Annotated in this window: 43 protein-coding genes, 6 tRNA genes and 1 pseudogene; 33 read left to right on the top strand and 17 right to left on the bottom strand. The window is 39.0% G+C overall.

The features are described from left to right. The 12 genes from AAEY68_RS17240 to lolB form a co-directional block, all read right to left on the bottom strand. Positions 1 to 75, bottom strand: a tRNA-Gln gene (locus AAEY68_RS17240). Between the two features lie 38 nt (positions 76 to 113). Beyond that, positions 114 to 198, bottom strand: a tRNA-Leu gene (locus AAEY68_RS17235). Between the two features lie 90 nt (positions 199 to 288). Then, positions 289 to 365: transfer RNA gene (locus tag AAEY68_RS17230), tRNA-Met, on the bottom strand. Between the two features lie 5 nt (positions 366 to 370). After that, positions 371 to 445 (bottom strand) — tRNA-Gln (locus AAEY68_RS17225). Positions 446 to 484: 39 nt separating this feature from the next. Next, positions 485 to 569: transfer RNA gene (locus tag AAEY68_RS17220), tRNA-Leu, on the bottom strand. A 47-nt stretch (positions 570 to 616) separates the two neighbouring features. Continuing rightward, positions 617 to 693 (bottom strand) — tRNA-Met (locus tag AAEY68_RS17215). 331 nt (positions 694 to 1,024) lie between these two features. After that, positions 1,025 to 2,116, bottom strand: coding sequence for a redox-regulated ATPase YchF (gene ychF, locus AAEY68_RS17210; RefSeq protein WP_007583951.1), 1,092 nt, complete (start codon positions 2,114 to 2,116; stop codon positions 1,025 to 1,027). 53 nt (positions 2,117 to 2,169) lie between these two features. Beyond that, positions 2,170 to 2,754 (bottom strand): aminoacyl-tRNA hydrolase, encoded by a 585-nt coding sequence (pth, locus tag AAEY68_RS17205; RefSeq protein WP_024605251.1) that lies wholly within the window; start codon positions 2,752 to 2,754, stop codon positions 2,170 to 2,172. A 19-nt stretch (positions 2,755 to 2,773) separates the two neighbouring features. Beyond that, entirely contained in the window at positions 2,774 to 3,385 is a 612-nt protein-coding gene (locus tag AAEY68_RS17200) for a 50S ribosomal protein L25/general stress protein Ctc (RefSeq protein WP_008171830.1), read from the bottom strand. A gap of 149 nt (positions 3,386 to 3,534) precedes the next feature. Further along, entirely contained in the window at positions 3,535 to 4,482 is a 948-nt protein-coding gene (locus AAEY68_RS17195) for a ribose-phosphate pyrophosphokinase (RefSeq protein WP_007583957.1), read from the bottom strand. An 88-nt stretch (positions 4,483 to 4,570) separates the two neighbouring features. After that, positions 4,571 to 5,428: a 4-(cytidine 5'-diphospho)-2-C-methyl-D-erythritol kinase gene (gene ispE, locus AAEY68_RS17190; protein WP_010554716.1), complete on the bottom strand. Its 858-nt coding sequence runs from the start codon at positions 5,426 to 5,428 to the stop codon at positions 4,571 to 4,573. A gap of 2 nt (positions 5,429 to 5,430) precedes the next feature. Further along, complete coding sequence (gene lolB, locus AAEY68_RS17185; RefSeq protein ID WP_165734817.1) at positions 5,431 to 6,018, bottom strand: lipoprotein insertase outer membrane protein LolB; 588 nt, start codon at positions 6,016 to 6,018, stop codon at positions 5,431 to 5,433. A gap of 83 nt (positions 6,019 to 6,101) precedes the next feature. Between lolB and hemA the strand changes: the two genes are divergently transcribed. The 17 genes and pseudogenes from hemA to AAEY68_RS17100 all read left to right on the top strand — a co-directional run bounded on the left by hemA (position 6,102) and on the right by AAEY68_RS17100 (position 21,407). Further along, positions 6,102 to 7,358: a glutamyl-tRNA reductase gene (hemA, locus tag AAEY68_RS17180; RefSeq protein WP_010554718.1), complete on the top strand. Its 1,257-nt coding sequence runs from the start codon at positions 6,102 to 6,104 to the stop codon at positions 7,356 to 7,358. A gap of 7 nt (positions 7,359 to 7,365) precedes the next feature. Beyond that, complete coding sequence (gene prfA / locus AAEY68_RS17175) at positions 7,366 to 8,451, top strand: peptide chain release factor 1 (RefSeq protein WP_007583962.1); 1,086 nt, start codon at positions 7,366 to 7,368, stop codon at positions 8,449 to 8,451. A 2-nt stretch (positions 8,452 to 8,453) separates the two neighbouring features. After that, positions 8,454 to 9,293, top strand: coding sequence for a peptide chain release factor N(5)-glutamine methyltransferase (prmC, locus tag AAEY68_RS17170; protein ID WP_350586529.1), 840 nt, complete (start codon positions 8,454 to 8,456; stop codon positions 9,291 to 9,293). 54 nt (positions 9,294 to 9,347) lie between these two features. Continuing rightward, a complete protein-coding gene (locus tag AAEY68_RS17165) occupies positions 9,348 to 10,892 on the top strand; it encodes a response regulator (RefSeq protein ID WP_007583964.1) in 1,545 nt (514 codons plus the stop codon). Between the two features lie 29 nt (positions 10,893 to 10,921). Then, positions 10,922 to 11,296, top strand: a complete 375-nt coding sequence (locus AAEY68_RS17160) for a SirB2 family protein (RefSeq protein ID WP_350586527.1) — start codon at positions 10,922 to 10,924, stop codon at positions 11,294 to 11,296. A 149-nt stretch (positions 11,297 to 11,445) separates the two neighbouring features. Then, entirely contained in the window at positions 11,446 to 12,273 is an 828-nt protein-coding gene (locus AAEY68_RS17155; protein ID WP_007583966.1) for a tetratricopeptide repeat protein, read from the top strand. Positions 12,274 to 12,287: 14 nt separating this feature from the next. After that, positions 12,288 to 13,541, top strand: coding sequence for a DUF819 family protein (locus AAEY68_RS17150; protein ID WP_007583967.1), 1,254 nt, complete (start codon positions 12,288 to 12,290; stop codon positions 13,539 to 13,541). Between the two features lie 9 nt (positions 13,542 to 13,550). Further along, complete coding sequence (gene kdsA / locus AAEY68_RS17145; protein ID WP_007583968.1) at positions 13,551 to 14,405, top strand: 3-deoxy-8-phosphooctulonate synthase; 855 nt, start codon at positions 13,551 to 13,553, stop codon at positions 14,403 to 14,405. Between the two features lie 121 nt (positions 14,406 to 14,526). Further along, positions 14,527 to 15,429 (top strand): transcriptional regulator GcvA, encoded by a 903-nt coding sequence (locus AAEY68_RS17140; protein ID WP_002958561.1) that lies wholly within the window; start codon positions 14,527 to 14,529, stop codon positions 15,427 to 15,429. A 2-nt stretch (positions 15,430 to 15,431) separates the two neighbouring features. After that, positions 15,432 to 16,067: an alpha/beta family hydrolase gene (locus tag AAEY68_RS17135; RefSeq protein ID WP_165721403.1), complete on the top strand. Its 636-nt coding sequence runs from the start codon at positions 15,432 to 15,434 to the stop codon at positions 16,065 to 16,067. Between the two features lie 19 nt (positions 16,068 to 16,086). Continuing rightward, positions 16,087 to 16,455, top strand: a complete 369-nt coding sequence (locus AAEY68_RS17130; RefSeq protein WP_007583972.1) for a DUF423 domain-containing protein — start codon at positions 16,087 to 16,089, stop codon at positions 16,453 to 16,455. A gap of 17 nt (positions 16,456 to 16,472) precedes the next feature. Next, positions 16,473 to 17,558: a 23S rRNA (cytidine(2498)-2'-O)-methyltransferase RlmM gene (gene rlmM, locus AAEY68_RS17125; protein ID WP_007583974.1), complete on the top strand. Its 1,086-nt coding sequence runs from the start codon at positions 16,473 to 16,475 to the stop codon at positions 17,556 to 17,558. A gap of 16 nt (positions 17,559 to 17,574) precedes the next feature. Beyond that, positions 17,575 to 17,937 (top strand): PKD domain-containing protein, encoded by a 363-nt coding sequence (locus AAEY68_RS17120; RefSeq protein ID WP_350586523.1) that lies wholly within the window; start codon positions 17,575 to 17,577, stop codon positions 17,935 to 17,937. Between the two features lie 15 nt (positions 17,938 to 17,952). Further along, positions 17,953 to 18,441: pseudogene (locus AAEY68_RS21930) on the top strand (PKD domain-containing protein); the annotation flags it as partial. Positions 18,442 to 18,558: 117 nt separating this feature from the next. Beyond that, entirely contained in the window at positions 18,559 to 19,419 is an 861-nt protein-coding gene (locus AAEY68_RS17110; RefSeq protein ID WP_350586521.1) for a hypothetical protein, read from the top strand. Further along, a complete protein-coding gene (locus tag AAEY68_RS17105) occupies positions 19,352 to 20,884 on the top strand; it encodes a zinc metalloprotease (RefSeq protein ID WP_350586519.1) in 1,533 nt (510 codons plus the stop codon). The genes AAEY68_RS17110 and AAEY68_RS17105 overlap by 68 nt, the downstream gene beginning before the upstream one ends. Before the next feature lies 1 nt (position 20,885). After that, a complete protein-coding gene (locus tag AAEY68_RS17100) occupies positions 20,886 to 21,407 on the top strand; it encodes a hypothetical protein (protein WP_350586517.1) in 522 nt (173 codons plus the stop codon). Positions 21,408 to 21,479: 72 nt separating this feature from the next. Here AAEY68_RS17100 and cysZ read toward each other — a convergent pair whose 3' ends face one another. After that, positions 21,480 to 22,190 (bottom strand): sulfate transporter CysZ, encoded by a 711-nt coding sequence (gene cysZ / locus AAEY68_RS17095; protein WP_350586532.1) that lies wholly within the window; start codon positions 22,188 to 22,190, stop codon positions 21,480 to 21,482. Between the two features lie 312 nt (positions 22,191 to 22,502). Here cysZ and AAEY68_RS17090 point away from each other — a divergent pair, with 312 nt between their 5' ends. The 6 genes from AAEY68_RS17090 to speB all read left to right on the top strand — a co-directional run bounded on the left by AAEY68_RS17090 (position 22,503) and on the right by speB (position 30,584). Then, the gene (locus AAEY68_RS17090) at positions 22,503 to 24,755 is read left to right on the top strand and encodes a sensor domain-containing phosphodiesterase (protein ID WP_197112277.1); all 2,253 of its coding nucleotides are present in this window, start codon (positions 22,503 to 22,505) and stop codon (positions 24,753 to 24,755) included. A gap of 344 nt (positions 24,756 to 25,099) precedes the next feature. Then, positions 25,100 to 25,561, top strand: coding sequence for a GNAT family N-acetyltransferase (locus tag AAEY68_RS17085; RefSeq protein WP_007583982.1), 462 nt, complete (start codon positions 25,100 to 25,102; stop codon positions 25,559 to 25,561). Positions 25,562 to 25,794: 233 nt separating this feature from the next. Further along, on the top strand, positions 25,795 to 26,664 hold the full coding sequence (locus AAEY68_RS17080; protein WP_007583983.1) for an MYG1 family protein: 870 nt from the start codon (positions 25,795 to 25,797) through the stop codon (positions 26,662 to 26,664). Positions 26,665 to 26,741: 77 nt separating this feature from the next. Next, entirely contained in the window at positions 26,742 to 27,074 is a 333-nt protein-coding gene (locus AAEY68_RS17075; protein WP_007378102.1) for a YnfA family protein, read from the top strand. A gap of 669 nt (positions 27,075 to 27,743) precedes the next feature. Then, entirely contained in the window at positions 27,744 to 29,657 is a 1,914-nt protein-coding gene (gene speA, locus AAEY68_RS17070; RefSeq protein ID WP_007378101.1) for a biosynthetic arginine decarboxylase, read from the top strand. A gap of 3 nt (positions 29,658 to 29,660) precedes the next feature. Further along, complete coding sequence (gene speB / locus AAEY68_RS17065; RefSeq protein WP_007583987.1) at positions 29,661 to 30,584, top strand: agmatinase; 924 nt, start codon at positions 29,661 to 29,663, stop codon at positions 30,582 to 30,584. Positions 30,585 to 30,639: 55 nt separating this feature from the next. Here speB and AAEY68_RS17060 read toward each other — a convergent pair whose 3' ends face one another. From AAEY68_RS17060 to AAEY68_RS17050, 3 genes are read right to left on the bottom strand one after another with little or no spacing between them, the layout of a single operon-like run. Further along, the gene (locus tag AAEY68_RS17060; protein WP_350586515.1) at positions 30,640 to 31,038 is read right to left on the bottom strand and encodes a DoxX-like family protein; all 399 of its coding nucleotides are present in this window, start codon (positions 31,036 to 31,038) and stop codon (positions 30,640 to 30,642) included. Then, the gene (locus AAEY68_RS17055) at positions 31,025 to 32,047 is read right to left on the bottom strand and encodes a M48 family metallopeptidase (protein ID WP_197152325.1); all 1,023 of its coding nucleotides are present in this window, start codon (positions 32,045 to 32,047) and stop codon (positions 31,025 to 31,027) included. Before AAEY68_RS17055 ends, AAEY68_RS17060 begins: the two co-directional genes overlap by 14 nt. Positions 32,048 to 32,056: 9 nt before the next feature. Then, entirely contained in the window at positions 32,057 to 33,166 is a 1,110-nt protein-coding gene (locus tag AAEY68_RS17050; RefSeq protein ID WP_165721407.1) for a YjgN family protein, read from the bottom strand. A 394-nt stretch (positions 33,167 to 33,560) separates the two neighbouring features. Between AAEY68_RS17050 and AAEY68_RS17045 the strand changes: the two genes are divergently transcribed. From AAEY68_RS17045 to msrB, 10 genes are all read left to right on the top strand, one after another. Continuing rightward, on the top strand, positions 33,561 to 33,764 hold the full coding sequence (locus AAEY68_RS17045; RefSeq protein ID WP_008171772.1) for a DUF1656 domain-containing protein: 204 nt from the start codon (positions 33,561 to 33,563) through the stop codon (positions 33,762 to 33,764). A gap of 5 nt (positions 33,765 to 33,769) precedes the next feature. Then, a complete protein-coding gene (locus tag AAEY68_RS17040; protein ID WP_350586512.1) occupies positions 33,770 to 34,630 on the top strand; it encodes an efflux RND transporter periplasmic adaptor subunit in 861 nt (286 codons plus the stop codon). Positions 34,631 to 34,640: 10 nt separating this feature from the next. Continuing rightward, positions 34,641 to 36,677 (top strand): FUSC family protein, encoded by a 2,037-nt coding sequence (locus tag AAEY68_RS17035; protein WP_350586510.1) that lies wholly within the window; start codon positions 34,641 to 34,643, stop codon positions 36,675 to 36,677. 75 nt (positions 36,678 to 36,752) lie between these two features. Next, entirely contained in the window at positions 36,753 to 37,484 is a 732-nt protein-coding gene (locus tag AAEY68_RS17030; protein ID WP_350586508.1) for an RNA methyltransferase, read from the top strand. 68 nt (positions 37,485 to 37,552) lie between these two features. After that, positions 37,553 to 40,954 carry a chromosome segregation SMC family protein gene (locus AAEY68_RS17025; protein WP_350586506.1) on the top strand — a complete coding sequence of 1,134 codons (3,402 nt, stop codon included), beginning with the start codon at positions 37,553 to 37,555 and terminating at the stop codon, positions 40,952 to 40,954. A 74-nt stretch (positions 40,955 to 41,028) separates the two neighbouring features. Then, complete coding sequence (gene zipA / locus AAEY68_RS17020) at positions 41,029 to 41,796, top strand: cell division protein ZipA (protein WP_197152314.1); 768 nt, start codon at positions 41,029 to 41,031, stop codon at positions 41,794 to 41,796. An 80-nt stretch (positions 41,797 to 41,876) separates the two neighbouring features. Next, positions 41,877 to 43,895 carry an NAD-dependent DNA ligase LigA gene (ligA, locus tag AAEY68_RS17015; protein ID WP_350586503.1) on the top strand — a complete coding sequence of 673 codons (2,019 nt, stop codon included), beginning with the start codon at positions 41,877 to 41,879 and terminating at the stop codon, positions 43,893 to 43,895. A 10-nt stretch (positions 43,896 to 43,905) separates the two neighbouring features. Then, the gene (locus AAEY68_RS17010) at positions 43,906 to 44,424 is read left to right on the top strand and encodes a DUF2919 domain-containing protein (RefSeq protein ID WP_169061426.1); all 519 of its coding nucleotides are present in this window, start codon (positions 43,906 to 43,908) and stop codon (positions 44,422 to 44,424) included. Between the two features lie 2 nt (positions 44,425 to 44,426). Further along, complete coding sequence (locus AAEY68_RS17005) at positions 44,427 to 44,867, top strand: hypothetical protein (RefSeq protein WP_165721413.1); 441 nt, start codon at positions 44,427 to 44,429, stop codon at positions 44,865 to 44,867. Positions 44,868 to 45,014: 147 nt separating this feature from the next. Further along, positions 45,015 to 45,455, top strand: a complete 441-nt coding sequence (msrB, locus tag AAEY68_RS17000; protein ID WP_010555368.1) for a peptide-methionine (R)-S-oxide reductase MsrB — start codon at positions 45,015 to 45,017, stop codon at positions 45,453 to 45,455. Positions 45,456 to 45,459: 4 nt separating this feature from the next. Here the strand turns inward: msrB and AAEY68_RS16995 are convergent, their stop codons facing one another. Further along, positions 45,460 to 47,106 (bottom strand): response regulator, encoded by a 1,647-nt coding sequence (locus tag AAEY68_RS16995; RefSeq protein WP_350586500.1) that lies wholly within the window; start codon positions 47,104 to 47,106, stop codon positions 45,460 to 45,462. Positions 47,107 to 47,494: the final 388 nt, after the last annotated feature.

Here is a 47,494-nt window from a genome sequence, read left to right as displayed (position 1 = left end):
TGGCTGGGATACCAGGATTTGAACCTGGGAATGCCAGGATCAAAACCTGGTGCCTTACCGCTTGGCGATATCCCAACAAAGAATTAATGATAATTTTATTTCTTATCAAGAAATGGTGCGGAAAGAGAGACTTGAACTCTCACAACCGAAGTTACTGGAACCTAAATCCAGCGCGTCTACCAATTCCGCCACTCCCGCATCGTTTGTACAATAAAGTACAGGTAGTTATTTTAAACTCTTCATTGAGCTGCAATTTAACTCTTGCAGAGCCATTTCTAAAAGAAGAAATGGTGGCTAAGACGGGATTTGAACCTGTGACCCCATCATTATGAGTGATGTGCTCTAACCAGCTGAGCTACTTAGCCATTGTTGGCTGGGATACCAGGATTTGAACCTGGGAATGCCAGGATCAAAACCTGGTGCCTTACCGCTTGGCGATATCCCAACAATAACAATTGATAGTTTTAATTCTTATCAAGAATTATGGTGCGGAAAGAGAGACTTGAACTCTCACATCCTAAGATACTGGAACCTAAATCCAGCGCGTCTACCAATTCCGCCACTCCCGCACACAAGGTAGTTATTTTAAACTCTTCATTGAGCAACAAAAAAATAATGGTGGCTAAGACGGGATTTGAACCTGTGACCCCATCATTATGAGTGATGTGCTCTAACCAGCTGAGCTACTTAGCCATCTTTTTTTGTTAGCACTTCATCGCTGAGTGCGGGGCGTATTATGCTGATATGACCCAAATTCGTCAACACCTTTTTTGCAAAAAAACACTTAACTGTGTTTGTTTGCAGGAAAATTAAGCTAACAGGCTAAAATTTAATAAAAATGCTGTTTTTTTAGCTGCCTTAAGGCGCGGAATCTTAATTAACCCTGTACTTCTTTAATTAAGCGATATTACAAAGATAGACTAGTTGAGGCTAATTATTATTTTTATAATGCTTAAATACAAAAAAGGCTCGTAAAAACGAGCCTTTAAAAATTATTACCAAGTGAAATTGGTTTAATTTGTACTTATACGTTGAACAAGAAGTTCATTACATCGCCATCTTTAACAATGTACTCTTTACCTTCTTGACGCATCTTACCTGCTTCTTTTGCGCCACTCTCACCTTTAAAGGCAACAAAGTCGTCAAAAGCAATAGTTTGCGCACGGATAAAGCCACGCTCGAAGTCGGTATGGATTTTACCCGCTGCTTGTGGTGCTGTTGCACCTACAGGGATTGTCCATGCGCGTACTTCTTTTACGCCAGCTGTGAAATAAGTTTGTAATTGTAGTAATTCATAACCACCGCGAATAACAAGGTTAAGACCTGGCTCTTCTAGACCAAGATCAGCCATAAACTCTAGCTTGTCTTCGTCATCTAGTTCTGAAAGCTCAGACTCGATAGCGGCACATACAGGAACAACAATCGCATCTTCAGCTGCGGCAATAGCACGTACGCGGTCAAGGTATGGGTTATTTTCAAAACCATCTTCAGCAACGTTTGCAATATACATTGTTGGTTTAATCGTTAAGAAGTTAATAGAGCTGATTGCTGCTTTTTCTTCTTTAGTTAGTGCTAGACCACGTAAAGTTAAGCCTTCGTCAAGATGCACTTTTACTTTTTCAAGTACAGCATTTTGCTCTTTAGCGTCTTTATCGCCACCTTTTGCTTTTTTTGAATTACGGAAAAGGGCTTTTTCAGCGCTATCCATATCAGCAAGTACTAACTCAGTGTTGATTACGTCAATATCGTCAGCAGGGTCAATAGTGCCTGCTACGTGGATGATGTTTTCATCTTCAAAACAGCGAACTACGTGGCCAATTGCATCGGTTTCACGAATGTTAGCTAAAAACTGGTTACCAAGGCCTTCACCTTTAGATGCGCCTTTTACTAAGCCTGCAATGTCTACAAATTCCATACTGGTGGTAAGAACTCGTTGAGGATTAACTATTTTAGCAAGTTCGTCTAGACGAGGATCTGGCACAGGTACCACACCTGTATTAGGCTCAATGGTACAAAAAGGAAAGTTAGCGGCTTCAATACCCGCTTTAGTTAGTGCATTGAAAAGCGTTGATTTACCAACGTTAGGCAAGCCAACGATGCCACATTTAAAACCCATAGTAAGATACCTTGTTTAGAATTCGTTTAAACGGTGTACTTGGACCCAAGTTACTAGGGTTTAAACGAATGTAGTCTGTTTTGTGCTTTTAACACACCATCTTTTGCAAGTATTTCCATGCAACGAACTGCTTCATCAACAGCAGCATCCATTTTTTCTTGGTCTGCTTTGGCCGCTTTTCCAAGCACCCAACCAGTAACCATTTCACGATGCCCCGGATGACCTACACCAATGCGCAAGCGCATAAAGTCTTTTTGATTTGCCATTTTTGCAATAATGTCTTTTAAACCATTATGACCGCCATGCCCGCCGCCTTTTTTTAACTTGGCAACGCCTGGGTCTAAATCCAATTCGTCATGGGCAACTAAAATGTCCTCGACAGGGATTTTGAAAAAATTAGCTAAACTACTGACCGCTTTACCACTTAAATTCATGTAAGTAGTGGGGATCAATAATTTGAATTCTTGGCCTTGAATGATCACTTTGCCTGTAAGGCCGTGATATTTAGGATCGTATTTTAGGGTGCAGTTGTAGCGTGCAGCGATTTGCTCGATGAACCAAGCACCTGCATTGTGGCGTGTGTTTGCGTATTCGGGGCCTGGATTAGCCAGGCCCACAAGCATTTGAATAGAATTCAAGGTTGCGAGACCTTAAAAATTATTCTGCTGCTGCAGCGTCGTCTTCAACTGGAGCTGCTTTGTTTGCTTTGATAGTCAGGATAGACTGATCATGGCCTTCGCCTTTACCTAAATCTACAGAGCTAACGCCTTTAGGGAAAGTAAGGTCAGAAATATGAACAGAATCGCCAACAACAAACTTAGAAACATCTACTTCAATGAATTCTGGAAGTGCTTTTGGAAGACACGTAATTTCAACTTCAGTTAACTGGTGAACAACAGTTGCGCCAGCTTTAGTTACAATATCTTCACCGATGAAGTGAAGAGGAACTTTAGTTTGAAATTTATGAGTAGCATCTACACGTTGGAAATCAAGGTGAGTAAGCTTAGGCTTGAATGGGTGACGTTGGATATCTTTTAAGATTACTTCAACAGCTTCGCCATCTACGTTAAGCGTAAGGATATGCGTGTAAAAACCTTCGTCTTCTTGTGCTTTGATCATATCTTTATGAGCAAAAGTAAGAGATAAAGCTTCTTTGTCAGCTCCGTAAAGGATTGCAGGAACTTTGTCTTCGCGACGTAGGCGGCGGCTCGCACCAGTACCAGTTTCTACGCGAAGTTCAGCGTTATATGTATAAGTTTTGTTAGACATGATGTCTCCAGTTATTAAAATGTGTAGGGCCTTTGCGACCAAGGTCCCTAGCCAAAAGGCGCGCTATCATACCACCACGCCCAGACAAAATAAACATCGCTTACAAAAAAAGCGCCAAAAGGCGCTTTTATACTCAGGAATGTTTAATTTTAGTGTTCAAACATCGCTGAGATAGATTCTTCGTTACTAATACGACGAATAGTCTCTGCTAACATGTCAGCAAGCGTAAGTACCTTAATTTTATCAAGGGCTTTAAGCTCGTCAGATAGCGGAATTGAGTCAGTTACAATTACTTCGTCAATCATCGAATCACGTAAGTTTTCTGCTGCTTTACCTGAAAGAATAGGGTGCGTTGCGTATGCAAATACGCGCTTAGCGCCATGTTCTTTAAGTGCTTCTGCGGCTTTACATAACGTACCACCGGTATCAATCATATCATCTACGATAATACAATCACGACCTTCAACGTCACCAATAATGTGCATTACTTGAGAAACGTTTGCTTGAGGGCGGCGTTTGTCAATGATTGCTAAATCGGTATCGTTTAGTAGTTTTGCAATTGCACGTGCGCGTACAACACCACCAATATCTGGAGATACAACAACGACGTCTTCAAAGTCGCGTTCTTTCATATCTTCAAGTAATACAGGGCTGCCAAATACGTTGTCTACTGGTACATCAAAGAAGCCTTGGATTTGTTCAGCGTGTAAATCAACCGTAAGAACACGGTCAACACCCACACTTGATAAGAAATCGGCAACAACTTTAGCGGTAATTGGAACACGGGCAGAACGTACACGACGATCTTGGCGCGCATAACCAAAATAAGGAATGACGGCAGTAATACGACCTGCAGATGCACGACGTAGAGCATCAACCATAACGATAAGTTCCATTAGGTTATCGTTTGTAGGGGCACAGGTTGATTGCAAGATAAAAACGTCCGAGCCACGAACATTTTCATTTATTTGAACACTGATCTCACCGTCGCTAAAACGGCCAACAACAGCATCGCCTAATTCAATATATAAACGTTTTGCAACTTTTTGAGCTAACTCAGGTGTTGCGTTACCAGCGAAGAGCTTCATGTCAGGCACGGTAGGGTTCCTCAGGCACTGAATATTTGGACTAACGAGCAATGATAAATACCACTGCGAGTTAACTTATGATTACTTGTACGTTACTTCATTGATCGAATATGGCGGTTAACTCCGTATGAGCAGGTGAGACATTTGCGCTTGAAGCCACAAAACCCTGCCAAGTATGGGGGAGATTTTCAAGTACATCTTGTGCTTGAACTTGACTAGCAAATTCGACAAAACAACATGAACCTGTTCCGGTCATCTTCGACGGTGCGTATTTTAGCAACCACTGGAGGGTTTTTTCAACCTCGGGGCAAAGCTTTTTAACTAAAGGCTCACAATCGTTGGTTAAAGTATGGTGTTTCCAATCGCCTATTATTTTTGGTGTGTCGCGTTTTAAATCTGGATGTGTAAATATTTTTGCGGTACTTACATGTTGATTTGGGTGTACAACGCAGTACCATTTTTGTTCAAGTTTTACCTGGTGTAATTTCTCACCAATACCATGCGCTATGGCGCTTTGCCCTTGTATGAACACCGGAACATCAGCCCCTAATTTAAGTCCTAATTGGGCTAGAATTTCTAAATTTAGTTCTAATTTCCATAATTTATTTAGGGCTAATAAAGTACTTGCGGCATCGGATGAACCACCTCCAACACCTCCGCCCATCGGTAAGCGTTTAATTAAATTTATTTTTACACCCAAAGAGGTTTTACAGTGTGTTTGTAATAATAAAGCCGCTTTATAGATGAGATTATCATTTAGGGGTATGTCTTTAGTATCACCACCGACAGAAATACCACCGTCTGTTGTTAGCTCAAAATGCAACTCATCACCAAAATTTAAAAAAGTAAATAAGGTTTCTAGTTCATGATAGCCATCTTCTCGGCGAGCATTAATATGTAAAAATAAATTGAGTTTTGCCGGGGCAATAAGTGAAAAAGAGGTTTTGTTATTCATACTTATTTAAACTGCCAATCGTAGAGTTGAATTTTTATTTTTATTTGTTGATGCTTTAACGTCAGTTTAGTTGGTAACCAGTAACCTGCGTTTTGTACGTAAGTGCCGTAATCTATTTGCCATTTCTTGCCTGTATTATCAAACCATAATACTTGCTTTGTACGGCCTAGTTCATCAACGACTAAACTTTGATCGTCAATGGTGCCCTTAAGCCAGTTATCGGCGTTATCAACAGGGAGTGTAAAACCCGTTAAACGCTTTAAAAGCTCTGCAGCATTAGTATCAAAGTACTCATCGCCGTCAAACTCTAATTCAGCACCATTTGCTGTTTGTTTAAGCGACAAAATACGAGTACCAATAAAAGTAGTCAGTATTAAATTATTGGAATTTGTTGTTTGCTGCCAATTTAAGTTTGCAGATTGACGCTCTTCTGGGCTTATAAACGCGAGTTTACCCTCGACCTGCCAAGTTTTTTGAGCAGCTAAACGTGGCTTCCAATCATCATAAAGTGTTGTTTTTGTATCAATTTGATGGGCACAGCCACCTAATAATAAAAAAAACATGAATAAAATCAAATATTGTCGAATCAAATGTTGTTCCTTACTTTCCATATTCCGCTGATTTTTGGTAAAATTACCGCCTTTGAAGTAGGGCTCAGCAATATTTGGCAAATATGACCATAATAGCACTAGGTATAAATCACAAAACCGCATCCGTAGAATTACGTGAAAAAGTGGCTTTTTCGCCTGAGCAAATTTCAGAGGCGTTGCAACAATTAAGTGGCCATGCCGACTTTAATGAAGCGGTTATTGTGTCTACCTGTAATCGAACCGAGATCTATTGTAGCCTCGCTCAGCAAAATTCCCAAACACTGTTAACTTGGCTTGCCAGTTTCCATGGTTTGGATGAACATGAACTGAGCAGCAATATATACTGCCATGAAGGTAATGACGCCATTAACCACTTAATGCGCGTAGCGTGTGGGTTGGATTCTTTGGTGTTAGGCGAGCCGCAAATTTTAGGGCAAATAAAGCAATCGTTTTTTAGTGCTAAAACCCACGATGCAATAGGGGTTACTTTTGATAGGTTGTTTCAAAAAACCTTTTCGGTAGCAAAACAAGTTCGCACTGAAACAAATATAGGCGCAAGTGCCGTGTCGGTTGCATTTGCGGCTGTTAACTTAGCAAAACATATTTATGGCAAGCTTGATCAAACCAATGTGCTATTAATTGGTGCTGGTGAAACCATTGAACTGGTTGCTAAACATTTATATCAAAATGAGCCTAAAAAAATAACGGTAGCGAATAGAACAATTGAACGTGCTCGCAGCCTTGCTGATGAAGTGTCGGCAGATGTTATCGCACTTGCACAGTTACCAGAACGTTTACATGAAGCCGATATAGTCATTAGTTCTACCGCCAGTACTTTACCTATTATTGGTAAAGGGGTGGTCGAGCAAGCGCTTAAGCAGCGCCGACACAAGCCTATGCTATTTATAGATATTGCGGTTCCGCGCGATATAGAAAGCCAAGTAGGTGAGCTAGACGCTGCCTATTTATATTCCGTTGATGACTTACAAACCATTGTAAGCGAGAATATGGCAGCGCGTGAGCAAGCTGCACAGCAAGCGCAAATAATTATTACTGAACGCACCAAAGAATTTGCAATGTGGATGCGCTCACTCGATTCGGTAGATTTAATCCGCCATTATCGAAATGATGTACAAACAATTAAGTCAGAACTTGTAGAGCGTGCTGTTAGTCAGCTAAATACAGGTAAAGATGCAGAAAAAATTATATTAGAGCTCGCCAATAAATTAACCAATCGCTTAATGCACGCGCCTACCCGTGCAATACAAGACGCAGCGAAAAAAGGTGAAGTGGCGCAGCTAAACCAGTTGAAAAAAATGTTAGGTATTGATCAGGAATAACCGTTAAATGAAAGAGTCTGTTTATAATAAATTAGAAACCTTAGTAGAGCGTTACGAAGAAGTACAAGCGCTGCTAAGCGACCCGTCGGTCATTAGTGATCAAAATCGTTTTCGTGGGCTTTCAAAAGAATACTCTGAGCTTGAAGAGATTGTAAAAACGTTTTTAACTTACAAAGAAACGCAAGATGATTTAGCCAGTGCAGAAGAAATGCTTAAAGATTCTGACCCTGAAATGCGTGAAATGGCGCAAGAAGAATATAAAGAAGCTAAAGCACAAATTTTGGTAATTGAAGATCAAATTCAAGTATTAATGTTGCCAAAAGATCCGCGAGATAACAACAACGTGTTTGTTGAAGTACGCGCTGGAACAGGCGGTGATGAAGCGGCTATTTTTGCTGGCGACTTATTCCGTATGTACAGCCGCTATGCAGAAACTAAAAAATGGAAAGTAGAAGTTGTGAGCACCAATGAAGGTGAGCACGGTGGTTACAAAGAAGTTATTGCAAACATTAGTGGCGAAGGCGTTTACGGTCAATTAAAGTTTGAATCAGGTGTACACCGCGTACAACGTGTGCCAGAAACTGAGTCACAAGGGCGAGTTCATACCTCTGCGTGTACTGTTGCGGTAATGGCGGAAGTACCAGAGGCCGAAGCGATACAAATTAATACCGCAGATTTAAAAGTTGATACATTTCGTGCATCAGGCGCAGGTGGTCAGCACGTTAATAAAACAGATTCTGCTATTCGACTTACACATATACCTACCGGTGTTGTGGTTGAGTGTCAGGATCAGCGTTCACAGCATAAAAACCGTGCTAAAGCGATGTCAGTACTTGCAGCACGTTTGCAACAGGCTGAAGATGAAAAGCGCCATGCGGCAGAAGCATCTGAACGTCGTGACTTAGTAGGTAGTGGCGATCGTTCTGAACGTATCCGTACTTATAACTACCCACAAGGTCGTATTACCGATCACCGTATTAACTTAACACTTTATCGTTTGAATGAAGTGGTAGCGGGTGATTTAAGCTGCGTTATTGACCCATTAATGCAAGAACATCAAGCTGACTTATTAGCGGCTATGGGCGACGAGTAATCGTGAGCCAAACTCTTGAACAAGCTATTGCTGCAGGCGCTAATTTATTAGCACCTAGCAGCGAAAGTGCTAAATTAGACGCACAAGTTTTACTTCTACATATTCTTCAAAAACCTCACAGTTACCTTTTTACTTGGCCAGAGCATGCGCTTAATGCCGAACAACAACAGCAATTTAATACATTTTGCCAAAGACGTTTAAACGGTGAACCTGTTGCACATATTACGGGGCAACGTGAATTTTGGAGCTTATCGCTTGAAGTTAACGCAACAACTTTAATACCTCGACCAGATACCGAAACGTTAGTAGAGCAAGCGCTTGAAGTGGCTGTACCTGCTACAGCTAAAGTGCTTGATTTAGGCACTGGTACTGGTGCAATAGCGCTGGCATTGGGTAGTGAAATGCCTAATTGGCGAATTATTGCAGTAGATAGAGTAAGCGATGCAGTTGCACTTGCTACACGTAACCAGCAGCGATTGGCAATTAATAATGTACACGTTAAGCAAAGCAACTGGTTTAGCGAGTTACATGGTGAGAAATTCAACCTAATTGTCACTAACCCGCCTTATATTGAAAGCAGTGATATACATTTAAATCAGGGCGATGTGCGCTTTGAGCCTTTGTCGGCATTAGTGGCTGATGATTGTGGAATGTCTGATATTAAACAAATAATTACACAATCACGTGACTATTTGTTATCTAGTGGCTATCTTTTAATAGAACACGGTTTTGAGCAAGGTGAAGCTGTTCGTCATTTTTTCAAAAAAATGGCATTTGTGAATATTAAAACAGTGAAAGACTTTGGTGATAATGACCGTGTAACGTTTGCACAGTGGCCCTAAAGAATAATAATTGCCTGCTAGTGCGTTAAATAATGCCATGAAGGAATTTCGACTATGATGGGTGATTTTTTATTTTCAGATGAGCCAGAAGAAGCAATCAATGAGATTGAACTCGGTACCTGGAAAGTATTAATCGTTGATGATGAACCTGAAGTTCATGCTGTTACAAAACTAGCGTTGAGTGATTTTGAGTTTCAAAATAAACGCTTAGAATTTATTAGTGCGTACTCAGGTGCTGAAGCAAAAGAGCTTGTGAAAGAGCATCCAGATGCAGCCATTGTACTACTTGATGTAGTAATGGAGACCGATGATGCCGGTTTGCAAGTTGCTAAGTTTATTCGTGAAGAAGCTAAAAATAATCATATTCGAATTATTTTAAGAACGGGTCAACCTGGTCAAGCACCTGAACGACAAGTAATTATTAATTATGATATTAACGATTACAAATCTAAAACAGAGCTAACGGCTCAAAAGTTATTTACTGTTATTATGTCGAGCCTGCGTTCTTATCGGGATATTATTTCGATTGAGCAGTCACGCGAAGGGCTTGAGAAAATAATTATAGCGTCCCGTGATATTTTTTCTGCGCATTCAATAGAGCACTTTATTGAAGGCGTTATGCAGCAGTTAACTTCTTTACTTGGTATTGCTGATCAAGCTATGTATGCAACTACTTTAGTTGCGCAAAATCCTGAAGCACAAAATAATAAAAAATTAATTGTTTGCTCGGGTACCGGTGACTTTGAAAAAAGTGAAGGTAAAGAGCTCGATGAGGTATTACAAGCTGAACAGTTAAGTGCATGTCATCAGGCGCTTAATGAAAAAAGCATTATTTATAAAGATAACTACTTATTTGCGTATTGTAGCAGTGAGTACAATCATAATTCGATGCTATTTATATCAGGTATACCAAAGGATTTAACGGATACTCAGCGCCATTTAATTAAGATTTTCTCTCAAAACGTGCAACTTGCGTTTGAAAATGTACAACTTCAGTCTGAAATAGAAGCAACGCAACAAGAGCTTGTTTACAGGTTAAGTGAAGCGGTAGAGCAACGCTCAACAGAAACGGGTAATCATGTTAAGCGTGTAGCACATATTTGTCATATATTGGCACAAGGGTATGGCTTATCTAAGCATGATGCTGATTTAGTAAGGTTGGCGTCGCCTCTTCATGATGTAGGCAAAGTGGGCATTCCTGATGCGGTATTAAATAAACCAGCAAAGTTAGACGCCCAAGAATGGGAAGTGATGAAAACCCATACTGATAAAGGCTATACTATTTTAAAAGACTCGCCGCATGAGATTGTTAGTGCAGGCGCAATTATTGCAAAAGAGCATCATGAAAAATGGGATGGCTCTGGTTACCCACAAGGTTTAAGCGGAAACGCAATTAATGTATTTGGTCGTATAGTTGCACTTGCTGATGTATACGATGCACTTCGCCATAAACGATGCTATAAAGAACCTTGGACACTGCAAAACGTAGTTGATGAAATTAACGCTCAAAAAGGCACACACTTTGAACCAAAATTGGTTGAAGTATTTAACGAGAAGCTTGATGAGTTAGAAGCGGTTCTTAACCGTTTTCCTGATTAAATTTTTATAAAACAGAAGTACAGGGGCATATGGATTATTTAGCAGTAAAGCATTCACACATGGCAATTGCGATGTTGAGTGTGATTTTATTTTATGTTCGCGCATTTTCGCGAATGGGCAGTGGTAAATTAGCAAAAAATAAAGCGGTAATGATTGGTAGTCATGGTATAGATACTTTGTTATTAGTGTCGGCACTTACGCTTATATTTATGGCTAAAATTAACCCGTTTGAACAATATTGGCTATTAGAAAAAATAGTTTTAGTGGTTATATATATTGGTATTGGGGCTAAAAGCGCCAGACAAACTAAAATGACGGCTAAAGTTGCTTACGTTTTAGTTAACACTGCTGTTATTTTAGCGATAGGTTATTTAGCGACGTCTAAATCAGCTTTTTTGCTTTAAGTAATACCTGACTATTTGAGCTTTATAGTTGTTTTATAAAGCTCAAATACGACTCCCTCTCAGAAAATATTCAAAAACATCTCTATATTGGTATATAGCTTTAAAGTTAGGTAAACTACGCCTTCGTTTTCTAAAATGTTGCAGTATTAATGACTACCCTCGGGTTTGACGAACACGATGAATCTTATCTTGATGATGCTTACGATGAATTTACACCTCCAGCGATTTACCGCTGTATTAAAGCAGAGTCAAAATGGGACCCTCAGATAGATTTAACACCATGTTATGAAACTTTAACTGACTTTGAACAGCAAATTTCAGCGCTGTGTTTAAAAGTGAGTGATGAGCACGATCGCTTCGAAAAATTATTAGATATGTTTTACAGCGATTGGCTATTTAGTGCCTCAGGCTTAAAAGTGCCAGAATACAAATTAAATACATTAAGCTATACGCTTTCTATGCGTAGTGGCTCACCAACAACGCTTGCAATTATACTTTGTCACTTTTTACAACAAGCTAACTTTGATGCAAATCTTAGTCTTACGCTGGGTGATGTTGGTGTTCATGTGGCGATAAGTGATGAAGAGGGCTACATAATTGAGCCAAGCAGCGGGCAACAAAGCTGGTATATCATCCCTGAAAACGCAGATGAAGATGATGGGCAAGAACAAGAACCTTTAGAGTTAATTTTTGATGACGAAGTATATAAGCTATTTTTAGCTCAGCAAAAATGGTCTTTCATTAGCGAAAACAAATTTGGTCATGCTTTGACCTGTGTAGAGATGCTAATGGAGCTAATAGGCGACGACCCGTATGAGAGACGCGACAGAGGTTACTTATTAAATCAGCTCGGTTGCCCTAAAATGGCACGTGATGATTTACAGTTTTTTGTCGATGAGTGTCCGGACGATCCTGCAATAGAGATAATTCAACACCAAATAGAAGAACTAGAAGATAATAATAAAACGCACCATTAAGAATAGGAATAATTATGGTTGAAACTCAAAGCGCATTAATTACAAATGATGCCGTTGTGCTTGGTTTGCTTGCTATTATTTTGGGGTTTATTTTTAAAACCTCAAATAGTGAGCGTCCAGCTTTAAAACGATTTTATAAATACGTACCTGCTTTACTACTGTGTTACTTTTTACCTTCGTTATTAAATACCTTTGGTATTGTAGATGGTAATAAATCCAATGTTTATTATGTGGCTTCGCGCTACTTACTGCCTGCTTGTTTAATACTGCTTACCATTAGTATTGATTTAAAAGCTATTATTAACTTAGGCCCTAAAGCGCTTATTATGTTTTTAGTGGGTACATTAGGTATTGTTATTGGTGGGCCATTAGCTATTTTAGTCGTGAGTGCATTTGATCCAAGTATTGTTGGTGGTCATGGGCCCGATGCAGTATGGCGCGGTATGACAACCGTTGCGGGTAGCTGGATTGGCGGTGGTGCTAACCAAGCATCAATGAAAGAGATGTTTGAAGTTGGTGGTGATATATTTTCTGTAATGATTACAGTAGATGTAATAGTCGCGAATATTTGGATGGCTGTTTTATTGTTAATGGCAGCAAACCATAAAAAGATTGATGCAGCTACGGGTGCTGATACAAGCGCAATTGAAGATTTAAAAAAACGTGTTGAAGCCTATCACGCTGAACATGCCCGTATTCCTACTCTTAACGATTACATGACGCTGCTTGCAATTGCATTTGGTATAACCGGTTTAGCGCATTTTTGTGCTGACTTTTTAGGTCCGTACTTTGGCACGACTTATGAATGGGCAAAAGAATACAGCTTAAACAGTAAATTCTTTTGGCTAATTGTTATATCAACAACGATTGGCATAGGCTTATCGTTTACTAAAGTGAGACAAATAGAAGCGTTTGGCGCTTCAAAAGTAGCCTCTAGCTTTTTGTATATTTTAGTTGCATCGATTGGTTTGCATATGAATGTAACCGCTATTTTTAATAACCCAGGGTTATTTTTAGTTGGTGCCATTTGGATGTTAGTGCATGCAAGCATAATGTTAGTAGTAGCTAAACTAATTAAAGCACCATTATTTTATATGGCTGTGGGCTCGCAGGCTAATGTGGGCGGTGCAGCGTCTGCACCTGTTGTAGCATCAGCATTTCACCCTTCGCTTGCGCCTGTTGGTGTCCTGTTAGCTGTACTGGGCTATGGTGTGGGTACTTATATGGCTTATATTTGTGGATTAATGATGCAAGCAGTTGCACCGTAAGGAATTTAAATGAAAGACCAAATTATTAAAATTAATGAAATTGAACTAGCAAACAACAAACCGTTTGTATTGTTTGGTGGTATTAACGTATTAGAATCTCGCGATTTAGCTATGCGTGTTGCAGAGCATTACGTAGAAGTTACGACGAAACTCAATATTCCTTATGTATTTAAAGCGTCATTTGATAAGGCTAACCGTTCTTCAATCAATTCGTACCGTGGTCCGGGTATGGAAGAAGGTTTAAAAATATTTGAAGAGATTAAAAAGACCTTCAACATACCGCTTATTACCGATGTACATGAACCGCATCAAGCAGCACCTGTTGCTGAAGTTGTTGATGTAATTCAGTTACCAGCCTTTTTAGCACGTCAAACAGATTTAGTTGTGGCGATGGCTAAAACAGGTGCAATTATTAACGTGAAAAAACCACAGTTTTTAGCGCCGCATGAAATGCGCCACATCATTACTAAATTTAATGAAGCGGGTAATAATAACATCGCACTTTGTGAGCGTGGTTCTAGCTTTGGTTACAACAACCTAGTGGTTGATATGCTGGGTATGGATGACATGAAAGCAATGGCGCCTGTTATTTTTGATGCAACACATGCGCTACAACGCCCTGGTGGACGAGCTGACTCTGCTGATGGTCGTCGTGCACAAGCTGCAGAGCTTGCTCGAAGTGGTATGGCGCTAGGTATTGCAGGTTTATTTATTGAGGCGCATCCAAACCCTAACGAAGCTAAATGTGATGGCCCATGTGCGCTAGCGCTTAGCAAGTTAGAAGGGTACTTAACGCAAATGAAAGCGGTTGATGATTTAATTAAAAGCTTTGCCCCACTTGATACAAGTGCAAGCGATTTATAATTAAGCATGATGTTTATTAAAAAGCGACTCAGGTCGCTTTTTTTATGCCTTTAATATACACAAACTTATATGATGTATATAATCTCACGCATAAGAAAAACTAATTCTAAGCTTGGTTATTATGTCAAGACGGGTACCTCCATTAAACGCATTAAAAGCCTTTGAAGCGGCTGCGCGTCATTTAAGTTTTACTAAGGCTGCAGAAGAGCTCTATGTAACGCAGGCAGCAGTAAGTCATCAAATAAAAACACTTGAAGAGCATTTAGGTTTAAAGTTGTTTTTACGTAAAAACCGCTCATTATTATTAACTGAAGAAGGCCAAGGCTATTTTTTAGATATAAAAGAGATTTTTACTCAGCTTATTGATGCAACTGAAAAGCTATTAGCCCGTGGTGCTAAGGGCTCATTAACGGTTAGTCTAACACCCAGTTTTGCTATTCAGTGGTTAGTGCCTCGTTTGAGTTTGTTTAATGAGTTACACCCAGAGATAGACGTGCGAATAAAAGCACAAGATCAAGATGAAAACTCACTGACTGATGACGTAGATATTGCTATTTACTATGGAAGAGGTCATTGGAATGGCGTACAAGCGTACAAACTTCATACCGAATATTTAGTACCACTTTGTAGTCCTATGTTATTAAGCGGATTAAAGCCGCTTGATCAACCTAGTGATTTAGCGCATCACACCTTATTGCATGACACCACACGCAAAAACTGGAAAACGTGGATGAAAACTGCAGGCGTGCGTAACATTCAGGTAAATCAAGGACCTATATTTAGTCACTCATCAATGGTGTTACAAGCTGCAGTACATGGGCAAGGTGTGGCAATTGGTAATAGTGTATTAGCTAAACCCGACATAGATGCAGGGCGTTTGGTTATTCCGTTTAATCACAGTCTAGAAAGTAAAAATGCATATTACTTAGTGCTTCGCGAATCTCAAACAGAGCTTGGTAAAATAGTTTCGTTTAAAGAGTGGATGCTGAGCTTAGTAGAGCATGAGCAAGAACATGAGTATTAATAATGATTGAATGGTTTAAAAGCACCGCACAACCTGCAATTGCACAGTTTATATTTGCGCATGGTGCAGGTGCCGGTAGCGATTCTGACTTTATGCAACATATGGCAAAATTAATAAGCGAGCAAGGTGTTGATGTTGGTTTATTTGATTTTGAATATATGCAAATTGCTAAACAAACTAATAAACGTAGGCCTCCTGAGCGAGCGCCAAAGCTACTTATTTATTATGAGCAAGTGCTTGGTCAGGCGCAGCCAGATTTACCGTTATTTATAGGCGGTAAATCGATGGGCGGACGCATGGCATCAATGCTTGCGTGTAGCACAGAGCAAAGACTTTCGGGTGTTATTGCATTTGGTTATCCATTTCATCCGCCGGGTAAGCCAGAAAAGTTACGCACCGATCATTTTGCTGATATTGTTTGCCCTTTTTTAGTATTACAGGGCGAGCGAGATACATTTGGTACACGTGAAGAACTGCTTACTATGGAAATGCCAAAACAGCCTTTACTCACATGGCTGGCTGATGGCGATCATTCATTAAAGCCACGTAAAAAAAGTGGCGTAACTGAACTGCAAAATAGAGAAACAGCAGCGTTAAGTGCCGTTGAATTTATTAAGCAACAAGTAGAGATGTGTTAAGACTCGATTAGGGGATTAGATGATTAAATTATTTTTAATGGCCGGCAGTATTTTTTGTATGCTCTCGGTTATGTTAGGTGCATTTGCTGCCCATGGTTTAAAAAGCCGTTTATCGGAGTATTCATTAGGGGTTTTTAAAACAGCTGCTGAGTATCAAATGGTGCATGGCCTTGCACTTATTGCGGTGGCTATTTTAATCAAATGGGGCATAAACCTGAGTTGGGCTGGTGGTTTTTTTATAACGGGCACACTACTTTTTAGTGGCAGTTTATATTTACTCGCTCTAACAGATATGAAGTGGCTAGGGCCGATAACACCGCTTGGTGGATTGTGCTTTATTATTGGTTGGATTGTTATTTTAGTGCAAGTCGCACGATTTAAGTTTTAAAGAGTTTAAGGGTTAATATGTCTAGTGTTGTGATTTATTGTCGTAGTGGTTTTGAAAGCGATGCCGCTGCTGAAATAACGTTTCATGCTGCAGAGCAGGGTTTTGCAGGGTATGTAAAAGCAAAGCCAAATACAGGTTATGTTGTTTACGAATGTTTTGAAGCGCATCACAGCGACGAAATAATCAAAAAAGTCGATTTTAAAAATATGGTGTTCGCACGCCAATGGTTTGCCGGTACATTACTTGAAAACATGCCAGTAGAGGACCGTGTAAGTGCAGTAGTTGAAGCTGCTAAAGATTTTACATTGTGCTCAGAGCTGCGCGTAGAAACGCCAGATACAAATGAAGGCAAAGAGCTTTTAACGTTCTGTAAAAAAATATCAACGCCGCTTAAAAAAGCCCTCGAAAAACAAAATACAGTACTGCGTGAGCCAAAAGCAAACCGCCCAGTAATGCATGTCATGTTTTTAACAAACAATACGGCTTATGTTGGTTACTCGTATAGCTTTAATAATTCTCCATTTTTCATGGGTATTTTACGCCTTCGTATGCCAAGCGATGCACCGAGTCGTTCAACGCTAAAACTCGACGAAGCGTTTAATGTATTTATTCCTGAGCAACAACGTGAATCACGCGTGGCAGCAGGTATGCGCAGTGTTGATTTAGGTGCATGCCCGGGTGGTTGGACTTATCAGCTTGTACGCCGTGGTATGTTTGTAAGTGCGATTGATAACGGCCCAATGAATGACGATTTAATGCAAACGGGTCAAGTTAAACATTTTAGAGCAGATGGTTTTAAATATCGCCCAGAAAAAAGAAATATTACTTGGTTAGTGTGCGATATGGTGGAAAAACCAACCAAAGTGACTACGCTAATGATTGACTGGGCAGTAAATGCATACGCAAAAGAGTTTATATTTAACTTAAAACTACCTATGAAAAAACGCTTTGATAGTGTTTATGAATGTCTTTCGATGATAAGAAAAGAGCTTGAGAAACATAGCATTAATTACGAGTTACAAGCTAAACATCTCTATCATGATCGTGAGGAAATAACCGTTCATTTAAACGTTACTAAGGTGCCACAAAATTTGTATAGTTAATATGTAGAGGCTAAAAGTGGTAAAAAACAATATTAATAAATGGCTAAGTTTACTTTTTTTATCACTTTTAATCACAGGTTGTGGCGGCGGCGGAGATGGTAGTGATTCAACTACGCCCTCTGGTAACGCTGCGCCCAGTGTTACGCTCTCTGTTAGTAGTAACGTTATTGTCTCTAACCAATCGTTTACTATTACTGCGCTTGCAAGTGATAGTGACGGGCAAATAGCCAATTATCAATGGCAACAACTTAGTGGTCCTGAATTTACATTTATTGTTAATGGCAATACGCTTACAGCCACTGCACCGAGTGTAACCACTGACACGACCTTTAGTTTTTCAGTTACTGTTACTGATAATTCAGGTGCTACTGCACAATAAGTATTTTCAGGCACTATCACTTCTCAAAATAATGCACCTACAGTTAATATTACAGGCCCAAGTAGTGCACTTGCTAACACACAAGTAAGCTTAGTTGCTAACGCTCAAGATACAGATGGAACCATAAGCACTATTAGTTGGATTCAGTCTGCGGGAGATAATGTTGATTTTAGCCAATCAGATGGTGTACTTAGTTTTACTGCCCCCAATGTATCTGAAAATACAACGCTAGGCTTTAGCGTAACCGTAACTGACAATGCCGGTAAAAGCGCTCAAGCGAGTAAAACGGTTTTAATTAATCAAGTAAATAGCGCGCCAACAGTCATTGTTACAGGCCCAGAAGAAGCTGAAAAAGATGACAGTGTAACCCTAGTTGCAGATGCACAAGACAGCGATGGTAGTATTAATAGCATAACCTGGCAGCAAACAAGTGGCCCTGTAGTTGAACTTACCCAAACAGAAACAAGTATTAGTTTTAATGCGCCCACTGTTGCGCAAAATACCAATGTAACGTTTGTAGTAACTGTAACCGATGACGATAACGCTACAAATAACGCCCAGAAAATAGTTGTAATATTAGCCCCAAATAACCCACCGACTGCCGATGATGTAAATATAAATGTGCAATATAACCAAGCCACAGAATTTAGCTTAGTGGTTAGCGACGCTGATAACGATAGCGTACAGATTGACTTTGGTGATGATTTAAATGGAGCGCAAATCAGTGTTATTGATGCCCAAGCCTTACGTTTTAGTTACACTCCTCCTGCAAACAGTATCACTCCACAAAACTATACGTTAACGGCGACTGATACAAAAGACACAACCGAATTTGTACTGAGTGTTACCGTTGTTGATTCAACGCCCGCTACAATTAGTAATGTAACGCCCCAAAATAGTAATGACCCAGTCTTTGTAGATAGCCCTGTTAGCATTACATTTTCAGATATTATGCTCGTGAGTACTTTAGCCGTTAACTCTAGTAGTGTTACTTGTACTGGAAGCGTACAAGTGTCAGCAGATAATTTTACTACTTGCTTGGCCTTAACTATTGAAAGTTTGTCGGGTACTACCAGCGACACAAGTACTTATTTCCATACTGTAAATTTAAGCGCAAGCTTTGATGAAGACACTCAATATATTGTTCGTGTTACAGCTGATTTAGCTAATTTTGATAGCACAACTATTTTGGCGCAAACTGCCACCTCGTTTACAATTTCTAGCCAAGATATAAAAATAACAGAGCTTTCATCTGTGCAATTTAGTAATGACTTACCTTGGATTGAACTTTATAACGGCACCGGTGCGACAGTAAATTTACAAGACTACTCTCTTAAAGCTCGCAGTATTAATATGTCTGATAGTACGTTGAGTGATGAGCAAGTATTTGCGTTGCCTAATAAAGAGCTTTTAAATGGCGCCTATATTATTTTACAAAGCCGCTTTGGCGATGATTTTTTTAGCAAGTGCGTCATTAAATAACACTAAGCTTGTGCTTGTTGGTAGCGCGAATGACCAAATTAGGCCTTATTGGTACATAAATGGTTTTGCAGAATTACTTAATAGTGCGGGTACACAAACTATCGACTTTGTTAAGTTTGGAAATTCAACCCAAGAGCCTGTAACAGCCTCGCAGTGGCAAGGCGAAAATGCTGCAAAAATACTGCCAGAGCAGGGCGCCAGCTTAAAGCGTACGCTCGGCGCAACCGATACTAACCAAAATACAGACTGGAACTACTCAGTATTCAATACTCCGGCAGGGCCTAACGATATATCTTGCTCAATAGATGATGATGAAGACGGTATTCCAGATTGCGCAGAGGTAGAGGGGGCAACATTTGGTGGGCTGCCTTTATATGAATGGGGAGCGCGTACTTCACAAAAAGATATATTTATTGAAATAGATTATATGGATAGTAGTGATGTTGGAATAACGCCTCATCGAACTGCACTTGAAAAAATTGTTAGTGTATTTGCAAGTAAAGGCTATACCGTTCATTTTGATGTAGGTGACTTATTTGATCAAAATAGCGATATTGCGCCGCAAAACTTTGATTTAGGTGGAGGAAATGTTGTCCCTTTTAATAGTTATACTCCGTTTGAGTACGATTTAAGTAGCCCTAATTTGTTTGCTTATAAAATGGAATATACCGATATAACCCGCAGACCCATTTTTCATTACTTATTAATGGCAAGTAGTGGAAATGAAGATGGCAGTATTAGTGGGTCGGGTATTGCTGAGATCAGCGGTAATGATTTAATGGTAACTATGGGGGGCTGGGGCTTAACGCTCGATACGCAAATAGCAACCAATGTAACTTATAATTATCAAGCATCAACTATCTTTCATGAGCTAGGCCATAACTTAGGCTTATACCATGGTGGCGATGAAGAGGTTAACTTTAAGCCTAATCATTTAAGCTCTATGAATTATTTATATCAATTAGCGGGTTTATCAACAATAGGTAATAACGAAGGCGATCGTTATTATGAGCGTTTTTATCCCGGCAATGCTAGCTGCGGTATTACACCAAATACTAATAGTCATTTAGGCTCTACAGATGATTTTATTATTGATTATTCAAGTGGTAGTTCAGCAGATCTAAATGAGAGCACAATACTTGAAGCACAGGGGTTAAATCGAAATGGCTCACTACCTGTTGATTTTAACTGTAATGCAATTAACACCGAAAGCTTAACCAGCTTTGATACTAACCAAGATAATACAATATCAATACTTAGTGATGTAGATGAGTGGAGCATGCTTAATTTGCAGTTTTATATGCAAAGTGCAGGTAATCGATTTGGCGTGCCAAATACTAATAATAGTAAGGTGTATAATTTACAAAGCTCACCTACTAATATTGAAACGCTGCCCAGTTATATAAAAGAAGCGCAGCCAAGTAGTGCAATTATTGCTGAGTTAAAAGCAATTAAAGAGCAATAGTATGAAACTAGGGTTAAGTATTAAGTTTATTGTTTGTAGTAGTTTTTTAAGCTTACTAATAGCGTGTAGCGATACTAACAATGCACGTGAATGGTTACTAAAAAATGACAATTTATATTACAAAAATACAGCTATTGACTGGCGAGTTGAATCAGTAAAGGGCTGTAAGAAATGCGTTATAAGCCAAGATGTTGTTTATCAACCTGAAGGCATTAGTAGTTATAATACGTTAATGCAGAGTCAAAATTGGGTGGCGGTACATGAGTTAAGTAAAATCAATGTTATCCGTTTAAAGATGCCAGACCAAACACCTTACTTATTCGTAGAGCGTATAAAAGGGCGAACACTAAAGCTGTTTGATCAGCAGCAAAACTACAGTATAAAAATTGGTGAAGTTACAGCCGTTAATTTTAACAATCAGCGCTTTAGTATTTTGATTAAAAAATTTGAAGAAGTAGATAAACAAAGTGTCGCATTACCAAGGCGTGCATCGCTTGAGTTTATTGCTTTAAAAATAGATTAAAAAAGCACCTTAGGTGCTTTTTTATCTCGGGTGCGGTGACCTTTGAATATTGAAAAGTCAGCAACCTCTTAATTAACTACGGTATTTTGGTCGATAATTATCGACCCACAAACGTGTTGCACCACACACAGCTACAGGCATAACTATTAAGTTTACAAAGGGTATAGCCGTTAATAACATAACAGCAAAACCAAACCCGTATGATAAACCTTGCTTAGATTTTAAATCGTCTTTCATCTGCTTAAAGCCAATTTTATGGTTATCAAACGCATAGTCTTCGTATTGTACTGCGAACATCCAACAGGTAAACAAAACCCATAGTATTTGGCCAATGACAGGTAAAACCCAAAGTAGTATGAAAAAACCAATAGCGCGAGGAAGGTAATAGCACAACTTCGTCCACTCACGGGCAAGCATTCTAGGTACATCTTTAACTAATTCGGAAAAACCATCATCGTTAATTTTTTGACCCGTTAAATAAAGCTCAACTTTTTCGCTTAATAAAGCATTGAATGGGGCTGCAATAAAATTAGTGATTATAGTAAATAGCATACTGTAGCTAAATAATACGACTAATACAGCAATTGGCCACATTAGCCACTCAAGCCAGCTTAACCATTCTGGTAGCATGTTACTGATGTAGCTAAAGCTATCACTTAGCCATCCAAATAAGAAAAACAACGAACTACCAAATAGCAGAACATTAATTAAAAGCGGGATAAGTACAAAGCGCTTTAACCCTTTTTGGCTAGTTAATTTAAATCCCGAAAAAAAATATTCCATACCTTGTGTGATCTGCACTGTAACCTCAAAAAATATTTACCATTAGTTATAGTATAAATAGCTTAATAATTTTGAACAGTAATTTTAAGTAACAAAGTGTTAGCTTTAATGTTGCGGTTTTGGTTATATAGTAACTACAGGTGTTTAGTAATATGCAATTATGATTAATCAATGTAGACCCGGTTAGTTTTTTATTAATAAAAGAATGAACTTACTAATCATGACTATACTGAACTTTACTACGTAGAAAAAAAGCATCTGTTTGAGGCTTTTTGTTGTATCAATATGTATAAATAATGCGAGCAAGTGAAAATGGGTACGGATAGGTTAAAAAAGTTATTATCTCACCAGCAAGGCATTTTATCTAAAATTGCATTAGGGGTACCTTTAAATGAGGTGCTTACTGAAATTTGTTTATCAATAGAGCAGATTATTAATGATGAATCTGCTAGGTGTTCTATTTTATCAGTTAAAGGCCAGCAGCTTTTTCATTGCGCAGCCCCTAATATTCACCCAGAATACTGTAGTTTGCTTAATGGAGTTCACATAGGGCCAAAAGTAGGTTCATGTGGTACTGCAGCATTTTCGAAATCGCGCACAATTGTAGAAAATATTGAAACCTCACCGCTTTGGGAGGACTTTAAAGATTTAGCGCTAAAGTTTGATCTTAAGTCATGTTGGTCAACACCTATTTTTTCAACTCAAGCTGATTTGTTAGGCACCTTTGCTATTTATCACAGCACCCCTAAAGCCCCATCAGAGCAAGATTTAGAATTAATAGATTTTTTTGTGCACTTTTCAAGTATTGCTCTTGAGAAAAGTAACGAATTTGAGAAGGCAAAACAGCTTGTTTTTAATTTACAGCACAGTAATGAAAAATTTAAAGCCTTCACCAAAGTAATGCCCGACCTCATCCTCATTTTAAGTGAGGATGGCACATATACCGATGTTTATGGTACCTCTAATGAGTTACTGCTTGATTCGACCACGGATCTTATTGGCGAAAATGTTAAAGACCTACTTCCTCAAAAAGATGCGAAGATGATAATGGATGTCATCGAAACAACACTCTCGACTAACGAGATGCAAATATTTGAATATGAATTAAATGTTCCCAAAGGGGGCATAGTTTTTGAGGGACGAGCTGCCGCTTTAGATCATTACAATCCCAGTAGTCCTACAAAAAGACATGTAGTGTGGATGGCCAGAGATATTTCAATAAAGAAAAAGGCTGAGCAAGAAGTTCATAAGCTCGCATTTTACGATCCATTAACGAATCTTCCAAATAGAAGGATGCTTAGCGACAAATTAAGCCGATGTGTAGAGAGTGTTAAGCGTAACAAAAATATAGGGGCATTATTATTTTTAGACCTAGATAACTTTAAGCGTATTAATGATTCACTTGGGCACAGTGCGGGTGATGAAGTACTTGTGGAATTATCAAAAAGGTTAAGCGCAATAATAAAAGGCTCAGATACACTGGCCAGAGCGGGTGGTGATGAATTTATTATTTTGCTTAAACACATAGGGCAAAATACAAAGCAGGCAATTCTAGAATGTAAAGCCGTTGCTAAAGAAATTCAAAGAGCTTTTCATGATAAGTTTGAAGTGGGCAACCTTGCATTTCAAGTAAGCTGTAGCATCGGTATTTGCCTAATTGATAGCGTAAACGCACAGGCTGACAATATATTAAAATTTGCAGATACTGCTATGTATTGTTCTAAAAATAAAGGGGGTAATAGCAGCAGCTTTTACGATCCAGCCTTGCAAACACTACTTGAAAAGCAAACAGAGCTAGAAACCGACATAGTGAGAGCAATTGCGTCTAATGAGTTTTGTGCTTACTTTCAGCCACAAGTTAATACGCAGGGTGATGTTGTTGGTGCTGAAGCACTTATTAGGTGGAACCATCCTCAAAGAGGGCTGATAACAGCAAACGAATTCATACCTATTGCAGAGCAATACGGACTTATTCAAAAACTACAAAATATTGTTTTGCATGATATATGTATTTTAATTAACGAGCTTAAAGCAAGCGCTATCATTGACGACTCGTTTAGTGTTTCAATTAATATTAGTCAAAGTCAGTTCAATTCATCAAATTTAAAAGGTGAGCTGTTCAACACTATCAATGAATTTGATATTCGAGCATCACAAATTAAGTTAGAAATAACCGAGTCAATGCTCTCTAGTGATATAGATTATACAATTAGGCAAATGAAAGAGCTCATTGCGGCTGGCTTTTTATTTTCGATTGACGATTTTGGTACTGGATACTCTTGCTTAGCTTACTTAAGTGCGTTTCCTGTTAAAGAATTAAAAATAGATAAAAGCTTTATTGATAAAATTTTAGATAATGAGATTGGCTTTAATATCGCGCAAACAATTATCAGTTTAGGAAAAAGCTTAAACTTAGTGGTCGTTGCAGAAGGCGTAGAAACAACAGAGCAGTATGACCTACTTAAAAAAATGAATATTGACACTATGCAAGGCTACTTAGTTGCAAAGCCGATGGATAAAGAACGTTATTTAAAATGGCATAGTGCTAATAGCAATCCGCAATAATACTTAATCAATTAGAGGGATTAAATCTGGCGGTAACTGTGTTAAAAAATTCTGCCTTGCTATCGACACGATTTTCTTATCTCAAAATAGATCATTTAATTAAGCAAATTGGTACGAAATGCTCTTAGAGCTTAATTACTTAAAGGCCAATATTTACTAATTGGTAATAACCTAACAAAAACTCCCCATATGCTAGGTCACTTTTACTTTTTCTAGCTGCTAAAATTCTTCAAACTATATGCTAAATAAGGACTAAAGATTTTTTGGTTAAACAATGCTAAGCTATGCCCGCTTGAATATATTATTTAAAGCTTAATAAACTTATAACAATGAATGGAAGCTTTATGCAGTTAGTCGATTTGAACCCTAATGATCCCGATGTAGTAAATGTATTTGACGATATAGACCGACTTATAAATTCTTTATACCCTGTTGCTACAGCGCAGTCTCTGGAGTTAAACGAATTAACCTTACCTAATGTGTATGCTATTGGTTTAAAAACTGATGAAGGTATTATTGCCTGTGGTGCGATTGTAGAGAAATTTGATACTCAGCCTTATGGCGAAATAAGACGTTTATATGTAAAACCAAGTCATCGTGGTAAAGGGCTATCAAGACGTATTATGCAGATTTTATTACATCAAGCTGGCGAAAAGCAGATCCCGTTAATACGTTTAGAAACAGGTCCAAAACAAATAAAATCAATCAATTTATATGAAAATTTAGGCTTTAAACGCTGTAGCAGTTTTGGCTCATATGTAGATAATCCACAAAGTGTATTTATGGAGTTAGGGCTTAGCCAATAAGCTTATTAACGCTACGACATGTTAAAGCTTAATGTGTCGTAAAGATCTGGCCTCATTATTACCTTGTAATAAAAGTCATACTCAAGCTATTAACTATAAAAGCAGCTTTTATAGTGATGCTAAAAATACTTCACTGTTTTTAACACCTGTCTTCGTATAAAATCTGCCTCGATAATTAGTGACTAACTTACAAAGCGAGAATTTTTATCTTTTCTAAAAGTAGCAATAAACAAATGAGCGAAATAACAGTAGTAACCCACAATGGTAATTTTCATGCAGATGACGTTTTTAGTATTGCGGTACTTAAACATGTTTTGCCAACGTTTAAACTGGTACGTACTCGCGATAAAGCGCTTATAGAAAGTGCCGACTTTGTAATTGATGTAGGTGGCGAATACGATCCTGAAACTAATCGCTTTGATCATCATCAACGCGGTGGTGCAGGCGAGCGAGAAAATGGCATTCCTTTTTCATCATTTGGTTTAGTGTGGAAAAAATACGGCTTAGCGCTGTGTGATGATAACCAAGCCGTGGCTGATAGAGTGGATTCAGGCTTAGTTTCAACCATTGATGCCATTGATTGTGGTCATGTTGAAGGTGTATCAAAAGGAATAAGCTTGAGCCAAACAATCTCAATGTTTAACCCTACGTGGGAAGAAGAGAGTAACTTTGATACCTGTTTTGATGAAGCTGTTGAATTTGCAGCTCGCATGCTCATTCGTTTTATCGCCTCAGCTCACGGTAGTGTAAATGCAAAGGCGATCGTTGCTAAAGCAATCGAAAATGCAGAAGATGCCAGAGTTATAGTGCTTGAAAAATACACACCGTGGAAAAAAACAGTGCATATTTTATCAAGCGATGCGCTATACATGGTTTACCCATCGCATTCTGGGCAATGGATATTACAAACAGTACCCGTTGAGCCTGGCTCGTTTGAAGATAGAAAACCGCTTCCTAAAGCATGGTCAGGTTTATCTGATCAAGCGTTTGTAGATGAAACCGGTATTGATGACGCTGTGTTCTGTCACAATGGCTTATTTATAGCGGGCACTAAGTCGTTTGAAAGCACAATGAAGCTTGCCACTATGGCGCTTAGCGAATAACAACGCAGATTCATAACGAATACTAAGCATAACAATTTATATAGATTGTTATGCTTGTTATCTTAGCGTGGAGCATTATGTTTGAACTAAAAACAATCGCACTTTTTACTATTACAGCCTTAGCAGAAATAGTGGGTTGTTATTTGCCTTACCTTTGGCTTAAGCAAGATAAAAGCATTTTACTTTTAATTCCAGCGGCTTTAAGTTTGGCACTATTTGCATGGTTGCTATCTTTACATCCTACTGCAGCAGGGCGCGTGTATGCAGCTTATGGCGGCGTATATATTTGCGTTGCGCTGTTATGGTTATGGGTTGTTGATGGCGTAAAGCTTACTATGTGGGATATTATTGGTGGTTTAGTTGCACTGCTAGGTATGGCTATAATTATGTTCGCACCAAAAAGTGCATAGCTGGCTCATACTCAATAAATAAAAAGCGCCTATTTATAGGGGGAAACACATATAGGCCCTGCCTTGGCTAAAAACTAAATGCACAGCTGCAATTTCTACCTCCAAAGATAAACACGCCCTAGTGCTATTTAAAGTCCTACCTCGATTATTTTCAAAGTGCCAATAAAATATAACAACTTCAATACGACAGGTAGTACCTAACGCTACATATGCGCCAAGCAACTATTGAAGCTGGTGGATGTTATGCTGAGCGTTTTAGAAGTGCAAATTATATTCAATTTAAAAATATATGGGTATTACTTGGTCACAACACGTTGGCTAAACTGTAAGTAATTGAGGTGTTGAGAATGCCTTGCTCTAATCCATCAAAAGTAAATTCTATAAAAAAGTAACTCAAGATTAATTTTAGTGAATGAGCTAACTCATTTTTGCTAATAAAATTTATAATGAGTCATTTAAAAACAGCCATTTTTTACAGCTTTTCTTATCTTTAATAATCATCAAAGTCCTATTTTATATACGCTAGAGAGCAATACGTGATTGGTCGTTTTATCAACATTAAAAATCACTCGTTACGAGTAAAAATACTTGTTGGACTTGAATGTCTATTTTTCTTTTAATGCGCGGCACTAGCCGAGTCGGCATTAATTAAATAAAAGAGAAAGATAAATGAAAGAAACAACATCACTAGAACAAGCTCGTACGAGCTACAATGTTCGTCATTGGAGCCAAGGTTTTTTTGGTATTAATGATCAAGGTGATGTGTATGTTGCGCCCAAGGCTCATGCACCAGAGCAAACTATTGCATTAACAGATATCGCAAAGCAACTACAAGATAAAGGTTTAAGCTTACCTGCTTTAGTTCGTTTTCCGCAAATTTTACACCATCGTGTACACAGCTTATGCGGCGCATTTAATACTGCGATTGAAAACTATGGTTACCCTAAAGACTACTTATTAGTTTACCCAATAAAAGTAAACCAACAACGTGAAGTGGTTGAAGAAATAGTAGCAAGCCAAGCACAAGTAGAAAAAAAGCAACTTGGTTTAGAAGCAGGCAGCAAGCCTGAACTACTTACGGTATTAGCACTGGCTGAAAAAACCAGCGCTGTTATTGTATGTAACGGCTACAAAGATAAAGAATACGTACGTTTAGCACTTATTGGCGAAAAGCTAGGTCATAAAGTGTATATCGTACTTGAAAAGCTTTCTGAGCTAGACATGGTACTTAGCCAAGCAAAAGAGCTTAACGTAAAACCACGCATTGGTATTCGTGTACGTTTAGCGTCGCAAGGTAAAGGTAAATGGCAAGCGAGTGGCGGCGAAAAATCAAAATTTGGTTTATCTGCATCGCAAGTTTTGCATGTAGTTAATCGTTTAAAAGACGCAAACCAGCTTGATTTACTTCAGCTAGTACATTTTCACTTAGGGTCACAAATGGCGAACATTCGTGACGTACGTTTAGGTGTAAGCGAAGCGGCGCGTTTTTACTGTGAGCTACGTAAATTAGGCGCAGAAATTGATTGCCTTGATGTAGGTGGCGGTTTGGCTGTTGATTACGACGGCACACGTAGCCAGTCGCATAACTCTATGAATTACAGCTTAGCTGAATATGCAAATAACATTGTGTACACCATTGGTGATACATGTAAGCAATATGAGCAACCAATGCCGACTATTATTTCTGAGTCGGGTCGTGCGCTTACGGCGCATCATGCTGTGCTTATTTCTAATGTTATTGGTACTGAAAGCTATACGCCAGAAGAGTTAGTAGCGCCAGCGGCAGATGCACCCCTGTTATTAAAAAACATGTGGGCATCGTTTGTACAGTTAACTGATTTAACGGATGACCGTGCATTAATTGAAATTTATCACGACAGCCAAGGTGATTTAGCTGAAGCGCATAACCAATTTGCACTCGGTTTATTAGACTTAGCGCAGCGTGCGTGGGCTGAACAAATTAATATTCGTATTTGTTATGAACTTAACAAGCACATGGATAACAAAAACCGTTTTCATCGTCCTATTATTGACGAGTTAAACGTACGTTTAGCCGATAAGTTTTTTGTAAACTTTTCGTTATTTCAATCGCTTCCAGACGCATGGGGCATTGATCAAGTGTTTCCGGTATTGCCATTAAGTGGCTTAACTGAAGCACCAAAAAAACGTGCTGTATTACTTGATATAACCTGTGATTCAGACGGTGCACTTGAGCATTACGTAGATGGACAAGGCATTGAAAGCACACTACCTGTACCAGAGTTTAGCGCTGATAAACCTTATTTAATGGGCTTTTTCTTGGTGGGTGCTTATCAAGAAATTTTAGGTGACATGCATAACTTGTTTGGCGATACGCACAGCGCAATTGTTAATATGGATGAGCAAGGCGTTGCAAGTATTACCGAGATAAACCAAGGTGACACTGTTGCCGATATGATGCGCTATGTACATTTAGATGTTGAAAGTTTTCAGCAATCATACGAGCAGTTAGTAAGCACTAAAATTGAAAAACACGAACAGCAAAGCGTTTTAGACGAGTTGCAAAGCGGCCTTGATGGCTACACTTATTTAGAAGAGTTATAAGCAATGTCGACTTTGTTTGGTCACGCAGATCACTCATTGTACTCAAATGGGATGACGTTTTTACGTCGTCCTATGGTGCAAAATATTAATGCAATTGATGCAGACGTAGTCGTTTTAGGCTTACCGTTTGATTTAGCGACATCGGGTCGCCCTGGTGCACGTTTAGGTCCTGATGCGATTCGTCGTGCGTCGGTTCATTTAGCATGGGAAGACACTAAGTACCCGTGGACGTTCCCGTTGTTTGAGCGCTTAAAAGTGGCAGACGCAGGGGATTTTACTTACCCTGTTGGCGACCCTGAATATTTTACTGCGCAACTTGAAATGGCTGCTGAGCAAATACTTCGCCAAGGTAAAACGCTATTAGGTTTAGGGGGCGATCACTTTGTGACGCTTCCGCTGTTACGCGCTCACGCAAAAATACATGGCAAAATGGCGTTAGTGCACTTTGATGCGCACACAGATACCTATAGCAACGGCTCGCGATTTGATCACGGCACTATGTTTTATCATGCGCCAATGGAAGGGCTAATTGATGTTGAGCACAGTATACAAATAGGTATTCGTACCGACTTTGATCAAAGCAAACATGAGTTTGCTGTGATTGATGCAATGCAAGCTAACGATTTACATGCAAATGATATTGCAGCGCAAATACTTGAACGAGTAGGTGACCTACCTGTTTACTTAACGTTTGATATAGATTGTTTAGACCCTGCGTTTGCGCCTGGTACAGGCACTCCTGTGTGCGGTGGTTTAACGTCAGATAAAGTACTTAAAGTACTGCGTGCGCTAAAAGGCATAAACATGGTAGGTATGGATGTGGTAGAAGTATCACCTTCGTACGACCAAAGTGAGCTTACCGCTATTGCCGCAGCAACCATTGCGAGCGAATTACTGCATTTGTGGACGCATAAAAATAAGTACTAATTATATAACTTAAGTACTACAAAAAAGGGTATGCGCTTGCATACCCTTTTTTTATTTAGAGGTATCGATTATTCTGCAGCTTAATTTCCTTTAACCAAATAACGCTTAGCCCAATAAGAGGCAGGTTAGTAGTTACAGGGTTAAATGCTTCAATAAGCAATTGTGGCTGCACTGCAACTACAGCGAGTAGAAGGCCAATTAATGCTAAAATATTTAAAATTACTAGGTGTTTATTTTTATAAAACACAAATAAACACAATCCAAATATAATTTCGCCAACACCCGCCGAACGTGTAATTAAGTCAGACACTTCTGCTGAAAAACCAGCACTGCCAGTCATTAATTTTTCAAGTGGTGCAATATGATAAAGCTTTGGAAAAAAGCCATGATATATCCAACTTAAACTCACTATGTAGCGAGCAAGTTGAATATAACCGCGATTATTTCCTAGCATTGTCAATACGCTCTTGTGCACTTGGGTGGCTAGACAAGTACTCTAAAAAGTCATTTACTTTTTCGAGGTGCTCGTTTTCGCTGGTATGGCTTTCTTGTAGGGCCTCTATTGCATCAGCAAAGTCATTACTCGAATACCCAAGCGACTCTAATTGAATGAGTGCAAAGGTATCTGCCTCGCGTTCCATATCTCGTGAAAACCCTTGCTGAGCAAACGATGCACCCGTACCTAATGCAACCTCTGCAACCCCTTCTAAATCACCAAATACAACCGCTAGCACAATCGTACTTGCGGCAGATTGTGCTGTAATACGTACGCTATGCTGGTGGACTACATGGCCCATCTCGTGTAGCAATACCGCTTTTAGTGCATTGGGTTTATCGGCAAGTAAATTTGCTAAATCATCTGTGACCACGATACGGCCATGGGGTAGTGCAAACGCGTTAGCACCAAAGCTGTCTGATTTATAAAACGATAATCTATAAACCGATTGATCAAGCGATAACGCATTAAGCATATTTGTAAAATGTGCTTGTACTTTAGTTTGCTGCTCTGCGGGCAGCTCACTTGGGTCAAGCGCAATCTTTTTAATAAGTGTAAAGCTTTGCTCCCCCATTTGTTCCACAACATTACGTGGCAGGGTATCAACACTGTAAACAGCAATAGCCGGTACCGCTTTATAAAGTACTAACCACATAAAAAGTGGTGTAAATATGACTGCGGCTAAAATTGCCCATTTACTTTTTTCAAGGCGCTCCATTATGTGATGGTTATTTTCTTTAAATGGCCATCTGTAACTTACATCTTGAGGAATAAAACGACTGCCATCTTCAAAGTTTAGTTCGTCAGCAAGTCCTGCCATCCCCGAACTTAATTTTAGACTTGAGATTGCGTGGCGAGCTATAACGTGTTCATCGTTAATAACTTCAATGTGTGTGTCGCTAATAGTTGCAACACACACTTGATAGTTACTCGATGCGATGGGGAAAAAATGTCCCTTTACATGCATAGTGAGCTCTTAAGTTAGGGAAAGGTCAATATCAAATACGTTTGCAGCTTCTTCAGCAAATGATGATTGCTGTTCTTGCGCGGTATCAATTAGGTTTAATGCACCAGGATAAATAGTGACGTTAGTTACATCAGCGAGCATTTTTGATGTACGTACTTTTGTCCATGGGTATGCAAGGCCTAAAGAAAATACAATAGCCAACATATTAGTTAATAGTAAAACAGCGAAAGGAATTGGTTTTAGCTCAGATTTAAATGTAGCAACGCCTTCAAAATGGCTGTTATCAAAAATGTGATTTCTAATAGCGGCATGCCATACAGCAGAAACAATGGCAATCATTAGCACATAGGCAATCATCATAAAGATAGGAAGCATAACCATAGCTGCAGAGTTTTCTAAATTTTGTTGGTTTTCAATATCTACTAAGTTGAGGCCAAATAACCCTAAAATCCCCATAAATACCACCATGGTGATAGAGCTCACTACAAAGCAAATAAGCGCTGTTAAGTAATAGGTTTCGCCTTTTAGATTTACAGTAAGCGGTTTGTCACCGTAACTAATATTGCTATGTATATAGCTATCAATACGCTTTATAACGTAAGGCATTAATAAATAAAGCGTAAATATGCTTGCAATAGGTAAAAGTATAAAGTTAACAAAGGCTTCGCCATAACTGCCTTTAAAAGCAAAGCGAACATTACGATGGCGGGTCATACGCAGATTAAAACGTAAACCTTGGTTAATAATCCATGGCATTAAAAAGATAAAACCAAGAGCAATAAACAGGCCTAAAATAGGCATAAAGCTAATAGAGAATGTATAAATAAAAAATACAATAACCGCTAAAATCCGACCTTTTAAAATTTGTATTGGCGTTGCTAGGTAGTCAAAACTATGACCATCTATGCGGGTGTGGCCGTAAAAATAGCGATGCGTACGTACTTTAGCCCACGCTGAGTATATGCCAAGCGTAATAACGCTAAGTAATATATTTACAATCCAAATTCCAAAAAACTCACCGCCTTTACCACTAAACTGCACTTTTCCGCTAAAAATTGGTTCAGCAGGCTCATTTATTGGTGGGGTTGTTTCAGAGGGGGTAGGGTGTATTGATTCCATTAAAATTATATCCATGTTGTTTTTTTGTTAATTTACCCATTTTTAGTGCAAAATTCAATGTTTATAATTATCTCACCCTTCTGTAAACAGCTATAAATAGGCGTTTTAAGTATTGAGTTAAATACTCTAATACTTTTTTATAAATAAACCTCGCTGGTTTTATTTATTTGGCTGGTAACTGGGATCTTTAGCTTTTTAATATGCGATTTAGCTACTATACATAGTTAATGCTGCTTAAATGTAATGGCATTAATTATGTATTAAGCACACCTACGTACAATTAAGCTAATTGATTTATATGCCAAAATAATAGATTGTAAGAGTAGTAGGGATGTAAATTTATTTAGGTTTTACAGCTTTTATCACCGCTTTAAATAACATTAGGATATTTATTATGTTTCAAGCAGTCGTGCTAGGGGGATTAGAATTTAGCCCGCTGATTGTTTATTTCCCAATTGCGTTTATTTTAACAGCGCTGACTCGTTTTGCTTTGCATCGACTAGATTGGCATGACCGTATTTGGAAAGTGGCTTGGTTTGAAGTGTCACTATTTGTTTGTTACTTGGCACTGGCCGTCTATTTACTAAGTGGAAGATAAATTGAATGATTAAATATCTGCGTATTACTTTTACTATAGTGGTTGTTATAGCTGCGGTTTTTGCTGGGCGTTGGGTTTGGACTGACTACATGTATACTCCTTGGACGCGCGACGGTCGCATTCGAGCAGACATAGTTACAGTTGCTCCAGACGTTTCGGGTTGGGTCACAACTTTAAATATTAAAGATGGTCAAAACGTACAAAAAGGCGAAGTTCTTTTTAATGTTGATCAAAAGCGTTACCAAGCAGCGCTTGATAAAAGTAAAGCCAATACAGAAAATGCGCTATATACATGGGAGCTTGCTAAACATAAATACGAAAGGCGTGTTGAGCTAAGTACCCAACAAGCAATAAGTGAAGAAACACTAGAATCAACAGGTATCAACACCAAAATTGCCGAAGCAAATTATAACTTAGCTAAAACAGAGCAAACAATTGCGCAATTAAATGTTGATAGAACTAAAATTGTTGCGCCTGCATCGGGGCAAATAATTAATCTGAATTTACGCCAAGGTAACTATGTAGCTCAAGGCACCCCTGTGTTTGCTATCGTGCGGTTAGATTCGTTTTACGTAACGGGTTACTTTGAAGAGAGTAAAATACCGCTTATTTATCCTGATCAAAAAGCTAAAATAGCGCTTTTAAGTGGTGGTAAGCAATTAACAGGGCATGTAGTGAGTGTAGGTAAAGCAATTGCAAATACGAATACACAAAGTAACGGGCAGCTTTTACCACAAGTACAACAAACATTTAATTGGGTACGTTTATCGCAACGTATTCCTGTTGATATTAAATTAGACACACTACCCGAAAATATTCAGCTTAGTGCAGGAATGACCGCCACAATACATCTCGCTACACGTTAAGGGGAAGACTGTGGGCGTTGTATTACAAAATTTGTTTTTTCCTAAAAAGCAGGCAATCATTTTTGCGATTAAGGGCGTTATAGCCATGGTAATGGCGCTTACTATCGCTATGTGGCTTAATCTTGAAAGACCTTATTGGGCGTTAGTCTCGGCTATATTTTTGCAATTACGCCCGCAAAGCGGATTGGTTATTGAAAAAGCAATTTGCCAAATAATAGGCACCATAGTGGGTGGTTTATTTGGCATATTGCTTTTAACTCAGCTAATTCTTTACCCTTATTTAGCGCTCGGTGCACTTGCATTATGGTTAGGGGTAAACTCTGCGTTATCGGCAATGGTACGCCAAGCAAACTTTGTTTATGCGTTTGCTATGGCAGGTGTAACAGCCGCTATTATTGTACTTTTAGTCATGGTTACTCCGGCAATGGTAAGCAGTCAAAGCATATTTGATATTGCACAAGCGCGCGTGAGTGAAATAGTAATAGGCTCAATATGTGCAGGCCTTGTGAGCCATTTATTTTGGCCTGTAAAAGTTAAACACTTACTGCAAGTTCAAGCGCGGTCGGTTATAAATCAAACGTTAGATTATTTAGTAACTGAGCTTGATTCTAAAGGCTCGCACGAAAATCGTCATCAACAAATAGATGGCATTATGGCAACGTTAGGATCTATAAACGAAGACTCTAGCGCAGTAAGGTACGAAGGACCAAAAGGTCCAGGGCGCTCGCGTGCTGCAAATCAATTGTCGCAAAAAGTACTTTCTTTACTGGCTTCAATTCAAATAATTGGTCGTCTGCAACGAAACCACGCAGACCTTATTACTCCTACATTAGACAAATTAATAAGTAAACTTAAACACGTATTCGCGCAAATTAAAGAATCTGACGATTTTGATTACTGCGCCGAACAAGTTAAAACACTGCGTAAAGAGCTAACCGACTATAGAGCAAATACGGTGTGTGATTCGCCATTTGAATCTCACATGCTCAATGTGAGCTTAGAAGTAGCAGCCGACTTAACAATTTTACTACGCGCATACAGAGCTTTAGAACAACGCGATAAAACATTATTAAATGCACCCAGTATGCTTACATATCGTGACCCATTAGCTGGCATTATAGTTGGATTTAGAACTGCTTTGGTGTTTTCTATCGGCGCATTTATTTGGATTAATACAGGTTCTTCAGCTGCATTATTAATTATGATTTTACCGGTCATATTTTCGATAATGCTGGCGCGAATACCCTTGGCTATTTTACAGGTTGTAATTAAACGTTTATTGGCAGGTATAATTGTTGCTACTTTTGTGACTATTTTTTATGCGCTAAATTTACTGTCGCAAAGTGGAGGGCAATTAGAAATACTATTGCTTGTTTTAGCCGGTCCGTATTTTTTGGGCTTGCTGTTGCTCGCTGATCAACAAACGTTGCCATACGGCTTAGGGTTTTGTATTCCATTTACTATTTTGGTTAGACCCAGCATGGATATGAGCCTAGCGTTTTCAATTGATTATACACTTAGTTCTGCAATCGCTATTTTTGCTGGCGTGAGTATTTTATTTTGGATTTTTCAGTTATTTACAGGACCAAGTGTTCAGTTACTTGTTCATCGTGTTTTTAAGGCTACCTATAAAGATTTACTCGAAATAAATACCCATCAAACTCCGAGTATTTGGTACAACCGCCGTATGGCAGATAGGTTAATACGTTTAACTAATTACGATCAGGGCTCACACTCACGCGCTATTACCGATATGGCTCTTACCGGTCTAAACTTAGGGCATGCTTCAGTGCGATTAAACTCAATTTGCGAAAACCTTGCTGGTGACACAAAGCTAAAATACTTAAATGAGTGGCAACGCACGTTGGCTGATGCATTTATGCTGGCTACCAAAGGTAAGTTTGATGAAAACTTTAAGCAAGCGTCTGATAATCTTTATAACGAATTAGCCGCATCTGTTGGTGATTCAAATCAATTAGAAGCGATAAAAGGGATGTTTATTCGCATTAATCTGACCTTTGAAAGAAGTGCCAGCAAGATAAATTAACCCCATTCGCTGCTTTCGAGTTCAGATGTTATAACGAAATCTGTTATACTTGATGGACAATTTTATGGGGCTGTTATGATTTCAAAAAACCAACTCAAACTTATTCGCCAACTTGGCCAAAAAAAGTACCGAAAGCAATATAATCAATACCTTGTACAAGGTGAAAAAAACGTACTTGAGTTATTAAACAGCCCATTAAATGCGGTTAATATTTTTGCTACAAACGAATTTATAAATGCGTACCAAAGTGAGTATCAGCACGCTAATTTTATTGAAGCGGATGAAGAAACCCTCACTAAAGCGAGCACATTAGTTAGCAATAATGCAGCCATTGCTATTGTTGATATGCCAAAGGTGGCTTTACCACAAGCAAATGGCTTAATACTCGCGCTTGATGGCGTATCAGACCCTGGTAATTTAGGCACTATAATTAGAGTAGCCGATTGGTACGGTATTAAACATATAGTAACTAGCACCGACAGCGCAGACGCTTACAACCCTAAAACAATTAGCGCCACAATGGGCTCGTTTGTAAGGGTATCGGTAAGCCAAGTAGATTTACCTGATTACTTACAGTCTTTAAATTTACCTGTTTACGGTGCTTTTTTAGATGGACAAAGTGTACATAAAACCCAATTTACGGGCTCAGGCGTTTTACTAATGGGCAGTGAGTCGCATGGTATACGCGAGACATGTGCAAATTTAGTGACCAATAAAATAACCATTCCCGCTTTTGGTGGTGCAGAGTCACTTAATGTTGCAATGGCGACCGGTATCATTTTAGATAACTTTAAACGACAAGCTTAATCTATTAGTAAATTATGGGTTAAATTGTTTATGACAAATAACAATAATAAATTGGTAATAACAATAAGATGCGCTTAAGCACTATTAAATTAGCGGGCTTTAAATCGTTTGTAGAGCCCACTAAAATTCCATTTCCTGATCAAATGACGTGTGTTGTAGGCCCTAATGGCTGTGGCAAATCTAACGTTATTGATGCAGTACGATGGGTGCTAGGTGAAAGCTCTGCTAAAAACCTGCGTGGCGATGCCATGACCGACGTTATTTTTAATGGCTCAACTAATCGTAAAGCCATATCACAAGCTTCTGTAGAGCTTGTTTTTGATAACGATAAAGGTAGTCCTTCAAACACATTTGCCGATCGAAACCAAATTGCAATTAAACGCTTAGTAACGCGCGACGGGCTATCGCTGTACTTTTTAAATGGCAGTAAATGCCGTAAGCGTGATATTACCGATATATTTTTAGGTACAGGTCTTGGTCCGCGTAGTTACGCAATTATTGAGCAAGGGATGATCTCGCGCTTAATAGAAAGTAAACCACAAGAATTACGCGTATTTTTAGAAGAAGCCGCTGGCGTTTCTAAGTACAAAGAGCGCCGCCGCGAAACACAAACACGCATTAAAAGCACCCGCGAAAACCTTGAACGCTTGTTAGATGTGCGTAAAGAACTACAAAGCCAGCTCGATAAATTGGCTGTGCAGTCGGTTGATGCAAAAAAATACCGCGAATTAAAAGCACAAGAACGAACGTTAAAAGGGCAAATTGCGGTTTTAAAATGGCAAAAGTTACATCAGCAGCAACTTGAAAAAAGTACTCTAATTAAAAAACTGAACGATCAAATTTCGTTTTTTAAAACCGCTAACTCAGGGCATGACGATGTACTTGCAAGCTTAGAAGGGCAAGTACAAGCTCAGCAAGATAAACTAAGCGACGCACAGCACCAGCAACATGTAATACACACCGAGCTTACCCGCGCTGAGCAACAGCAAATAAATGTAAAGCAACAAACTCAAACGCTTAAACAAAATTTAATTAAATTACAGCAACGCCAAACCCATAGCACTGAAGTTAAAACGCAGCAGCAAATTGTGTGTGAGCAACTAAATGGAGCCCTGCAAGAGGCAAGTGAAAACGCGTTAATGTGCGAAGAGCAAGTTAGTGGGTTAACGCATGAACTTGAGGGGCTATTAGCACTTAAGCAGCGCCACAATACACACTGGCAAACTTTGTGTGAGCAACAGCAACAACTTAATAATAATGCGCAACTGCATAGCAGTCACATTAAACAAACCCAGCAGCAAATAAGCCACGTTAACGAGCAACTTAATCAGTTAAATACGCAGCTTACTGACTTACAAAGTAGCGATGTAGAACAACAATTAACGCAGCAAACACAGCAAACACAAACATTAACTCAAGAACTTGCTGCTAAACAAACAGCGCACACGCAGTGCAGTGCTAAACTTGAAGTGCAAAATGAGCGTGTTAATAACTCACAAAAGCAATATTCGACGCTTACTCAAACAATAAATGAGTTAAAAGCTAGTATAACGGGGCTTAAAAGTACATTAGGGCTTGATGAAGAAAGTGAAAGTACTAATGGTTTGTTTAATCAGCTAAGTGTTAAAGAAGGCTTTGAGCCCTTAATAGAGCAAGCACTTAAATCGCTAGAGCACTTAAATGTAAGTGTGCAGCAAGCTGATAATAGTGTGTGGCCAATTAGTGGTAAGCACATTGCTGAAAATAGCTTAGCGGCATTCATAGCAAGTGGCGTGTACCCAGATCATTTAACGCGTATTGCTTATAGCGAGAGCGGTGATCTAACGCTCTTAAACGATGCCTATTATACAGCCGTTATGGATAAAAACGGCGCTTTATATGGTCGTAACTGGCATGTAAGTGCCGATCGAAATGCAGAAAACTCATTACTTTTAAAACATAAGCAATTGCAGGATAAAGCTCAGCAGTTAACCAATGCCGAGGATGAGCTAAAACAAGTAACACACACTCGTGATGAACATACAGCTGATCAAATAAAGTTAATTAATGAGCAAAGCGAGCTAAAAGAAGCCATACATGAGCTTGCGCAAAATATAGCAGTAGCCGGTACACGCAGCGATATGCTCAAACAGCAAGTAGCGCACTTTAAGCTTCAACTAGAAAAGCTACAGCAACAAAAACAGCAATTAACCACTGCGCTTTTGCAATTAAATAACGTGCTTGATGAGCAAACAGAGCAATTTGAAGTGTTAAATGAGCAGCAACTTAACTTAGCGGATGAGGTAGACGCTGCAAATAGCCTGCGCTCACAAAGTGATAAAAGTTATAGCGAAGCATTAAGCATGCTTGAGCAATATAAAACGCAAGCGCATAAGGCAACGCTCTCAGAGCAAAAGGCACGCAGTGAATGGCAGTTAAGCCAAACCAAATTGAGCCATGCAGAGCAAGAGCACGTTAGTGCATCTGAAGGTGCGCAAGAACTACTCAATGAAATAGAAGAGCTGCTGATCCCAGAGCAAGAGCTTAGCGATAAAATAACGCAGTTTTTAGCGCAACATCAAAAAGGCGAGCAGGCACTGGTAGTGCTACAAAAAGAATTATCTCACGCTAAAGAAAGTTTAAACACCAAGCAAGCAAGTCTTAAAAACTCACAAGGTGAGCTGGTGGGCTTGCAAGAGCAGCATCAAAAGCTAACAATTGAAGAGCAAAGCTTACTAATAAAAGCGCAAGTTGCGCTCGAACCATTAGAAGAGCTAAAGCAAAGCTTAAAAGCAATACTTGATGAATTACCTGATTCATTGAATTTAAGTGCAGCGCAAAATCAGTTAACCGGATTTACTAATCAGTTAGATAAATTAGGTGCAGTAAACTTAGCGGCAATAGAAGAGTTTGATTTAGCTAAAGCTCGTAGTGATTATCTTGATAATCAATTAGATGATTTAACAAAAGCGTTAAGCACCCTTGAAGGTGCAATTCGTAAAATTGATAGTGAGACCAAAACACGTTTTAAAGCGACGTTCGATCAAGTTAACGAAGACTTTGCAGAGCTATTTCCTAAAGTTTTTGGTGGTGGTAGTGCGTATTTAGAATTAACCAGTGACGATTTACTCGAAAGTGGTGTTAGTATAATGGCACGACCACCGGGTAAGAAAAATTCAACAATTCATTTGTTAAGTGGTGGAGAAAAAGCGCTGACCGCATTATCATTAGTGTTTTCTATATTCAGGCTCAATCCAGCTCCTTTCTGTATGCTGGACGAAGTAGATGCACCATTAGATGATGCTAACGTTGTGCGTTTTTGCCGTTTGGTTGAAGAAATGTCACAATCAGTGCAGTTTATTTATATTAGTCATAATAAGATTGCGATGGAAATGGCTGGTAGATTAACAGGTGTTACTATGGCAGAACCTGGCGTATCGCGTATGGTTGCTGTAGATATAGAGCAAGCTGTGCAACTTGCACATGCATAAATTTTTATAACAAGTGTATTAGTTTTTAATTAATATACAGGTTTTAGGCATATCAAATAATAAAAGGTGAGGGGATGGCCGAACAATTAAGATGGGTTTTAATCATTATCAGTGTAGTTGTCATTGGTGGTTTATTAATACATGGATTGTGGTCTGTGAGAAAAAAAGACCGCCCAGAAGTATCTGATAACGAGCGGGTTGAGCCATTACAAGAAAGCGCATCAGCTTCATCTAAACCGTTTCGAGCTGAGGCTGAACCAAAAGAGCCAATGCAAGACGAACGTGATGAGCCACAGTTTGGCGAGCTTAACTTTGATGCAAATGAGCCGCAAATAGATACAAGCGTGCCAGAAGTGCCGATTGAAGATGACCTAGAAATAGTTGATGACCTAGAAGCAAAAGAGCAAAGCGCTGAAGAAGCACCTGCTCAAATGTCTGACTTTGTTATCGTACATATTCAAATGCCAGAAGAGCTTAGCATGCAGGGCAGTAAATTATTGCCAGCAGTTAACACTTTAGGTTTTAAATATTCTGAGGAAGGCTTTTTTAATCGCCACTTAGACCCGGCTGGTCAAGGCCCTGTTTTATTTAGATTAGTAAATATGTACAACCCAGGTACGTTTGATATTGATAATATGGAACAGTTTAGTACCGCTGGGGTAAGCTTATTTATGACATTACCGTGCGACGGCGATGGTCTAGCTGCATTTAATATGTTGCACAGCGCAGCTAAAAAGTTAGCGGATGAATTTGGTGCGCAAATTTTAGATGCTGAGCGAAATGAAATGACAGTAGATCGCGTAAGACAATATGTTGAGCAGGTTCGTTCTTTTTCAGCGTAAATAACGCATACATTATATTTTTATAAGCCACTGGACGGTGAATCGTCAAAGTGGCTTTTTTTATGTTTATTGAGGTTTAAATGTCTAGCAGCATTAGTGAGCAAGTTAATCATCTTCGTACTACATTAGAGCAACACAACTATAATTATTATGTGCTCGACACCCCCAGTATTCCTGATTCTGAATACGATAGGTTATTACGCGAACTAAGCGCACTTGAAACCGAGCATCCTGAATTTTTAACCGCCGACTCACCTACACAAAAAGTAGGCGGTGCAGCACTTAGTAAATTTGAACAAGTAGCACACCAAGTACCCATGCTCTCACTTGATAACGCCTTTAGTGAAGAAGAATTTACTGCGTTTAATCGCCGTATAAAAGAGCGTTTAATGAGTACTGATGAGCTTACTTTTTGTTGTGAGCCAAAACTTGATGGTTTAGCTGTATCAATTATTTATCGCGATGGTGTGCTTGTACAAGCGGCTACTCGAGGTGATGGTTTTACCGGTGAAAACATTACTCAAAATGTTAAAACCATTCGTAATGTACCGCTCAAGCTCCGTGGTGATTACCCAAAAGAGCTTGAAGTTCGCGGCGAAGTATTTATGGACAGCGCTGGCTTTGATAAATTGAATACTGAAGCGCAAAAACGCGGTGAAAAAGTATTTGTTAACCCGCGTAATGCAGCCGCGGGGAGTTTGCGTCAACTCGACTCTAAAATTACCGCTAAACGCCCACTCATGTTTTATGCTTACAGCACCGGGCTTGTTGCTGATGGCAGCATTCCTGAGGATCACTATCAGCAATTAGAAAAGCTGACTGATTGGGGACTACCTTTGTGCCCAGAAACAAAATTAGTTGAAGGTCCAAAAGCGGCGCTCGATTACTACAGCGATATTTTAACGCGCCGTGGTGAGCTTAAATATGAAATTGATGGCGTAGTAATAAAAATAAATAAAAAGACCTTACAAGAGCGTTTAGGCTTTGTGGCACGTGCTCCTCGTTGGGCTATTGCGTATAAGTTTCCGGCGCAAGAGGAAATAACCCAACTACTTGATGTTGATTTTCAAGTCGGTCGTACTGGCGCCATTACACCGGTTGCACGTTTGAAGCCTGTTTTTGTGGGTGGCGTTACCGTATCAAATGCAACGCTTCATAACAGTGATGAAGTTGCACGTTTAGGCGTAAAAGTAGGCGATACAGTTATTATTCGCCGTGCTGGAGACGTAATCCCACAAATAACACAAGTTGTACTTGAACGCAGACCTGATGATGGCAGAGATATTGAATTCCCGACGACTTGCCCAATCTGTGATTCTCATGTTGAAAAGGTTGAAGGCGAAGCTGTAGCCCGTTGTACGGGTGGACTTGTATGTCCTGCACAGCGTAAGCAAGCTATTAAGCACTTTGCTTCGCGCAAAGCGCTGGATATAGATGGTCTTGGCGATAAGATTGTTGATCAGTTAGTCGATAGAGAACTTATAAAAACGCCTGCTGATTTGTTTATTTTAAAACAGGGGCATTTTGAGTCACTTGAACGTATGGGACCTAAGTCAGCTAAAAACTTAGTAACAGCACTTGAAGAGGCTAAAGGCACTACGCTTGCTAAGTTTTTATATTCATTAGGTATTCGAGAAGCCGGGGAGGCGACAGCACAAAATTTAGCTAATCACTTTCTAACCCTTGAAAATGTAATAAATGCCAGCATTGATAGTTTAACGCAAGTAAGTGATGTAGGCGAAATAGTAGCTGCTCATGTTCGTGGCTTTTTTGATGAAGAGCATAATTTAGCAGTTGTTAATGCGCTGATAGATCAAGGTGTAAACTGGCCAGCGTTGAGCGCACCTTCTGAGGAAGAACAGCCGCTCGCTGGGCTTACATATGTACTTACAGGTACGCTTAATACACTTAATCGCAATGATGCAAAAGCACGATTACAACAGCTTGGTGCCAAGGTGTCTGGTAGCGTATCGGCTAAAACAGATGCGTTAGTGGCGGGTGAAAAAGCAGGTTCAAAACTAACAAAAGCACAAGACCTAGGCATAGACATACTAACTGAAGATGAATTAATTGAGTTGCTTATAAAGCATAACGGTTAGGAAAATGACAATGAGCCGATATGGGCCAGAATACTGGGATAAGTACGGAAGTTACCGTACGCCTATTGCATTTCATTTAAGTGTGCTTGTGCTATTACGCAGTTATTTTATTTGGGTTATTGCGGCTTTAAGCCGCAGGCCTGAACTAGATTTAATGTCGTTATTTTTTAAAAATAAAAATGATTTTTTTATCGCAATAACGATTGGAAGTATTGCAATAATACCGACTATTTTATTTTGTTTACGCAGACCACGAGATTCACACAGTGTAAGCAACAGGTTAGCAAGAATATGGCGACATATGCGCTGGCCTCTTATTTTATGTGCAGTTGTTGATTTAACATGGTTAAGTGTTCAAGCAGCACATAGCCATTATCGATTTTCATCATTTTTAGCAGTACAAATGATGATTGTTTTATGGGTATTATGGTATTTGGTGAAAAGCCGCTATTTAACTGTTTTCTTTAATGATTGGCCTGAGCCGACAGAAAAGGCATCAGAAGAAAAAAAGCGACTTAAAAGGGATTAGTTGTGGACGCCGTAAATAAAAAAATAGCGATAGCTATATCGATAATAGGCTTTGTGCTTATTATTTTAATGATTAGCACTGAGCTTTTAGAGTTTATGTGGTTTAAAGCGTCATTTGGGTTATGGGTATTTGTTTTTTGCTCAAGCGTTTATAGGTTAACGCCTTTATTTAAATCAAGAAACAGGTTAGAGGATTTTATTCAGCGAGACGCCCAACACTTATTACTTTTTAGTTTGATGGGATTTTTTGATAAAAAGCACGGTCCAGATTGGTTAGTTATTGAGAGTATTGAACGTATAACGACAAAGGATGATGAGCTAATAATTTACAGTAATAACGAGCGCCAAATGAGTGTTAGTTTACCTGTAAAAAAAGCAGAGCTAGATAGTTTTATTAAACGAATACTTACCGACTCAGAAAAACAAAATATTACCTTTAGCTAAGAAAATTACCTTTAAGATTGAACGAGTTTTAGTCTTAAACGGTCAACACTCCTTAGCTGATCTTTAGTGTATTAAATAACGTAATAATTAGCCGTACTTTTTATGACTTTATAAAGTATAGCTAATCAACTATTCAATGAGGCTATTATGTTGAAGTGGAATGATGTTATTAACTTTGCCACCAATGGCAACCCTACCCCAAGTGAAAAAGTAGTCAAAACTGACGAGCAGTGGCGGATGCAACTATCAGAAGATGAATATTACGTAACACGTAAAAAGGGAACAGAGCGCCCAGGTAGCTCGGGTAGTTGTACATTACTCGAACCTGGCAAGTATGTGTGTATTTGCTGTGATAATCTATTGTTTGATGCTGATGAGAAGTTTGATAGTGGTACTGGTTGGCCGTCATTTACGCAACCTGCGACAATTGAAGCGATTGGCTATGTAAGCGATACAAGTCATGGTATGGAGCGCATAGAGGTGGTTTGTAACGTGTGCGATTCGCACTTAGGTCATATTTTTCCAGATGGTCCATTACCAACGGGTTTACGTTATTGCGTTAATGCCGCATCAATGAAAAAGCTCTAATATTTTATTTACTAGCGCTTTGAATATCTAAATTCATTTCTTTTGCTATGTGCAAAATCTTATCTAAACGCTGCGTCTGATCTGCTTGTAATTTAGTTTTATCAAGAAGGGCGTAGCACCTTCTAGCAAGATCCATATTAAATGAGCTGCCAGATTGCTTAGTTGAATCAAATAGGCACTGTAATAAATTAAGTGCGATACTTTGATTACGAGGCATGACTCTAAACGCTTGTGTAAAAGCTTCCAACGCAGTATTTAATTGGCCTTTATTAAATTGACTAACGGCATGGTTATTAAGCTCTTTTGGACCCATTTTAATATCGCGTCGCTCACTTTGCTGCTGCTGAATATAACGTAAGTAAGTTGTGTCGCTAACTGCGGGATGTCTTTCACAGTGGCTAATTATTTGTGTGAATAAGGTTTGCGCCTTTTGATGAAACCCCAGTTCATGAAATGCTTTTGCTTTATCAAGTGCGCCATCAACCGATCGGATATGAGTATCGTCGTCATCAAGCTGCTCAATTAGCTTTTTCGCCTTTTGATGCTCGTCTTTTAAGTAATGAAGTCGTGCATTAAGTACATCAATTTGAGCTTGATTTGCATTGTTAGGAAACTGTTTTTTTAAATCATTAATGTACTGATTTGTTTGTCTTGAAATTCGTTGAATTTGATCGGTTTGATCAGTTGTTAACGCAAAGTCGATACCGGCACGTGCTGCATTCAAATATACATCCGGGTGGTCGTGTATTGAGTGCTTTGCAAAGGTGGCTATATCTTTTTGAGTTAAATAGCTTTTTTCGTAGTCATGATTAATTAGCGACACATTACTTAACGATTTTTGGCGTGTGATGTTTCGCGGTGCAATTTCTGCAGCTTGACTTAAAAAGCTTTGTGCTAGTTCAAACTGATTTAGCTTTATTTCTAATCTGCCCAACAAATCAAGGGCTACTAAACGAGTTTCTTGGCGCTCTAACATTGTCTTGAGCATTCGCTGCGCCAAAATATGTTCGTTATTCGCTATAAGTGCTTCTACTAAGCCTACTTTTGCCCAAGCAAATTTTTGAATATCGAGAACAGACTTAAAAAAGTCTTTTGCATCTTGAGCACGCTTTAAGCGAAGTAGGGCATCGCCTTTTAAGCGAAGTAGGATAGGACTGTAATTATTATTTTTTTTATCCAGAGCGGTATCAATAAATTTAATAGCTTTTGAATCGTTACCATCATCAATTAATGAATACACTGTTTGTAAGTCGTGTTTACGCTTTAAGATTCGTTCAATGCGTGTTTTAAGCTCTTGTACTGTAAAAGGCTTAACTAAAAAGTCATCTGGTTGCAGCTCAAGAACACTATGAACGAGTGAGCCACTTGTTTCTGCTGAGATAAAAATAAAGCCAGTCGAGCTTTTTATGAGTTGCTTTACACGTAGCTCTTCATAAAGCTGGTAGCCATCTTGGTGTTTATTTAAGTTGAATGAGCAAACGATTAGATCAAATTCTTCACTTAAACACTGCTCTTTTGCAGAATTTGCATGATCAGCAAAGCGCAACTGCCGAAAGCCAAGCCTTTCTAACGATTGTTTCATATAGCTTTGAGCAAGTGGCTGCTCCTCTACTATAAGTATTTTGGCTTTTGAATAGATCTTAGTTGGCATTGGCTTAAGCGTAATTGTATTTAACACAGACTATAATCAACAGTTTAACTCCTTACAAGGGAATTTAAATGATAGCTGTATTTATTAGGTACTTAACTTTGCCTAATACGTTTATCTAACTACGAAGGTACTGAGCCGAATAACATAATTAAAAACTAAATAAGTAAAATTGATAACGCTATATTTGATGAGTGCTTTGATATGGAAATTTAGATTTTAATAAAAATATGAAATGTATTTAAGGTAAAAAGAGGAGTTAAACGTATTTAATATGGGAAAAGAGTTATTACTAGAGAAGTTGTCTGATGGTATTTATATGTGGTGGGTGATACTGGACTTGAACCAGTGACCCTCGCCTTGTAAGGGCGATGCTCTCCCAACTGAGCTA

Source organism: Pseudoalteromonas sp. RB2-MNA-CIBAN-0110 (assembly GCF_040309305.1).
In the GTDB taxonomy this organism is placed as follows: domain Bacteria; phylum Pseudomonadota; class Gammaproteobacteria; order Enterobacterales; family Alteromonadaceae; genus Pseudoalteromonas; species Pseudoalteromonas arctica.
The sequence above is the reverse complement of the archived record's forward strand: the minus strand, read 5'-3'. Positions and strand labels throughout refer to the sequence as shown.

Bases quoted from the DNA above. Each gene is read 5' to 3' on its own strand.
- AAEY68_RS17130 (WP_007583972.1), top strand. From the start codon at position 16,087: ATGATTAAATTATTTTTAATGGCCGGCAGTATTTTTTGTATGCTCTCG.
- AAEY68_RS17030 (WP_350586508.1), top strand. From the start codon at position 36,753: ATGATTTCAAAAAACCAACTCAAACTTATTCGCCAACTTGGCCAAAAA.
- AAEY68_RS17160 (WP_350586527.1), top strand. From the start codon at position 10,922: ATGGATTATTTAGCAGTAAAGCATTCACACATGGCAATTGCGATGTTG.
- speB (WP_007583987.1), top strand. From the start codon at position 29,661: ATGTCGACTTTGTTTGGTCACGCAGATCACTCATTGTACTCAAATGGG.
- AAEY68_RS17050 (WP_165721407.1), bottom strand. From the start codon at position 33,166: ATGGAATCAATACACCCTACCCCCTCTGAAACAACCCCACCAATAAAT.
- AAEY68_RS17010 (WP_169061426.1), top strand. From the start codon at position 43,906: ATGAGCCGATATGGGCCAGAATACTGGGATAAGTACGGAAGTTACCGT.
- AAEY68_RS17075 (WP_007378102.1), top strand. From the start codon at position 26,742: ATGTTTGAACTAAAAACAATCGCACTTTTTACTATTACAGCCTTAGCA.
- AAEY68_RS17060 (WP_350586515.1), bottom strand. From the start codon at position 31,038: ATGCTAGGAAATAATCGCGGTTATATTCAACTTGCTCGCTACATAGTG.
- AAEY68_RS17025 (WP_350586506.1), top strand. From the start codon at position 37,553: ATGCGCTTAAGCACTATTAAATTAGCGGGCTTTAAATCGTTTGTAGAG.
- kdsA (WP_007583968.1), top strand. From the start codon at position 13,551: ATGAAAGACCAAATTATTAAAATTAATGAAATTGAACTAGCAAACAAC.
- hemA (WP_010554718.1), top strand. From the start codon at position 6,102: ATGACCATAATAGCACTAGGTATAAATCACAAAACCGCATCCGTAGAA.
- AAEY68_RS16995 (WP_350586500.1), bottom strand. From the start codon at position 47,106: ATGCCAACTAAGATCTATTCAAAAGCCAAAATACTTATAGTAGAGGAG.
- AAEY68_RS17080 (WP_007583983.1), top strand. From the start codon at position 25,795: ATGAGCGAAATAACAGTAGTAACCCACAATGGTAATTTTCATGCAGAT.
- AAEY68_RS17100 (WP_350586517.1), top strand. From the start codon at position 20,886: ATGAAACTAGGGTTAAGTATTAAGTTTATTGTTTGTAGTAGTTTTTTA.
- speA (WP_007378101.1), top strand. From the start codon at position 27,744: ATGAAAGAAACAACATCACTAGAACAAGCTCGTACGAGCTACAATGTT.
- AAEY68_RS17165 (WP_007583964.1), top strand. From the start codon at position 9,348: ATGATGGGTGATTTTTTATTTTCAGATGAGCCAGAAGAAGCAATCAAT.
- AAEY68_RS17090 (WP_197112277.1), top strand. From the start codon at position 22,503: ATGGGTACGGATAGGTTAAAAAAGTTATTATCTCACCAGCAAGGCATT.
- prfA (WP_007583962.1), top strand. From the start codon at position 7,366: ATGAAAGAGTCTGTTTATAATAAATTAGAAACCTTAGTAGAGCGTTAC.
- AAEY68_RS17135 (WP_165721403.1), top strand. From the start codon at position 15,432: ATGATTGAATGGTTTAAAAGCACCGCACAACCTGCAATTGCACAGTTT.
- AAEY68_RS17150 (WP_007583967.1), top strand. From the start codon at position 12,288: ATGGTTGAAACTCAAAGCGCATTAATTACAAATGATGCCGTTGTGCTT.
- ligA (WP_350586503.1), top strand. From the start codon at position 41,877: ATGTCTAGCAGCATTAGTGAGCAAGTTAATCATCTTCGTACTACATTA.
- AAEY68_RS17085 (WP_007583982.1), top strand. From the start codon at position 25,100: ATGCAGTTAGTCGATTTGAACCCTAATGATCCCGATGTAGTAAATGTA.
- AAEY68_RS17140 (WP_002958561.1), top strand. From the start codon at position 14,527: ATGTCAAGACGGGTACCTCCATTAAACGCATTAAAAGCCTTTGAAGCG.
- zipA (WP_197152314.1), top strand. From the start codon at position 41,029: ATGGCCGAACAATTAAGATGGGTTTTAATCATTATCAGTGTAGTTGTC.
- ychF (WP_007583951.1), bottom strand. From the start codon at position 2,116: ATGGGTTTTAAATGTGGCATCGTTGGCTTGCCTAACGTTGGTAAATCA.
- AAEY68_RS17055 (WP_197152325.1), bottom strand. From the start codon at position 32,047: ATGCATGTAAAGGGACATTTTTTCCCCATCGCATCGAGTAACTATCAA.
- AAEY68_RS17200 (WP_008171830.1), bottom strand. From the start codon at position 3,385: ATGTCTAACAAAACTTATACATATAACGCTGAACTTCGCGTAGAAACT.
- rlmM (WP_007583974.1), top strand. From the start codon at position 16,473: ATGTCTAGTGTTGTGATTTATTGTCGTAGTGGTTTTGAAAGCGATGCC.
- ispE (WP_010554716.1), bottom strand. From the start codon at position 5,428: ATGAATAACAAAACCTCTTTTTCACTTATTGCCCCGGCAAAACTCAAT.
- AAEY68_RS17045 (WP_008171772.1), top strand. From the start codon at position 33,561: ATGTTTCAAGCAGTCGTGCTAGGGGGATTAGAATTTAGCCCGCTGATT.
- AAEY68_RS17105 (WP_350586519.1), top strand. From the start codon at position 19,352: ATGGCGCCTATATTATTTTACAAAGCCGCTTTGGCGATGATTTTTTTA.
- cysZ (WP_350586532.1), bottom strand. From the start codon at position 22,190: ATGGAATATTTTTTTTCGGGATTTAAATTAACTAGCCAAAAAGGGTTA.
- AAEY68_RS17155 (WP_007583966.1), top strand. From the start codon at position 11,446: ATGACTACCCTCGGGTTTGACGAACACGATGAATCTTATCTTGATGAT.
- AAEY68_RS17040 (WP_350586512.1), top strand. From the start codon at position 33,770: ATGATTAAATATCTGCGTATTACTTTTACTATAGTGGTTGTTATAGCT.
- msrB (WP_010555368.1), top strand. From the start codon at position 45,015: ATGTTGAAGTGGAATGATGTTATTAACTTTGCCACCAATGGCAACCCT.